The 57,312-nt window shown below is 67.2% G+C and carries 51 protein-coding genes, 1 tRNA gene and 1 other RNA gene (2 of these 53 running past the window's edge); 30 read left to right on the top strand and 23 right to left on the bottom strand.

All coding sequences use genetic code 11. The features are described from left to right. Positions 1-1,228, bottom strand: the 5' portion of a protein-coding gene (locus ACHAA4_RS04150; protein ID WP_435772897.1) for a restriction endonuclease subunit S. It extends 47 nt beyond the left edge of the window; 1,228 of the gene's 1,275 nt are visible here — the first part of the coding sequence; the start codon lies at positions 1,226-1,228; its stop codon lies beyond the left edge, outside the window. A 101-nt stretch (positions 1,229-1,329) separates the two neighbouring features. Continuing rightward, positions 1,330-3,300, bottom strand: a complete 1,971-nt coding sequence (locus ACHAA4_RS04145) for a type I restriction-modification system subunit M (RefSeq protein ID WP_435772896.1) — start codon at positions 3,298-3,300, stop codon at positions 1,330-1,332. Positions 3,301-3,890: 590 nt separating this feature from the next. Between ACHAA4_RS04145 and ACHAA4_RS04140 the strand changes: the two genes are divergently transcribed. From ACHAA4_RS04140 to smpB, 7 genes are all read left to right on the top strand, one after another. Further along, the gene (locus ACHAA4_RS04140; protein ID WP_435772895.1) at positions 3,891-4,295 is read left to right on the top strand and encodes a TadE family protein; all 405 of its coding nucleotides are present in this window, start codon (positions 3,891-3,893) and stop codon (positions 4,293-4,295) included. Beyond that, positions 4,282-4,800, top strand: a complete 519-nt coding sequence (locus tag ACHAA4_RS04135) for a hypothetical protein (RefSeq protein WP_435772894.1) — start codon at positions 4,282-4,284, stop codon at positions 4,798-4,800. Before ACHAA4_RS04140 ends, ACHAA4_RS04135 begins: the two co-directional genes overlap by 14 nt. Position 4,801: 1 nt before the next feature. After that, positions 4,802-5,338, top strand: a complete 537-nt coding sequence (locus tag ACHAA4_RS04130; protein WP_435772893.1) for a hypothetical protein — start codon at positions 4,802-4,804, stop codon at positions 5,336-5,338. Positions 5,339-5,368: 30 nt separating this feature from the next. Further along, entirely contained in the window at positions 5,369-6,484 is a 1,116-nt protein-coding gene (prfB, locus tag ACHAA4_RS04125) for a peptide chain release factor 2 (RefSeq protein WP_435772892.1), read from the top strand. 3 nt (positions 6,485-6,487) lie between these two features. Next, a complete protein-coding gene (ftsE, locus tag ACHAA4_RS04120; protein ID WP_435772891.1) occupies positions 6,488-8,371 on the top strand; it encodes a cell division ATP-binding protein FtsE in 1,884 nt (627 codons plus the stop codon). Next, positions 8,368-9,285 (top strand): permease-like cell division protein FtsX, encoded by a 918-nt coding sequence (ftsX, locus tag ACHAA4_RS04115; protein WP_435772890.1) that lies wholly within the window; start codon positions 8,368-8,370, stop codon positions 9,283-9,285. Before ftsE ends, ftsX begins: the two co-directional genes overlap by 4 nt. Before the next feature lie 69 nt (positions 9,286-9,354). After that, positions 9,355-9,858, top strand: coding sequence for an SsrA-binding protein SmpB (gene smpB / locus ACHAA4_RS04110; RefSeq protein ID WP_435772889.1), 504 nt, complete (start codon positions 9,355-9,357; stop codon positions 9,856-9,858). A gap of 24 nt (positions 9,859-9,882) precedes the next feature. On the opposite strand, the gene ACHAA4_RS04105 is transcribed toward smpB, so the two are convergent. Further along, positions 9,883-10,272, bottom strand: a complete 390-nt coding sequence (locus ACHAA4_RS04105) for a DUF6480 family protein (protein ID WP_435772888.1) — start codon at positions 10,270-10,272, stop codon at positions 9,883-9,885. An 87-nt stretch (positions 10,273-10,359) separates the two neighbouring features. After that, a complete protein-coding gene (locus tag ACHAA4_RS04100; protein WP_435772887.1) occupies positions 10,360-11,457 on the bottom strand; it encodes an aldo/keto reductase in 1,098 nt (365 codons plus the stop codon). Positions 11,458-11,569: 112 nt separating this feature from the next. On the opposite strand from ACHAA4_RS04100, the gene ACHAA4_RS04095 reads away from it, so the two are divergent. Continuing rightward, a complete protein-coding gene (locus ACHAA4_RS04095; protein WP_435772886.1) occupies positions 11,570-11,845 on the top strand; it encodes a YrhK family protein in 276 nt (91 codons plus the stop codon). 103 nt (positions 11,846-11,948) lie between these two features. Here ACHAA4_RS04095 and ssrA read toward each other — a convergent pair. From ssrA to ACHAA4_RS04040, 11 genes are all read right to left on the bottom strand, one after another. Continuing rightward, positions 11,949-12,321, bottom strand: a transfer-messenger RNA (tmRNA) gene (gene ssrA / locus ACHAA4_RS04090). Between the two features lie 66 nt (positions 12,322-12,387). After that, complete coding sequence (locus ACHAA4_RS04085; RefSeq protein WP_435772885.1) at positions 12,388-12,804, bottom strand: fluoride efflux transporter FluC; 417 nt, start codon at positions 12,802-12,804, stop codon at positions 12,388-12,390. Continuing rightward, positions 12,794-13,333, bottom strand: a complete 540-nt coding sequence (locus ACHAA4_RS04080) for a CrcB family protein (RefSeq protein ID WP_435772884.1) — start codon at positions 13,331-13,333, stop codon at positions 12,794-12,796. The genes ACHAA4_RS04085 and ACHAA4_RS04080 overlap by 11 nt, the downstream gene beginning before the upstream one ends. Before the next feature lie 30 nt (positions 13,334-13,363). Further along, positions 13,364-14,137 (bottom strand): metal-dependent transcriptional regulator, encoded by a 774-nt coding sequence (locus tag ACHAA4_RS04075; RefSeq protein WP_435772883.1) that lies wholly within the window; start codon positions 14,135-14,137, stop codon positions 13,364-13,366. Continuing rightward, on the bottom strand, positions 14,138-15,049 hold the full coding sequence (locus tag ACHAA4_RS04070; RefSeq protein ID WP_435772882.1) for a metal ABC transporter permease: 912 nt from the start codon (positions 15,047-15,049) through the stop codon (positions 14,138-14,140). 88 nt (positions 15,050-15,137) lie between these two features. After that, complete coding sequence (locus ACHAA4_RS04065; protein WP_435772881.1) at positions 15,138-15,968, bottom strand: metal ABC transporter ATP-binding protein; 831 nt, start codon at positions 15,966-15,968, stop codon at positions 15,138-15,140. Next, positions 15,965-16,984 (bottom strand): metal ABC transporter solute-binding protein, Zn/Mn family, encoded by a 1,020-nt coding sequence (locus ACHAA4_RS04060; RefSeq protein WP_435772880.1) that lies wholly within the window; start codon positions 16,982-16,984, stop codon positions 15,965-15,967. Before ACHAA4_RS04060 ends, ACHAA4_RS04065 begins: the two co-directional genes overlap by 4 nt. A 106-nt stretch (positions 16,985-17,090) precedes the next feature. Continuing rightward, positions 17,091-17,903: a histidinol-phosphatase gene (gene hisN / locus ACHAA4_RS04055; protein WP_435772879.1), complete on the bottom strand. Its 813-nt coding sequence runs from the start codon at positions 17,901-17,903 to the stop codon at positions 17,091-17,093. Positions 17,904-17,950: 47 nt separating this feature from the next. Continuing rightward, entirely contained in the window at positions 17,951-19,066 is a 1,116-nt protein-coding gene (gene rsgA / locus ACHAA4_RS04050) for a ribosome small subunit-dependent GTPase A (protein WP_435772878.1), read from the bottom strand. Beyond that, positions 19,063-20,589, bottom strand: a complete 1,527-nt coding sequence (gene aroA, locus ACHAA4_RS04045; protein ID WP_435772877.1) for a 3-phosphoshikimate 1-carboxyvinyltransferase — start codon at positions 20,587-20,589, stop codon at positions 19,063-19,065. The genes rsgA and aroA overlap by 4 nt, the downstream gene beginning before the upstream one ends. Before the next feature lie 11 nt (positions 20,590-20,600). Then, entirely contained in the window at positions 20,601-21,257 is a 657-nt protein-coding gene (locus ACHAA4_RS04040; RefSeq protein WP_435772876.1) for a DoxX family protein, read from the bottom strand. Positions 21,258-21,436: 179 nt separating this feature from the next. Between ACHAA4_RS04040 and ACHAA4_RS04035 the strand changes: the two genes are divergently transcribed. Both ACHAA4_RS04035 and rsrA read left to right on the top strand, forming a co-directional pair. Beyond that, on the top strand, positions 21,437-22,168 hold the full coding sequence (locus ACHAA4_RS04035; RefSeq protein ID WP_435772875.1) for a sigma-70 family RNA polymerase sigma factor: 732 nt from the start codon (positions 21,437-21,439) through the stop codon (positions 22,166-22,168). Between the two features lie 95 nt (positions 22,169-22,263). Then, positions 22,264-22,506 (top strand): mycothiol system anti-sigma-R factor, encoded by a 243-nt coding sequence (gene rsrA, locus ACHAA4_RS04030; protein WP_374955646.1) that lies wholly within the window; start codon positions 22,264-22,266, stop codon positions 22,504-22,506. A gap of 114 nt (positions 22,507-22,620) precedes the next feature. On the opposite strand, the gene ACHAA4_RS04025 is transcribed toward rsrA, so the two are convergent. Genes ACHAA4_RS04025 through ACHAA4_RS04015 form a run of 3 tightly spaced genes read right to left on the bottom strand, consistent with a single transcriptional unit; the run spans position 22,621 to position 27,317 of the window. Beyond that, a complete protein-coding gene (locus ACHAA4_RS04025) occupies positions 22,621-22,695 on the bottom strand; it encodes a 50S ribosomal protein bL37 (protein ID WP_369699669.1) in 75 nt (24 codons plus the stop codon). 31 nt (positions 22,696-22,726) lie between these two features. Next, positions 22,727-23,386 (bottom strand): GDSL-type esterase/lipase family protein, encoded by a 660-nt coding sequence (locus ACHAA4_RS04020; RefSeq protein ID WP_435772874.1) that lies wholly within the window; start codon positions 23,384-23,386, stop codon positions 22,727-22,729. Between the two features lie 4 nt (positions 23,387-23,390). Next, positions 23,391-27,317, bottom strand: coding sequence for a multifunctional oxoglutarate decarboxylase/oxoglutarate dehydrogenase thiamine pyrophosphate-binding subunit/dihydrolipoyllysine-residue succinyltransferase subunit (locus tag ACHAA4_RS04015; RefSeq protein WP_435772873.1), 3,927 nt, complete (start codon positions 27,315-27,317; stop codon positions 23,391-23,393). Positions 27,318-27,525: 208 nt separating this feature from the next. Here ACHAA4_RS04015 and guaB1 point away from each other — a divergent pair, with 208 nt between their 5' ends. The 6 genes from guaB1 to ACHAA4_RS03985 all read left to right on the top strand — a co-directional run bounded on the left by guaB1 (position 27,526) and on the right by ACHAA4_RS03985 (position 34,496). Continuing rightward, entirely contained in the window at positions 27,526-28,986 is a 1,461-nt protein-coding gene (guaB1, locus tag ACHAA4_RS04010) for a GMP reductase (protein WP_435772872.1), read from the top strand. 108 nt (positions 28,987-29,094) lie between these two features. Continuing rightward, positions 29,095-30,495 (top strand): hemolysin family protein, encoded by a 1,401-nt coding sequence (locus ACHAA4_RS04005; protein ID WP_435772871.1) that lies wholly within the window; start codon positions 29,095-29,097, stop codon positions 30,493-30,495. After that, positions 30,492-31,571: a hemolysin family protein gene (locus ACHAA4_RS04000; RefSeq protein ID WP_435772870.1), complete on the top strand. Its 1,080-nt coding sequence runs from the start codon at positions 30,492-30,494 to the stop codon at positions 31,569-31,571. Before ACHAA4_RS04005 ends, ACHAA4_RS04000 begins: the two co-directional genes overlap by 4 nt. Before the next feature lie 120 nt (positions 31,572-31,691). Further along, on the top strand, positions 31,692-32,774 hold the full coding sequence (locus ACHAA4_RS03995; RefSeq protein WP_435772869.1) for a metal ABC transporter substrate-binding protein: 1,083 nt from the start codon (positions 31,692-31,694) through the stop codon (positions 32,772-32,774). Next, the gene (locus tag ACHAA4_RS03990; RefSeq protein WP_435772868.1) at positions 32,767-33,615 is read left to right on the top strand and encodes a metal ABC transporter ATP-binding protein; all 849 of its coding nucleotides are present in this window, start codon (positions 32,767-32,769) and stop codon (positions 33,613-33,615) included. Before ACHAA4_RS03995 ends, ACHAA4_RS03990 begins: the two co-directional genes overlap by 8 nt. Beyond that, entirely contained in the window at positions 33,615-34,496 is an 882-nt protein-coding gene (locus ACHAA4_RS03985; RefSeq protein WP_435772989.1) for a metal ABC transporter permease, read from the top strand. Before ACHAA4_RS03990 ends, ACHAA4_RS03985 begins: the two co-directional genes overlap by 1 nt. Before the next feature lie 3 nt (positions 34,497-34,499). Here the strand turns inward: ACHAA4_RS03985 and ACHAA4_RS03980 are convergent, their stop codons facing one another. Next, positions 34,500-34,925: a Fur family transcriptional regulator gene (locus ACHAA4_RS03980; RefSeq protein ID WP_435772867.1), complete on the bottom strand. Its 426-nt coding sequence runs from the start codon at positions 34,923-34,925 to the stop codon at positions 34,500-34,502. Between the two features lie 38 nt (positions 34,926-34,963). Between ACHAA4_RS03980 and ACHAA4_RS03975 the strand changes: the two genes are divergently transcribed. Next, positions 34,964-35,398 (top strand): HIT family protein, encoded by a 435-nt coding sequence (locus ACHAA4_RS03975; protein ID WP_435772866.1) that lies wholly within the window; start codon positions 34,964-34,966, stop codon positions 35,396-35,398. A gap of 48 nt (positions 35,399-35,446) precedes the next feature. Here the strand turns inward: ACHAA4_RS03975 and hrpA are convergent, their stop codons facing one another. Next, positions 35,447-39,667: an ATP-dependent RNA helicase HrpA gene (gene hrpA / locus ACHAA4_RS03970; RefSeq protein ID WP_435772865.1), complete on the bottom strand. Its 4,221-nt coding sequence runs from the start codon at positions 39,665-39,667 to the stop codon at positions 35,447-35,449. A 205-nt stretch (positions 39,668-39,872) separates the two neighbouring features. On the opposite strand from hrpA, the gene ACHAA4_RS03965 reads away from it, so the two are divergent. After that, positions 39,873-39,956 (top strand) — tRNA-Leu (locus tag ACHAA4_RS03965). A 174-nt stretch (positions 39,957-40,130) separates the two neighbouring features. Here the strand turns inward: ACHAA4_RS03965 and ACHAA4_RS03960 are convergent. Then, positions 40,131-40,892, bottom strand: coding sequence for a lysophospholipid acyltransferase family protein (locus ACHAA4_RS03960; RefSeq protein WP_435772864.1), 762 nt, complete (start codon positions 40,890-40,892; stop codon positions 40,131-40,133). A 65-nt stretch (positions 40,893-40,957) separates the two neighbouring features. Between ACHAA4_RS03960 and ACHAA4_RS03955 the strand changes: the two genes are divergently transcribed. The 4 genes from ACHAA4_RS03955 (at position 40,958) to ACHAA4_RS03940 (ending at position 45,633) form a co-directional block, all read left to right on the top strand. Then, positions 40,958-41,704, top strand: coding sequence for an alpha/beta hydrolase (locus ACHAA4_RS03955; RefSeq protein ID WP_435772863.1), 747 nt, complete (start codon positions 40,958-40,960; stop codon positions 41,702-41,704). Continuing rightward, positions 41,701-42,141 carry a hypothetical protein gene (locus ACHAA4_RS03950; protein WP_435772862.1) on the top strand — a complete coding sequence of 147 codons (441 nt, stop codon included), beginning with the start codon at positions 41,701-41,703 and terminating at the stop codon, positions 42,139-42,141. The genes ACHAA4_RS03955 and ACHAA4_RS03950 overlap by 4 nt, the downstream gene beginning before the upstream one ends. A gap of 96 nt (positions 42,142-42,237) precedes the next feature. Further along, positions 42,238-44,061, top strand: coding sequence for an AMP-dependent synthetase/ligase (locus ACHAA4_RS03945; protein WP_435772861.1), 1,824 nt, complete (start codon positions 42,238-42,240; stop codon positions 44,059-44,061). Between the two features lie 201 nt (positions 44,062-44,262). Then, complete coding sequence (locus ACHAA4_RS03940) at positions 44,263-45,633, top strand: class II 3-deoxy-7-phosphoheptulonate synthase (protein WP_435772988.1); 1,371 nt, start codon at positions 44,263-44,265, stop codon at positions 45,631-45,633. A 22-nt stretch (positions 45,634-45,655) separates the two neighbouring features. Here ACHAA4_RS03940 and ACHAA4_RS03935 read toward each other — a convergent pair whose 3' ends face one another. Continuing rightward, positions 45,656-47,095 carry a protein kinase domain-containing protein gene (locus ACHAA4_RS03935; RefSeq protein ID WP_435772860.1) on the bottom strand — a complete coding sequence of 480 codons (1,440 nt, stop codon included), beginning with the start codon at positions 47,093-47,095 and terminating at the stop codon, positions 45,656-45,658. Between the two features lie 136 nt (positions 47,096-47,231). Beyond that, positions 47,232-48,320 (bottom strand): polyprenyl synthetase family protein, encoded by a 1,089-nt coding sequence (locus ACHAA4_RS03930; RefSeq protein ID WP_435772859.1) that lies wholly within the window; start codon positions 48,318-48,320, stop codon positions 47,232-47,234. Between the two features lie 18 nt (positions 48,321-48,338). Here ACHAA4_RS03930 and dinB point away from each other — a divergent pair, with 18 nt between their 5' ends. The 8 genes from dinB to ACHAA4_RS03890 form a co-directional block, all read left to right on the top strand. Next, entirely contained in the window at positions 48,339-49,532 is a 1,194-nt protein-coding gene (dinB, locus tag ACHAA4_RS03925; protein WP_435772858.1) for a DNA polymerase IV, read from the top strand. Between the two features lie 142 nt (positions 49,533-49,674). After that, the gene (locus ACHAA4_RS03920) at positions 49,675-50,082 is read left to right on the top strand and encodes an SCO2097 family morphological protein (protein WP_435772857.1); all 408 of its coding nucleotides are present in this window, start codon (positions 49,675-49,677) and stop codon (positions 50,080-50,082) included. A gap of 499 nt (positions 50,083-50,581) precedes the next feature. Next, positions 50,582-51,013 (top strand): division/cell wall cluster transcriptional repressor MraZ, encoded by a 432-nt coding sequence (gene mraZ / locus ACHAA4_RS03915; RefSeq protein ID WP_106123357.1) that lies wholly within the window; start codon positions 50,582-50,584, stop codon positions 51,011-51,013. Between the two features lie 195 nt (positions 51,014-51,208). Continuing rightward, on the top strand, positions 51,209-52,216 hold the full coding sequence (gene rsmH, locus ACHAA4_RS03910) for a 16S rRNA (cytosine(1402)-N(4))-methyltransferase RsmH (protein WP_435772856.1): 1,008 nt from the start codon (positions 51,209-51,211) through the stop codon (positions 52,214-52,216). Further along, positions 52,213-52,893, top strand: a complete 681-nt coding sequence (gene ftsL / locus ACHAA4_RS03905; RefSeq protein ID WP_435772855.1) for a cell division protein FtsL — start codon at positions 52,213-52,215, stop codon at positions 52,891-52,893. The genes rsmH and ftsL overlap by 4 nt, the downstream gene beginning before the upstream one ends. Before the next feature lie 27 nt (positions 52,894-52,920). Continuing rightward, the gene (locus tag ACHAA4_RS03900; RefSeq protein WP_435772854.1) at positions 52,921-54,711 is read left to right on the top strand and encodes a peptidoglycan D,D-transpeptidase FtsI family protein; all 1,791 of its coding nucleotides are present in this window, start codon (positions 52,921-52,923) and stop codon (positions 54,709-54,711) included. After that, positions 54,708-56,480 (top strand): Mur ligase family protein, encoded by a 1,773-nt coding sequence (locus ACHAA4_RS03895; protein WP_435772853.1) that lies wholly within the window; start codon positions 54,708-54,710, stop codon positions 56,478-56,480. The genes ACHAA4_RS03900 and ACHAA4_RS03895 overlap by 4 nt, the downstream gene beginning before the upstream one ends. Continuing rightward, positions 56,477-57,312, top strand: partial view of a UDP-N-acetylmuramoyl-tripeptide--D-alanyl-D-alanine ligase gene (locus ACHAA4_RS03890; RefSeq protein WP_435772852.1) — the 5' portion only. It continues 661 nt past the right edge of the window; the window shows 836 of its 1,497 coding nt (coding positions 1-836); its start codon is at positions 56,477-56,479; the stop codon falls past the right edge of the window. The genes ACHAA4_RS03895 and ACHAA4_RS03890 overlap by 4 nt, the downstream gene beginning before the upstream one ends.

Raw genomic sequence — 57,312 nt, 5'->3', positions numbered from 1 at the left:
TTGCTGTCGGGTCTTCAACGGCGACAGGCAGGTCGGGCAGCATGGCCGCGATCGCGCGGACATCGACCTGACCTGTCACGACCTCCGTCACGAGTCGGGTCCGAAATTCTTGGATCAGGGCGATCTCCCGTTGAGTCCGTACCTTTACCGGCTGCGTCTCGGACTGCTTTCGTATGATTTGGTCAACAATCTCATGTTGCTCCGAAATCGGAGGTACTGGTAGCGGGATCGCGCCGAAGTTCTCGTGGTAGAGGCGCATGAAACCCGATGCCCCCGTACCTAGTCCAGTGGATCTACTACGGAACTCGGTCTTTGCTTTTTCAGACTTAAAAAGCCGGAGGTAAAACTCCGCGAACGCCTTATCCGACACCTCCATTGTGGAGTAATCGGGGCTCACCAGGCCACGCTCAGTAGCCACCCCGAATAGGCCGATAGCAGCCCGCATACGATTCATCACCAAGTCGCCTGGCTCGACTATCTTGTAGCCAACGAGACTGTCAGCCGGGATTGGCGTCTCAGTGAAGTTGCTGGCATCAACTAGACCTTCATGCATCCGCAGCGAGAGCAAACCTTCGGATCCGGTAGAACTACGTCTATCGACCTCGCGAAATAACCGCTTGGCAGGTACTACTTGCCAGGTTTTCGGAATAGGGCCGAGCCATTCGATCGATTTTCCAGACGAGCCACCTTCTTTAATCCAACCATCCAGCCCGTTTATTGCGGCCAGGTCTATCTCGTCCAGGAGGGTAATGAGACGGCGTTTTGCGGTTATAGCCTTATCGATTCGAGCGCTAGCGTGAGCTAGATACTTCACAATCGCTGCCTGCTCCTCCACCGGGGGTAGGGGAAATTCGCTGGCCATGAACTGATCAAGTGGAACTGTCTTTCGCAATCCTCGGTACAGAGGTCGAAGACCCTTCACGTTGTCAACAGACAAATAGAACCAATTGACATACTCAGCCAGGACGTCCCGGTTCACAACGAACCGGTCATAAGCGCCGGTGATCATACCGGGCTGACGAGCGCGTCCCACGGTTCGCGGGGTCTCGTCCACGTCGAACAAACACATTATTAAGTCGCCAGAGTTAATCGCCTGATAATTGTCGAATGACGCCGGAATTTTACCTTTTCCGTTGCTAATATCACGAAAAACAACGCCTGTTTTTGTCAATGATAGCAAGTCGTACCTACTGCTTTGAGCTCCAACCAACTCCATTTTGGTGGTCATTACTCTCTTGTTCCGCGAGAGTCCCCAGTGAACAGGCACTGACGGACACCACGGCATCATCGTCCGACGCTGATCTTCATACACCGGCAAGTTGCGGAACATCAGTCTTCTCCCGCGATATCGGCGATCAGATCGTCGGTTTCCGCTTCGAGAGCGCGGATGTCAGCCTGAATTTCGGCAAGCGTGCGCATTGGCGCGGACTTGTGGAAATGTCGTGCAAAAGAGATCTCGTAACCGACCTTCGTCTTCGATTCATCAATCCATGCATCTGGAGCGTATGGGGTGACTTCGCGGCGGAAGAACGCTTCGATACCGTTCGCATAGTCACCTATGGGTTCCGTAAGCGGTACCTGTTCAGTGTCACGCAATTCGCTGTCGGGTTCGTACTCAACGACGCGGGCCCGTCCGTCGATCAGGGCCTCGTAGCGTCCGTAAATCGGGTATGGAACGGCTGAGTGAGGAAGCGCCTTCCTGATGACTGGCGGTGCAGTCTCGTCGCGCACACCATCCGCCTTGAGTTGCTTGACCTCCTTCGCGGTGTACACGCGGTTCGGATCCACGCCGACAATACGGAGCGGTCGCTCGACGGTGATCTTCTGGTAGCCGAAGTCGACTCCATCGAAGACCATAGAGCGCTCGGTGTCGTCGTACTGGTCGAAAGCCGTGAAAGCTTCGAGAACCTTGTTCGCGTCAGTTTCGCCAAGCTCGACGCTCTTTTCACCGAGGTTCTTGCGAAGCGGTGTGAACCATCCCGTGGCGTCGATGAGTTGCACTTTGCCGCTGCGCCGCTCCTCTTTCCGATTCGATAGCACCCAGACGTAGGTTGCGATGCCGGTGTTGTAGAACATTTTTAGCGGTAGGGCGACGATCGCTTCTAACCAGTCGTTCTCGATGATCCACCGTCGCATGTTGCTTTCACCTTGGCCGGCATCTCCTGTGAACAGGGATGAGCCATTATGAACCGATGCGATCCGAGATCCCAGTTCAGTACTCTGCTTCATCTTTGAGATCAGGTTGGCGAGAAACATCAGCTGCCCGTCACTGCTTCGGGTGAGGAGTGAGTACTCGCTATCGCTTCCGTGGGACACGACGAAACGCGGATCGATGATCTTCTTGACACCGCCGAGGCGATCCCGGTCGGTCTTCCAGCTCTTGCCGTAGGGAGGATTGGAGAGCATGAAGTCGAACTCTTGCCCTGCGAACGCATCATTCGAGAGCGTCGAGTACTCAGGGCCACCGACGATGTTGTCCGCTGCAGTCCCCTCGCCTTTAAGAATCAAATCGGCTTTTGCGATCGCATAGGTCTCGGCGTTGATCTCCTGTCCGTATAGATGGGTAGAGACCTTCCTGCCTGAGCGCTCTGTGAACTGCTTCAGCGTCTCCTCGGCCACAGTGAGCATGCCGCCGGTACCCATGGCACCGTCATAGAGACGGTACGTTCCCGATGGAATCGAATCGGCGATCGGTTCGAACATCAGCCTCGTCATTAGACGAATGGCATCGCGCGGCGTCCAGTGCTCACCGGCTTCTTCGTTATTCTCCTCGTTGAAGCGGCGCACTAGCTCCTCGAAAACAGTGCCCATCCCGTGGTTGTCGATGCCGGTGGGGGACAGGTCGAGGTCCGGTGCGAGAAACTTCTCTATCAACGACCCAAGGGCATCAGCCTTTGTGAGCCGCGGAAGCTGGTTGCGGAACTCGAAGTTGTCGACGATCTCCTGCACATTGGGCGAGAATCCATCCAGGTACGCCTCGAAGTTCTGCCTGAGCCGAGTGGAGTTCGCCGTGTGACGCAGGTCCTGAAGAGTGAACCCGGACGTGTTGTAGAAGTCCTGTTTGGCGGCATCCCGCAGTGGCGCGTCCTGGTCAGCAATTCCTGCATCATCGAGCGTCCTCTTCATCGACATCACCTCATCGCGAGTCGGACCGAGAACGCTGTCGAGTCGACGTAGAACAGTGAAGGGGAGGATTACATCCCGGTACTTTCCACGGACGTATAAATCACGGAGCACATCATCAGCGATGTTCCAGATGAGCGCGACGATCCGCGCATGATTGATCGAGTCTTTCGGCAATGCATCTCCTTCGGGTAGCAGGTCACACAGTACCGGGTGGGTCCGTTGCCGGAGGTCAGTCCTTACTGTTCGAGTCGCGTTTCACGCCTAGACGGATACGACGACCTCGGACGGTATGAGCTTGGCTCGGAGGGCATCCAACATAAGGAGAACAGAGTATTCCCGAGTTTGAGCCGCCCTGGGTTTCCGGGAGACTCTGGTCTGCCCCGAGTTCCGAGGAGTACGGATTTCCTGGAGTCTGTATGTCCTGAGCACAGAAGGGCCAGATGGGACGAAGTCGGTCAGGCCCATAACTTTGAACACAACTGAATTATCACCGCGGTATAAGGACCAAGGAATCTCGACGCCACCAAACCTGGCAAAGCGAATCTGGTGTCACCGATTCGTCCCGGAAGACCAAGGGATCCAACCCCGCAACCTCGACTGAGTTTTTTAGACACAACTTGGGACAAGTGCAAATGGCTGGTTAACGGGCTGGGTGATGATCACCCTCATGAGTGCCGTGCTGGTGGCCGGGCTGCTCGCAGTCGCTGAGCCAGCTCTGCAGGGACTGTTCAACGATGCCATCAGCCAGGTCTCACGCTGACTCGATGCAGCCGGCGCGACCCTCACGGGTGCGCCGGGCGGCGGATGACCAGGGTGCCGCGACTGCTGAGTTCGCCATGGTCTCTGCGCTGCTCGTCTTGTTGAGCTTCGCGATCCTTCAGCTCACGCTGATGGTCCACGTGCGCAACACGCTGATCGACGCCGCGTCCACGGGTGCCCGCTTCGGCGTCCTCGAGGATCGCACTGCCAGCGACGGGGTCCAGCGCACCAGAGACCTCATCGAGTCCTCGATCTCCTCTCGGTACGCCCAAGGAGTGGGCTATGAGTATGTGGCCGAGCCGGAGGGACAGACGCTTCGGATCACGGTGCAGGCCCAGGTCCCGGTGCTGGGCCTCTTCCCAGGTGTCGGCAGCCTCGAGGTGACGGGCAGCGCCTATGACTTCGAATGACGGCCTGGTCGGACGCCATATCCGACGACTGGTCGGACGCTGGATCCGGCGCTCGAACGAGTGTCTGCGCCAGCGACTGAGGCAGGGTCAGGATGAGACCGGCTCCTCGCTCATCGAATTCATCATGCTCGCCGTCTTGCTCCTTATCCCCATCGTGTACTTCATTCTGGGCGTCGCCGCAGTGCAGGCCGCCGCGTACGCCAGTCTGGGCGCCTCCGACCAGGCCGCTCGGATGTACGTCCTGGGTGGAGAGGACCTCGGCGCGGGGGAGCGGTCAGCACGAAGTCAGGCTGCGGCGTCGGCGGCGCTCGACGATTTCGGGATCGGCACCGATCAGGCGCAGATCATCATGTCCTGCCCTACGGGTGGCTGTGAGGACGACGGCGACGTCGTCGCCTTCACCGTGGAGGTCCGGGTGCCGGTGCCGCTGATCCCTGACCTCGGGAGCTGGGAGTCCACCCTGGTCACGGTGTCCTCCACCTCCGCCCAGGTCCAGGCGGGCTGAGATGTCCAGGAGACGCATCGGCCTTCCGCGGTCCCTGCACCGGTCGCGGCCCTCGTGCCCGCCGCGGCCTCCAGAGCTCTCGCGGGACTCGGTCCGGGCCGCGATGGTGCGCCGGATACACGTTGAGGAGGCGGGACAGTCCAGCGTCCTGATCCTGGGGATGCTGATGGTGGTGCTGCTGCTCGTCGCAGTGATGGCTGGAGCCACCGCGGTGAACCTCGAGGCGCGCAAGCTGCTTTCGGCCGCCGATGGTGCCGCCTCAGCCGCCGCGCAGGCAGCAGAGGGCGGTGCCTCCGGACCCGGACCGAGGGTCAGCAGCGACCAGGTGCGCGAGCAGGCGCAGAACTATCTGGCCGTCTCCGGCGCCGAGACACGTTTCAGCGACGTGGCCGTGTCCGGGGCCTGGGTCACCGACGCGGGGGAGACCGCGCACGTGGAGCTGGCCGCCGTCGTCGACCTGCCCGTGGTCTCGGCGATCCTCCCGGCACGGGTCCCGATCACCGTGGAGTCCCATGCCAGGGTGAGCCTCAACCGCTGAGGGCGCAGACACCGGTACTGTAGTGATGTTATGGCTGAGACTGATTTCCCCACCGCACTTCGTGACCTGCGCAATACCCTGCGCCGCATCACGGAGGTCACCGACATCGAAAAGCTCAAGGCGCAGGTCGTCGAGCTCAGTGATATGGCCGTCGCGCCGGATCTCTGGGACGACCAGGCCAACGCCCAGAGGGTCACCTCCCAGCTCAGTCACCGGCAGACCGAGCTGGAGCGCCTGGAGCGGCTCGAGACCCGGATCGACGACGTCGAGATGATGGTCGAGATGGCCCGGGAGGAGGGCGACGACGAGGTACTCGACGACGCCGTCCGCGAGGTCGCGTCGATCCACAAGGCGCTGGAGTCCCTGGAGATCACCACGCTGCTGTCCGGGGAGTACGACGAGTACGACGCCGTGATGACCATCCGCTCCGGAGCCGGCGGCGTGGACGCCGCCGACTTCGCCGAGATGCTGCTGCGCATGTACACCCGCTGGGCCGAGCGCCGAGGCTGGAACGTCAAGGTGCTCGACACCTCCTACGCCGAAGAGGCCGGGCTGAAGTCCGCCACCATCGAGATCAACGCGCCATACGCCTTCGGCACGCTCTCGGTCGAGGCCGGCACCCACCGCCTGGTGCGGATCAGCCCCTTCGACAACCAGGGCCGCCGGCAGACCTCCTTCGCCGCCGTGGAGATCATCCCGCTGCTCGAAGGCACCGAGAGCATCGACATCGACGAGAACGACCTCAAGATCGATGTGTTCCGCTCCTCCGGGCCCGGGGGACAGTCGGTGAACACCACCGACTCTGCCGTGCGCATCACCCACCTGCCCACCGGCACCGTGGTCTCGATGCAGAACGAGAAGTCCCAGATCCAGAACCGCGCCGCCGCGATGCGGGTGCTGCAGTCCCGGCTGCTGGTACTGAAGAAGGCTGAGGAGTCCGCCGAGAAGAAGGCGCTCGCCGGAGACATCAAGGCTTCCTGGGGTGATCAGATCCGCTCCTATGTGCTGCACCCGTACCAGATGGTCAAGGATCTGCGCACCGAGCACGAGGTCGGGAACACTCAGTCCGTGCTCGACGGCGACATCGACGGCTTCATCGACACGGGCATCCGCTGGCGCAACGAGACAGCGGCCGAGGACGACTGATCGATGATCCGATTCGAACAGGTCACCCGTCGCTATGAGGCCGACGGGCGACCGGCGCTCGATGACGTCACCGTAGAGTTCTACCGCGGAGACTTCGCCTTTCTGATCGGCGCCTCCGGATCGGGCAAGTCCACTCTGCTGCGGATGATCCTGCGCGAGGGCCTGCCCCAGCGCGGGAAGGTCACCGTGGCCGGACAGAACCTCGGACTGATGCTCGACCGTCGTGTCCCGGACTTCCGGCGGAGCATCGGCATGGTGTTCCAGGACTTTAGGCTGCTGCCGGACAAGACCGTGTTCGACAACGTCGCTTTTGCCATGCGAGTGCTGGGCGCCAAGCGCAGCGCCATCCGCAAGCGGGTCACCAAGGTCCTCGAGAAGGTCGACCTCGCCCACCTCGCGAAGCGCTATCCGCATGAGATCTCCGGCGGTGAGCAGCAGCGCGCAGCCATCGCCCGCGCCATCGTCAACGACCCGGCGATACTGCTCGCCGATGAGCCCACCGGCAACCTCGATCCGCGCGCGTCTGCCGAGGTCATGAAGGTTCTTCGTTGGATCAACGTTTCCGGCACCACCGTCATCATGGCCACCCACGACCGTGCGATCGTCGACCAGGCCGACAGCCGCGTGGTGGAGCTGCATCGCGGACGCTTGGTCCGCGACGAGCCCCATGGCTTCTACGACGCCCCCGAGGGCTCTCAGGCCTGGGAGGTGCTCGCCCAGGCCGAGGACGAAGCAGGACTGCGCGCCCATGATCCGGCCCCGCTCGAGACCGGGCTGCTCCCGGTCGCCGACGTCCTCCACGACGACACGGACCACGGCTCCACGACTGACGTGGGCCCCGAGGGCCACCACACCTGGGAGCCAGACACGCAGGACCACCACTTCGTGGAGTCCCGTGATGAATCCATCGATCACGTCGGTGACCACCCACAAGACCAGGTGATGGCTCCCGGTGAGGACCCCTCGGTCCTCGCCTACAACGAGGACCCCGTTCTCCAGGAGACTGCGCCGCTGGACTCCACCGAGGAGCTCGCCGCAATGGAGCTCGAGGGTGACGCGATCTTTGACGCGCCCTTCGAGGAGGAGCCCGAGAACGAGGGCTCCTTCGTCCACGTGGACTCCAACGACCGGGAGGACGAGCACTCGATCGAGCCGGATCCCGAGGTTTATCATGACGACGTCGCTGAGGACCAGCATGAGAGCGACGCTGACCACGAGCAGCCCGGTCTCCGGATCACCTGGCCCGATCATCTCCGCGAGGACGCGCACCACCGTGACGTGCCCGAGCTTCATGGTGGCTTCGACGGCACCGAGATGCCCGATCTTGAGCAGCAAGGCCACACCGAGACGGAGGTCGAATCGACTGGAGCACAGCAGGCCGGGCTCCTCAGGGGCCACGCCGATGACGCCGGTGTTCAACCCGCCGAATCTCACCGACCCCAGCTCCAGCAGTCCTCATTCGATTCGTTGACCGATGATCAGCTGGCACCCTTGACTTCGCCGCCCGCACGGCACCGACTGTCCTGGCTGGCGCATTCCAACGACGCCGCCCCGCAGCGCACCAGCGCGGAGCAGACCGAACAGCCGGCCCCGTCGGTCCCGGGGTTCACGCTGGATCCCTCCACGCCGCAGCCGGTCTCACCATCACCTCCGCTCCGAGAGATGACCTCCGAGCCCGCGCATGAACCAGAGCCCCAGCCCGGGCTCGACCCGGCGGGTGACCCGCAGCTCGAATCGGAACCCGAGTCCGCTGAGCCCCGCCCGGTGCCCAAGCCCATGTCTTCGGCCTCCCAGTCCACCTCCACCGATACTCGCAGGGAGGCCGAACCCCTCGGGGTTCCCCGCGCGCGCCGATCCATCATGCGCCGACTGAGGAGGGACAAGTGAACCGCCTCCTCTACATGCTCGGGGAGACCTTCAGCTCGCTGCGCCGCAACGTCGCCATGGTCGCCTCCGTCATCCTGGTCACCTTCATCTCGCTGACCTTCGTCGGCTCCGCCGCGCTGATGCAGACCCAGGTCAACCAGATGACCGGTGACTTCTACGATCGCCTGGAGCTCTCGGTCTTCCTCTGCACCGAGAACTCCCCGCAGTCGGCCTGTCCGACCGGCGCGGTGAGCTCGGATCAGCGCGACTCGCTGGAACACACCCTCACCGACGGCGCGGCCAGCCAATACGTGGCCAGCTACCGGCATGAGACCCAGCAGGAAGCTCTGGATGATTTCCTGGAGACCCGGGGGGAGAGCTCCCGGACTGCGTCACTGACCGCCTCGGACATGCCGGAGTCCTACCGCGTGCTGCTCCACGAACCGGAGGAGTTCCCGGTGGTCACCGAGCTCTTCGGATCAGCGCCCGGGGTGGAATCCGTCGCAGACCAGCAGGAGGTCCTCGACCAGATCTTCAGCATCCTCAACGGCCTGACCATGGTCGCGCTGATCATCGCGGGCGTGATGATCGTCTGTGCGCTGCTGCTGGTGGCCACCACCATCAGACTCTCCGCGTTCAGCCGGCGCCGCGAGACCGGGATCATGCGCCTGGTCGGTGCCTCGAAATCGATGATCCGGATGCCCTTCGTCTTCGAAGGTGTGATCGCCGCGCTGATCGGTGGTCTGCTCGCCTGCGCCGCCACATGGGTGGTCGCGGAGTTCGTGCTGGGCCAGTGGATGTCCCAACAGGTCCCGAGCATCCACTTCATCGACTCCGCCCAGGCCTGGATCATCATGCCGGGTCTGCTCGCCATCGCGGTGGTCCTCGCGGTCATCGCCTCATGGGTCACGGTGCGCCGATACCTGCGTGTATGATCGAAGGTCGGCTCTTCTGGCCACTGCAGAAGAACGCCGAGATCAGCGAGACAGCGCGGAGGTGACACGGTGGCGAAGAAGAAGGGCGCGAAGAAAGAGCGCGATCCCAACAACAGCATCGTGGCCACGAACCGGCGTGCGCGGCACGACTATCAGATCCTCGACAAGTACGAGGCAGGCCTGGTGCTCACCGGCACCGAGGTGAAGTCGCTGCGCGAAGGCACAGCCAACCTCACCGACGGCTTCGCCGGCTTCTCCCCAGGTGGAGAGCTCTGGCTGGAGCAGGTCACGATCCCGGAGTATCTCAACGGCACGTGGACCAACCACTCGGCTCGCCGGAAGCGCAAGCTGCTGCTGCACCACAAGGAACTGGTGAAGATCTCCCGCCAGATCGAGGACCCGGGCCTCACCATCGTCCCGATGTCGCTCTACTTCAAAGGCGGTCGGGCCAAGGTCGAGATCGGCATCGCCCGCGGCAAGCGTGAGTTCGACAAGCGGCACACTCTCAAAGAGAAGCAGGACAACCGCGAGGCCCAGCGCGCCATGCGCTACCGGAACCTGCGGTCATCCTGATCCTCGCGTGAATCGGGGCTCTGCTCAGTCGAGCAGTCCGGCGATGTAGCCGACGAAGATCAGCAGCACCACCACGACGATTGCGATGATCGCCACCGTCATGACCAGGTTGCCCCTGGGGGGCTTGGTCGGCGACGCCTGCTTGGGTGAGGCCGTAGCCGAGTTCGAATCCGGTGGGGTGTCGCCCGGCCGCACGCCGCCGCCATCCTCCAGGCCCGGAGTGTCACCGGGCTCCGGATCCAGCCCCGGGTTGCGATCACCTTCATCACGGTGATGCTCCCCGTGCGTGGCCTGGTTCCCACCATCGCGCTGGTGCGGGGGAGTGTCGAGCGGCTGGCCGCCGTTGACATCCGCGGCACCGTGGTCTTGAGCTGGGCGCTGCGCGTCTTCAGGTCTGTTCTGATCGGTCGTCATCTGACACCTCAATCTGTTGTGGTCTGCTGTATCCACACTAGCCAGACCACCATCGGGTCTTGTCCGTGTGAGCTGGACGTCAGCTGACTACTCGCCGATCACCTCAGAGATCTCTCGTTTGGTGGTCGCCATGATCGACTCGTCCGCGGGACTCATCCGTTCACTCGCCATATCTGCCTGGTGCCAGAACGGGTAGGCCAGGGCGGGGCGGCCGGCGTCGTCGATCGCCTGGGCGTCCGCCGCGTCCAGAGTCACCTCAAAGGTGCCCAGCAGGTCGTTCCACTGCTCGAGGCTGCGCGCCCCCACCGCAAGGTTGGTCACCCCGGGGCGCTCCAGCAGCCAGGCCAGCACCACCTGGGGGATCGTGGCGTCATTGCGCCGGGCGACCTCGTCGAGGACGTCGACGACGCTGTAGAGCCGCTCCCAGTCCGCGACGCGCAGCTCGGAACCGTCCCCGTCAGCCATGCGTGAACCCGACTCCGGGCGCTGGTCCCGGCGGAACTTGCCCGTAAGCAGACCCATGCCCAGCGGACTCCACGACTGGGTGCCGATGCCCTGGTCGATTCCCGCGGGGATCATCTCGTATTCGGCCTCGCGGGAGTACGGCGAGTAATGGATCTGCTGGACCACGGGCTTGATGAAGCCATTGACCTCGCAGACCTTCAGCGCCTTCATCAGCTGCCAGCCGGTGTAGTTCGAGACGCCGTAGTACCGGATCTTGCCCGACCGGACCAAACCGTCCATAGTCTGCAGCGTCTCCTCCAGCGGGGTCTCACCGTCCCAGTGGTGCAGGTAGAACAGGTCGATGTGGTCACGGCCGATCCGCTGCAGGGACTTGTCGACCTCGTTGAGCAGGTGCCAGCGGGAGGCGCCGCCGTCGTTGGGGCCGTCCCCGACCACCATCCGTGCCTTGGTGGTGACCAGGAACTCGTCGTAGCGGCCGCTGCGCGCCAGGGTCTCACCCAGCACCTCCTCGGCCACACCGAGTGAGTAGAGGTTCGCCGTGTCGATCAGGTTGATCCCGGCTTCGAGGGACCGATCCAGCAGAACGGCGGCATCGTCGGGACCGAGGTTGCCCATATGCCCCATGCCATTGGCGCCGCCGAACGGCAGCGTGCCCAGGGCGAGCGGGGAGACCCGCAGGCCGCAGGTGGGGGAGAGGGGGCGGTAGAAGGGGGTGCGCATAGGGCTCCTTCGCAGAGACGACGGGACCTCTCGGATACTACTCCGACTCCCGGGGCGCGTGCTGAGTGGGGCAGCTTCTGCGAATCCGAGAGCAGGCGACTACTCTGACCGCATGACTGACCCCGATCTGGTGCTGCATCTCGGCCGCGAAGAACTGGTCATCCGGCGCCGCTACGAGACTCTGAGCATCGCGAATGACTTCCTGATCGCGCTGACCTTCACGGTGGGCAGCGTGTTCTTCTTCTCCGAGTCCACGATGACCGCGGGCACCTGGCTGTTCCTCGCCGGGAGCCTGCTGCTCATGGTCCGCCCCACCATCCGGCTGCTCCGGCGGGTCCACCTGGTGAAGGTGGGTGGCCCGATGGCGGAGTCGGCCCGGGACTTCTGAGCTGAGACGCGCTTGTGGCGGGGTGTGCTCCCGGTCGACCCGGACCCCTGGGCCCGTCCCAGGGCACAAAAAAGCCCGAGCAGGCTGAGCCTGCTCGGGCGATCTGTGGAGACGGCGGGAATCGAACCCGCGTCCGATCTGGATTCACATGGGCTTCTCCGGGTGCAGTCTGCTAGTAGATTTTCTCGGCCCCAGCCGTCACGCAGACAGGCGGCTGACGGGCCCAGCCGTGTGAATTGTCGACCCAACTCCCCACGACGAGGAGTTGGAACCAGTGGCTATCTAGCTGATGCCAGGATCTGGGTCGATAGCAGACCCAGGCTGACAGACTCGCGTCGCTGCTTAGGCAGCGAGGGCGAAGTCAGTGCGCTTAGTTTCGGCACTTATTGTTTTGCAGAGGGGTATTTACGAGGTCACTCTGCATCCTCGACCCGCTTCACCATGATCAACTCAGATCGTCGAAACCGATCGTCCCCATATTGTGTTGTCAACGAGGCTTACTCAGCCTCAGTCCGCTCAGCAATTGCTCGTGAGCGGACTTTTCAGTATAGACCCGACATCTGGGACAGTGCAATGCCCAGCGCGGCGGCGGCGAAGCCCAGTCCCACGTGGGTGACCCAGATGCCTGCGGCCCGCAGCTGCCGGCCCGCCATCCAGGTCTGCGCCACCCGGACCGAGACGGTGGCGAAGGTGCTCAGCGCCCCGAGGACCCCGATCGAGAGGATGGTGGAGCCTGTCCCGGAGAACAGGCCGGCGAACACTCCGGAGCCCGCGTCCGCACCGGTCTCGGCGAGCCAGGTCAGTTCCCCGAAGAGGTAGCCCAGCACCAGGCAGCCGAGCATGTTGGCCAGTAGGACGCCGGCGCGCAGGTAGCGGTCAAGCAGGAAGCGCAGCACCGCGCCGAGGGCGCCGCCCAGCGCCACTCCCAGCACCACGCTCAGACTCAGCTCAGGATCCATGGTGCCCTTCGCTGCTCACACCGAGATCGGCCGACTCGGCGCCGATCTGACCGAAGAGCGCGCGGCTGATGGTCAGCCCGGCAGCCGCCGCGGCGGTGGACCCCAGGACGCTGATGAAGAGGTAGGTGAGCATCTCCATGGCACCGGGGCTGACGTAGGTCACTGCCGCGAGCCCGTCGTAGGCGGATCCAGGCATCGAGGGCATGGCGGCGAGGATCACCGCGGAGAACGTCGTGTAGGAGGCCAGCAGTCCGGTGCCGAAGGTGGGCACCACCCAGTCCGGGGTGCTCGTCCGGGCACGCGCGGCACCGATCAGCAGGCCCAGCAGCCCGGAGCCGCTGAGGTTGATCGCCAGAGTGGTCCAGGGGAACTTCATCCCCTGTTCGGGGATCAGTTCGCCGACGACCAGCCGCAGCAGCGCGCCGCCGGCTCCGGCGAGGGCGACCAGAAGGACCAGCACCAACAGCGAGGTCGGTGGCCGCTTGGGGCGCGGGCGCCGACTGGTGGCACGTGATTCGGAGGTTGACACCCGTACAGGATACGTCCGCGTGCGGCGCCCTCAGCGGACCACGCTCACGCGCATGGCGTGGGCCACCTCATGGGCGAGCCGGATGCTCGTGTCCGCCGGTGCCTCGGCGGCCTGTCCTGGACCGACTTGGTAGCCCGTCTGCGCCGGGGCTTCCTCGCCTGCCTGCGGGGCCGGAGTGAGCACGACGGCGCCGCCGTCGGTGGCTTCGACGGTGACCTGCGCACCGATGGGCACCCGGTGGGCGTCGAGGGCGGAGAGCGCGTCGGGGACGGCGTCGTCGACCTGTTCCAGGCGGACCTTCACCGCTGCGGGGACCCGGCAGAGCAGCTGGGTCTCGGGGTAGTCCAGCTGCAGGTTCCGCCCTGGGATCGGATCCCCGTGCGGGTCCACCCGAGGGTGTCCCAGCCGCACGTCGAGACGATCCACGAAGGTCTTCGAGACCGCGTGCTCGAGGCGTTCGGCCTCCTCATGGACCTCGCCCCAGCCGTACCCCAGCTCGCGCACCAGCCAGGTCTCGATCAGCCGGTGTCGACGCACCATCGCCAGGGCGAGCTGGCGTCCCGCCGGGGTCAGCGCGATGGGGGCGTAGGGACGGTGCTCGACGAGTCCCAGATCGGCCATCTTGCGCATCATCAGTGAGACCGAGGGATTCGAGACGCCGAGGGTCTTGGCCAGCGCGGAGGCGGTCACCGAGGAGCCGTCCCATTCGGCGAGTCCATAGATGGTCTTGGCGTAGTCCTCCACCGAGGTGGTGGCCGCATCGATCGCGGTGGACCGGCCCTGAGCCGAGGTGCGGGGAGTCATCTAGGCGGGATCCTTCACGTCGAGGAGCGTATCGATCGGGCGGGTCGGGGCGGCGTGCTCCCCGGTGGGACGCTGGCGCCGTTGCCGCAGCCGCGGGACCATGCCCTTCACCGGGGCGAAGAGGTAGGCCAGGGCGAACTGCCCCGACTGTGCCAGCACGATCGAACCGCCGGTGGAGATGTCCAGCCAATAGCTGGCATAGACACCGATCAGCGCCGAGGCTGCCGCGCTGCACGCAGCGACGGCCAACATCGGCCCGAAGCGGCGGCACAGCAGCAGCGCGGTGGCGCCGGGCACCACCAGCATAGCGACCACCAGCAGGATCCCCAGCGTCTGCAGCGAGGTCACGGTGGTCAGCGCGAGCAGGGCCAGCAGCAGGATCGACAGCGCCCCGGTGGAGAGCCCGATCGTGTGGGCGTGGATCTTGTCGAAGGCCAGCAGCACGAAGCTTCGGCGCAGCGCCAGCAGCACCGCCACGGTGGCCAGCCCCATGCCGGCGGTCTGCAGCAGGTCCTGCTGTGAGATGCCCAGCACGTTGCCGAAGAGGATATGGGTCAGGTGCGTCTCGCTGGGGGTCCTGGAGACCAGGACCAGGCCCAGCGCGAAGAGCGAGGTGAACACCACACCGATCGAGGTGTCATGTTTGAGCGTCGAGCCGCCGCTGATCCCACCGATCAGCAGCACCGCGAGCATCCCGAAGACGAAGGCGCCCAGCGCCATGGGCAGACCGAAGATATGCGCCAGCACGATCCCGGGCAGGATCGAGTGCGCCACGGCCTCGCCCATCAGCGACCAGCCCATGAGCACCAGCCAGCAGGAGAGCAGCGCGCAGACCACCGAGGAGATGATCGCCGCCGCCAGGGCATGTTGCATGAAGGGGAATTCCATCGGCTGGACCAGCAGCTCCCACATCAGCGTGCCCCCTTCGTCAGTTCTTCGCGCATCGGCCCTTCGCGCAGTCCGTCATGCATCAGTGCGCCGTGCATCAGTTCCTCGTGCATCAGTGCGTCTCGCGCAGCACGGCGCCGAAGCTGCGGCCGAGCTGCTCCTCGGTGAGCACCTCGCTGGGCAGTCCCGCGGCGAGCACCCGCTGGTGGAGCAGGACGACCTCATCGGCGAGGTCCTCCACGCCGGCGAGGTGGTGGGTGGAGATCAGCACGGTGGTGCCCGAGGTGTCGCGCAGGGCCTTGAGCACCGAACTGATCAGCTCCTCCGAGCCGCGATCGACACCGGCGAAGGGCTCGTCGAGCAGCATCAGCGGTGCCTGCTGGGCGATCGCGCGGGCCAGGAACGCGCGCTTGCGCTGACCTCCGGAGAGCTCACCGATCCCACGCCGGCGCAGCTCGCTCAGGCCCACCTTCTGAAGGGCTTCATCGCAGGCCCGCCGGTCCGCAGGCCGGGTGCGCTTGGTGAAGCCCATATGTCCGTAGCGGCCCATCATGACCACCTGCTCCACGCTGACCGGGAAGCTGGTGTCCACCTGCTCGTGCTGGGGCACATAGCTGACCTGGTTGCGTCGTCGGGCCCTGGTGGGGTCCATGCCGAAGAGCCGCACCGTCCCGGCCGTGGGTCGGTGCAGTCCCAGCAGCGCCTTGAACAGCGTGGACTTCCCGGAGCCGTTGGCCCCGAGCAGGGCGCAGATGCTCCCCGCGCCCACGTTGATGCTGACCTCGTCCAGCGCTCGGACGCCGGGATAGCCGGCGCTGAGCCGATTCACGACGACGGCGCCACCCGGCGCAGCGCTTCTCTCAGCGCCTCTGTCGGCGCTCGCCGTGGGGGTCGCGTCCGGGGTCGTGCCGGGGTCTGTGTGGCGGCTCGTCTCGGTGTTCATCGCTGGGCTCCTTCGATGATCAGGTCCAGGTCATGTTCCAGGAGCTCGAGGTAGCTCGGTGCAGGACCGCCGGCCTCGGTGATGGAATCCACGTGCAGCGGCTCGCTCAGGGTGGCACCGGTGGTCTCCGCGACCTGCTGCTGGGCTCCGTCGTTGACGGTGGACTCGCAGAAGATCGTCGGCACCTGGTGCTCCTGGACGTAGCGGATCTGGGCCTCCACCTGCTGCGGGCTGCCCTCATCCTCGGCGTTGAGCGGCCAGAGATAGTGCTCGCCGAGATCCAGATCTTCGGCGAGATAGCTGAACGCGCCCTCGCAGGTCACTAGGTGGATCTCGCCGGCCTCCTGCAGCGGTGCCAGGCGCTCCTCGGCCTGGTCCCAGATCGCTTGGATCTCCTCCCGGTAGGTGTCCGCGTTCTCGGCGAACTGCTCGGCATTTTCGGGGGAGAGCTCGGTCAGGGCCGCTTCGATATTGTCCACGTAGACCATGGCTTGGGCCGGCGACATCCAGGCATGCGGGTTGACCGGCAGGTCCTCGGCGGCGTCGACTTCTTCAGCCTCAGCTGCAGCCCCAGCTTCAGCTGGAGATTCAGACTCTGCCGGGTCCGCGGAGGCGCCCGGGGAGTCCTCGGGCAGTCGGGTGACGGGCAGGGTCTCCACGGACTCGGAGAGCATCAGCACCTCCACCGAGGAGTGGCTGAGGAACTGCTCGTACCAAGCCTCCAGGCCGAGCCCGTTGAAGAAGATCACGTCCGCCGCCGAGGCATCGCGGAGGTCGCCAGGGGTGGGGGAGTATTCGTGGACCTCGGCGCCGGGCGGGGTGATGGAGCGGGTGTCCACGAGGTCACCGCCCACGGCGCGGGTCATATCCGCCAGCACCGAGAAGCTGGTCAGCACCACCGGCCGCTGGTCCTCCGCGGCGCCGCCTGGTTCACCGGAGTTCGCCGAGGCGCAGCCGCTCAGGGTCAGCGCGCAGAGCAGCCCGATGGTGACGGGAAGAGACCTGGTGCGGCGCATGCCCACAGTATGATTTAGGCACACCTAAAACTGCAAGTGAGACGGGACTCAGCGCGCCGAATGACGGCTTGAGGGCGCGGTGCAGCGGGTGCCCGCAGGGTGCGGCTCAGAACGGGGCGGGGCGGTCGGCTGCGAGGGCGCCCAGGGCGGCGTCGTGGAGCAGGCCGTTGGTGGCCAGCCCGTTGGTCCCGGTGCATCCGGGCTCCCCGTCCAGGGAGGTGAAGACGCCGCCCGCCTCGCGGATGATCGGCACCAGCGCCGCCATGTCGTGCAGGCTGAGCTCCGGTTCGGCGGCCATGTCGACCTGTCCCTCGGCGACCATGCAGTAGGACCAGAAGTCCCCGAAGGCGCGGGTCCGCCACACCGTGTCGGTGAGTTCCAGGAAGTTCTGGCTGCGACCGATCTTCCGCCATCCCGCGAGCGAGGAGTAGGAGAAGAAGGCGTCCTCGAGGCGGGGCACCTTCGAGACCTGGAGCCGCTTGGCCGAGGCCAGGGCCTTGCCGGTGTAGGCGCCGCCGTCCTTCGCGGCCCACCAGCGCCGACCCAGCGCGGGGGCGCTGACCAGCCCGACCACCGGCTCACCCTCATCGGCCAGGGCGATCAGCGTGGCCCAGGCGGGCACCCCGCGGATGAAGTTCTTGGTGCCGTCGATCGGGTCGATGATCCACTGCCGCGGACCGGATCCGGTGGAGCCGAACTCCTCGCCCAGGACGGCGTCGCGGCCGCGCGCCCGGCTGAGCTGACCGCGGATCAGCTCCTCGGCCTGGCGATCAGCCTCGGTGACCGGGGTCAGATCGGGCTTGGTCTCGACCGTGAAGTCCATGGAGGAGAAGTAGGACATCGTCTTCGCATCCACGGAATCGGCGATCATATGCGCCAGGCGCAGGTCATCGGTGTAGGCGCTGGTGCTGAGGCTCATAGCGCCACGCTAGCAATCACCGGGCGGCAGGCCCCGCATTCACGCCCTTACGCGCCGAGCCGCTTCTCTTCCGGGCCGTCCTCGGTGCCCGCCATGGACCTGATCAGACCGCGCAGCGAGGTCAGCCGGGCGGCGCCGTGGTCGCCGGCGTGCCCGTCGGCCACCCAGGCGTCCAGGGCGCAGCCGCCCTCGGGGGAGATGTGGGCGCATCCCGGTTCGCAGGCGGCGGAGCCCTCGACCAGATCTGAGAAGGCACCCAGCACGTCGTCGGGGGCGACGTGGGCCAGGCCGAAGGTGCGCACACCCGGGGTGTCGATGATCCAGGAGTTGCGTGCCGTGGCGACGTCGAGGGAGTCAGTGGGCTCCAGGTTCAGCGCGACGGCGGAGGAGGAGGTGTGCCGACCGCGCCCGGTGACGGCGTTGACTCCGCTGGTGGCACGGTCCGCGCCGGTCAGCGCGTTGACCATGGTGGACTTGCCCACCCCGGAGTGTCCGATCATCGCAGTGACCCGCTCGGTCAGCGAGCTGCGCAGCGCGACGACGGCGGCGTCGTCGAGCGTCGGGGTGCCCGAGGCGGTGCCGGCGGCCTGCTGGGAGACCACGGTCTGCAGGTCCAGCTCGGCGTAGTGGCTGATCAGCCCGGCCGGGTCTGTCGGGTCCTCGACCAGGTCGGCCTTGGTGACCAGCAGGATCGGGGTGATGCCGGCGTCGTAGGCGGCGACCAGGGCGCGGTCGATGAACCCGGTGCGCGGGGCAGGATCGGCGGCCGCGACGACGATCAGCAGCTGGTCGGCGTTGGCGACGATCACCCGCTCGGCGTCGTCGGTGTCCTCCGCGCTGCGGCGCAGCAGGGTGGAGCGCTCCTGGATCCGGATCAGCCGGGCCAGCGAGCCTTCGTCGCCGGTGGTGTCACCGACCAGTCCCACGATGTCTCCGGGGACCACCGGGGTGCGGCGCATGGCGCGGGCGCGCACCGCGGAGATGATCCGCTCGCCGCCGTCGGGGTCCTCCAGACGCACCGTGTACCGGCCGCGGTCCACCGTCACGACCCGGCCGAGCTCGGCGTCGGCGTAGTCCGGGGACTCCTTGGTCCGCGGGCGGGTGCCCTTCTTGTTCGGGCGCACCCGCACATGGGACTCGTCCCAATCGGCCCAGCGGCTCATCCGCGCCGGCCCAGCGGGGCGGTTCCGGGCTGGGGGCTCGGCTCCCGCTGTTCGGAGTCCACGTCGCCAGAGTCCACATCTCCAGGGTCCGACGGCGGCGCGAGGAGCCCGGCCCAGAGCTGCGGGAAGTCGGGCATGGTCTTCGCGGTGCAGGCGATGTCTTCGACCTCGATGTCCTCGATCACCAGGCCCAGCACCGCGCCGAAGGTGGCCATCCGGTGATCGGCGTAGCTGCGCACCAGACCGCCATGGGTGACCGGGGCGGTCACCTTGAACCCGTCCTCGGTCTCCTCGGCGGAGCCGCCGAGCCGGCGGATCTCGGCGACCAGTGCGGCGATCCGGTCGGTCTCGTGGCCGCGCAGATGACCGACCGAGGTGAACAGGGTGGGTTCCTGGCACAGCGCCGCGAGGGCCGCCACCGTGGGGGTCAGCTCGGCGGTGCCGTCCACGGTGCCCGGGGTGCGCAGCCTGGTGCCGCGCACGCTCAGCGTCACCGTGGTCGGGGTCTCAGGCTCCTCGTCGACCTGAGCGCCGAAGGCCGGAAGCAGGTCGGTCCAGCGTCGTCCGATCTGGGTGGAGGCGATGGGCCAGCCGCGCATCGTCACCTCTCCGCCGGTGACGGCGGCCGCGCAGAGGAAGGGGCCGGCGTTGGAGAGGTCGGGCTCGACGCGGACGTTGAAGGCGGGGATGACTCCGGGTTCGACGCGCCAGGTGTGCTTCGCCGGGGTGCTGACCTGCACGCCGACCTGCGCGAGCACCTGGAGGGTCATCTCCACGTGTTCCAGCGAGGGGACGGATTCCCCGACGTGACGCAGCGTGAGTCCGCGCGGCATCCGGGCCGCGGTGAGCAGCAGGCCGGAGACGAACTGGGAGGACGCCGAGGCGTCGATGGTGATCTCTTCCCCGGTGATGCCGTGCGGGGCATGCACGGTGAAGGGCAGGTGACCCTCGCCGCCGGGTGCCGGGGCGCCCGGGCCGGTGATCTCGACGCCGAGGTCGCGCAGTCCATGCTGGACCGCGCCCATCGGGCGCACGCGGGCCTCGGGGTCGCCGTCGAAATGGACCCGGGCTCCGGTCAGTGCCGCGGCGGCGGGCATGAACCGCATCACGGTGCCAGCGAGTCCGCAGTCGATGCTCAGCTCGCGGCCGACATCCGAGGCGCGGTCAGCCTCCGGATCAGGGTCAGCCTGGGAGCTGTGGCCGGTATCGGTAGCGGCGGTGCCGGAGAGTGCGGGGAGCGGGGAGATCCGCACGGCGGGGACCCCGGAGTCCTCCCAGTCCTCGAGATGTTCCACGGTGCTGCCCAGCACCGTCAGTGCGTCGAGCATCAGCCGGGAGTCGCGGGACTGGAGCGGGTTGATGACCACCGAGGGGGCATCGGCCAGGGCGGCCAGCAGCAGATACCGGTTGGTCAGGGACTTGGATCCGGGAACGGTGACCTCTGCTCGCAGAGGTGCCCCCGCCCGTGGCGCAGGCCACGTCTGCGGGGGCACCGATGCAGCGGGTGTAGATGTAGTGCTCACGTCGCTAGGTTCTAAGCTCCGACCTTCTTCTTGGCGGACTTGATGCCCTTGTCGGCGCCCTTGGACGCGTTGGTGATCGCCTTCAGGGCGTCCTTCTCGGCGCGCTGGAAGTTCTTCTTGGCGTTCTTCTCGAAGCTGCGGATCTTCTTGGTCGCGTCGCCGCCGACACCATCGGCCCACTTGAAGGTCTTGTCGCCGAACTTGGCGCCCTTCTTGCGGGTGGTCTTCGCCAGGTGCTCGGCACGCCAGGAGAGCGAGGGCTTGCCGTCGAGGTCCACCATGGCCAGGGTCAGGCCGCCGAGGATCGAGGCGTTCTTCAGCAGCGTGCTGCGCTGTGCGGTGACATCGGCGTCGTCTTCGATCTCAGCGTTGCGGTACTCGGCGTAGCTGTTGAACTTGTGCACGCCCGCCAGCATCAGGGCCGAGGCGCGCGGGAAGCGGCCCACGGCCAGTGCGACGCCGGCGACGACCTCGACCCCGCCCAGTACCTGGGTGGTGAGCTTGGCGTTGGAGACCAGGGGCTCAGCCTGGGGGAGAAGGGAGCCGATCTCCTCAAGGGTGGACTCGATCCTCGCTGAGGCATCATCGGTGTTGCGCAGGCGGTCGACACCGCTGGCGATGAAGCTCGCGCCCAGCAGTGGGCGGGCGAATTTGCGAAGCAGAGACATAGTGTCCTCCTGTAGGAGTGTGGCGCTGAAGCATCGTTCAAGGTCCAATCTACCCAATCAGGGCTGTCACGGGAATCAGCCGGCCCCAAGGGTGGTCTGCAGGGTGGATACAGGCGACTCCAGCACGCCGATGCGGCATCCCCAGGAATGCACAGCGCGACGTCGTCGTTGTCCCGTGTATGACCACACCGACTCTCACCCCAAGACGCGTCCGCGCTTCCGCGCGTGACGTCCGACGAACGGTGTGCGCGGTGCGAGTAGACTCATCAGTGATGGAAAAGCCCGCAGCCACCGGCACAGATGCAGATTCCAACAGCGTCGTCGTCGCCGAAGAGACAGAACAACAGCGTCGCGTGCGTTTTGAGAGCGAGGCTCTCCAGTACGTGGACCAGCTCTACTCCGCCGCGATGCGGATGACGCGCAATCCTCAGGATGCTGAGGACCTGGTGCAGGAGGCCTACACCAAGGCGTACTCCGCGTTCCACCAGTACAAGCCAGGCACGAATCTCAAGGCCTGGCTGTATCGCATCCTGACAAACACCTACATCAACATCTACCGGAAGAAGCAGCGCCAGCCGCTGCAGGCCAACACGGACACCGTGGAGGACTGGCAGATGGCCCAGGCCGCGGAGCACACCTCCTCCGGCCTGCGCTCGGCCGAGGCCGAGGCGCTCGATCACCTGCCCGATTCCGACGTCAAGGACGCGCTGCAGCAGATCCCCGAGGAGTTCCGCCTGGCGGTCTACTTCTCGGACGTCGAGGGATTCGCCTATAAAGAGGTCGCCGAGATCATGAACATCCCGATCGGCACCGTGATGTCCCGACTCCACCGCGGCAGAAAGCTGCTGCGCGAACTCCTCAGTGACTATGCCCGCGAACGTGGCTTCAAGAAGCAGGAGGCCAAACGATGAACGATTCTGACCAGAGCCAGACCACCGAGGTCAGCCCCGGAAAATGGCTCGACGAGAACTGCAAGGACGGGGACTGCACCGAGCAGCAGACCCGTATGGAGCGCATCTACGAGTACGCCGACGGCGCGCTCAGCCGGGAGGACATCGGTGAGGTCGAGGCCCACCTGCATGCCTGCCCGGAGTGCGCCAACGACTACGACCTCGAGTGCATCATCCGCACTGTGGTCCGCCGCTCCTGCGCGGAACGCGCCCCCGAGACGCTGAAGGTCACCATCCTGGAGCGGATCAGTCAGATTCGCGTCGAGGCCGGGCACCAGCAGGACGACGACCAGCGCTGACCCAGCACCAGACACAAAAGAACCCCCTGCAGAGATTCTCTGCAGGGGGTTCTTTGTTTCTGCGCTGCCGCTACAAGAAGCATCCACCGCAGCAAGAGCCTTGGATCACTGAGATCAGGAGTTGGGGCGCTTGCCGTGGTTGGCGTTCTTCTTACGACGAGCGCTGCGCTTGCGTCCACGCTTGCTCATGATGAACTCCTTTCGTCGGCTGGGGATAATTCTAGGCCACGGGCTCCTGCAGCCCTAACCACGGATACCACCCGCGGTGCAGCACCAGCCAGGCGATCAGGCCGTAGCCTGCCTGACCGGGGAGACCGCCGTTGGCGGCGAGGTCGCTGCGCCACTGCTCGTGGCTGACCAGGGGTGCGTAGGCGTCCACGTAGACATGTGACCGGCGTGAGGCCACGTCCCGGTAGGCGGCGTTGAGCTCTGAGATCCGCTGGTTGCGCTCCGCATCGAGGGTCGGCACCGGCCCGAGGACCAGGCATCGAATCCCCTCCTGAGAGGCCCGGTCCAGAATGTTCGCGAGGTTCAGCCGGGAACGCGCCGAGGAGGTGGCGCTGTAGAGGTCGGTGTCGTTGAGGGCGATGACCAGATGACGTTCCGGCGTGCTGCCGTCGGCCGTGACACCGGAGAACCGAGCCACCGCCTCGTCCTGCCACCGCTCGGAGAGCGCCTCGGTGCCCTCCCCGGGCATGGCGAGGGCATAGTGCTCCAGGGTGAGTCCGTCGATCGGTGTCTTCGAGAGCACCCGACCGAACCACCCCAGCGCTCGGGGGTCACCGACGCCGCTGAGCAGCTCGTCGCCCAGGGCGACGAGGCGCACGTGACGCCGATGACCGGAAGCTGCGGCTCTGAGATCCTGAGTGGAGTGTTCCATCAGCTCACAGGTCCAGGTGCGGGAAGGCCTTGCTCAGCAGGCCCTCCAGCTCTTTGGCGTGACGCTTGGCCTGCCCCACTGAGGTGGCGGCAGACTCAGCGCGGGAAACCAGCTTCAGCTCCTGCTTGAGCAGCGGACGCAGGTTCATCCCGAGGAACGGCCACGGACCCTGGTTCACCGGCTCGTCCTGGGCGTAGACGACCTCCTCAGCTGAGGAGTAGCGGTCCAGCTCGGCCTGCAGCTCTTCGACGGGCATCGGGTAGAGCTGCTCGAGCCGCACGATCGCGGTGGCCTCGTCCTTGTGCTTGTTCCGCGTGGCGACCAGGTCGTAGTAGAGCCGACCGGAGACGATCAGGACACGCTTGACCTTCGAGGCGTCCACATCGCGGTCCGGGATGACCTCCTGGAAGGTGCCGGTGGTGAAGTCTTCCACCGAGTTCGCCGCGGCCTTCAGCCGGAGCAGCTGCTTCGGGGAGAAGACGATCAGCGGGCGACGCGGACGCGCCACTGCCTGACGGCGCAGCAGGTGGAAGTAGTTCGCACCCGAGGAGGGCAGGACCACGGTCATGTTGTCCTCGGCGCAGAGCTGCAGGAAGCGCTCCGGACGACCTGATGAATGGTCCGGTCCCTGACCCTCATAGCCGTGGGGGAGCAGCATGACCACCGAGGAGTTCTGACCCCACTTCTGCTGGGCGGTGGCGATGAACTCGTCGATGATGATCTGGGCGCCGTTGACGAAGTCGCCGAACTGAGCCTCCCAGAGCACCAGGGCATTCGGGTTCTCCACCGAGTAGCCGTATTCGAAGCCCAGCGCACCGTATTCGGAGAGCAGCGAGTCGTAGATGAAGAACCGGGCCTGATCCTCGGTCAGGTTCTTCAGCGGGTACCACTCGTCACCGTTGACCCGGTCGTGGAAGACCGCGTGGCGCTGCACGAAGGTGCCGCGACGTGAGTCCTGACCGGCCAGACGGACCTCGGTGCCCTCCATGAGCAGCGAGCCGAAGGCCGCGATCTCCGCGAAGCCCCAGTCGATGCCGCCTTCGCGGGCCATCTTGGCGCGCTTCTCCAGCAGCGACTTCAGCTTCGGGTGCGGGGTGAAGCTCTCGGGGATGTTGGTGTGCACCTCGCCGATGTGCGCGAGGGCGTCCTCGGTGATCTTGGTGTCGTCGCCCTCCCGGTCCGGCGTGGTGGTCTCGTCCTCCGAGGCGGTCGGGGCCATGCCCCGGGTGCCGGAGGCTTCGGGATCAGCCGTGGAGATCGGCTGCGTCTGCGCGGCGTGGGTCTCGGTGAAGACCCGCTCCAGCCGTTGGCGGAAGTCGCGCAACGCCTGGTCGGCCTCTTCCTGGGTGATGTCGCCACGTCCGACCAGCGCCTCGGTGTAGAGCCGGCGCGTGGTGCGCTTGGCCTCCACCAGGTTGTACATCTTGGGCTGGGTCATCGATGGGTCGTCGCCCTCGTTGTGACCGCGTCGGCGGTAGCAGACCAGGTCGATGACGACGTCCTTGTTGAACCGCTGGCGGTAGCGGAAGGACAGCTGCGCCACACGCGCCACTGACTCCGGGTCATCGGCGTTGACGTGGAAGATCGGCGCCTGGATGGCCTTGGCCATATCCGTGGAGTAGGTCATGGACCGGGCGGCCGAGGGTGCGGTGGTGAAGCCGACCTGGTTGTTCACGACCACGTGCACGGTGCCGCCGGTGCGGTAGCCGCGCAGCTGAGACATGTTCAGCGTCTCCGCGACCACGCCCTGACCGGCGAACGCCGCATCGCCGTGGACCAGGAGCGGCATCACGGAGAACGAGTTCAGCGCATCGGCGCCCTGGTTGATCCGATCCTGCTTGGCGCGCACCACGCCCTCCAGGACGGGGTTGACCGCCTCCAGGTGGGAGGGGTTCGCCGCGAGGTACACGCTGGTCGAGTTGCCGCGGTCGGAGGTGAACGAGCCGCGGGTGCCCAGGTGGTACTTCACGTCGCCCGAGCCGGTGCCGGCCTCGCGTCCCTCGAACTCGCGGAAGACCTGCGCGTGGGTCTTGCCGGCGATGTTGGTGAGCACGTTGATGCGTCCGCGGTGCGCCATGCCGATCGCGACCTCGTCGAGGCCCTCGTCGGCGGCCTCGGAGAGGATCGTGTCCAGCAGCGGGATCAGCGATTCGCCGCCCTCGAGCGAGAAGCGCTTCTGACCGACGAACTTGGTCTGCAGGAAGGTCTCGAACGCCTCCGCGGCGTTGAGCCGGCCCAGGATCCGGAACTGCTCGTCCCGGGTGGGCTTCTCATAGGGGTGCTCGATCTCGTCCTGGAACCACTGGCGCTCCTCGGGGGACTGGATGTGCATGTACTCCACGCCGGTGCTGCGGCAGTAGGTGTCGCGCAGCACGCCCAGGATGTTGCGCAGCGGCAGCATCGACTTCCCGCCGAAGCCGCCGGTGGGCCATTCACGGTCCAGGTCCCAGAGGGTCAGCCCGTGGGTCTCGATGTCGAGATCCGGGTGGCTGCGCATCTGGTACTCCAGCGGGTCAACCGAGGCCATCAGGTGACCGCGCACCCGGTAGGAGTGGATCAGCTGCTGGATCCGGGCGACCTTGTTGATCTGGTCCTCAGGGTTGACCTGGATGTCGGCGGACCAGTGGATCGGCTCATACGGGATCCGGAGCGCCTCGAAGATCTCCTCGTAGAACCCGTGCTTGCCGAGCAGGTACTCGTGGATGGTCTTGAGGAACTCCCCGGACCCGGCGCCCTGGATGACGCGGTGGTCATAGGTGGAGGTCAGCGTGATGACTTTGGAGACCGCCAGATTGTTCAGCGTCTTCTCCGAGGCGCCCTGGAACTCGGCGGGGTACTCCAGTGCGCCCACACCGACGATCACGGCCTGGCCCTTGGAGAGCCGCGGCACCGAGTGCACGGTGCCGATGCCGCCGGGGTTGGTCAGCGAGACGGTCGTCCCGGCGTAGTCCCCGGGGGTGAGCTTGTTGTCCCGGGCGCGCTTGACGACGTCGTCGTAGGCGCCCCAGAACTCGGTGAAGCTCATCTCCTCCGCCGCCTTCATGTTCGGCACCACCAGCGCGCGGGAGCCGTCGGGGCGGGGCATGTCGATGGCGAGGCCGAAGTTCACGTGCGCCGGGTGCACGGCCACCGGCTTGTTGTCCTGCACGTCATAGGTGACGTTCATCGACGGGTGCTGGCGCAGCGCCTTGAGCAGCGCGTAGCCGATCACGTGGGTGAAGGAGACCTTGCCGCCGCGGGTCCGCTTGAGGTGATTGTTGATCACGGTGCGGTTGTCGATGAGCAGCTTGGCGGGGATCGCGCGGACCGTGGTGGCGGTGGGCACGGTCAGCGAGGCGTCCATGTTCGCCGCAATGGCCTTGGAGATGCCCTTCAGCGGCATCACCTTGTCCTCCTTGGCCTCCTTCTTCTCCGACTCGGCCTTCGCGGCAGAGGGCTCGGAGGGGATGGGGGTGCCGGAGGAGCCCTCGGACTTCTTCGTCGTCGGGTTCCGTGGAGCCACCGGCTTGTTCCCGGAGGAGCGCTTCTCGCCGGCAGGCTTCTGCGACTGCGCGGGCTCGGCAGGCTTGGCGGTGGCCGGAGTGGTCTCGCTGCTGGACTCGCGCTGATTCTCGGCGCTGGGGGTGGAGTCTGCGGACGGCTTCGGCGCGGACGCGGACTTGGACGCCGACTTCGCGGCACCGTTGCTGCCGGATCCGGCGTCCTTGCCGGATGCGGACTTCGGCTCATCGGGGGTGGACGCCGTCGGCGCGGGAGCCGAAGATGTGCCGGACGGACGGTTATCACCGTCGCCCTCGAGCTGGCGGAAGATCTCAGCCCACTTCCGATCCACCGAATCCGGATCGTCCTTGAACTTGTCGTATATGTCGGCGACCAACCATTCGTTTCCCGGGAATTCCTCGGCAAGACGGCTGGACGTTAGCTCTGGCACTGTGGATACGCCTCTTCCATTGTGTTGTGTAGTTATCCGGCACAGCTTCGTGCTCGTGGATCTTCACCTCGTCCAAGCATAGTGACTCTATGCACCGTGCCGCCACCAGCCACGGTATCGTGTCAGGGGCCGCTTCCTCAGCGGCTACACCACAGGACTGACCTGGCGGTGAGCATCATCACCAGCACTACGAAGGGCGCGGATCCCCGTGAGATTCCTGAACGAACCGATCACCGATCTGACCTACTCCGACGTGTTCCTCGTCCCCTCGCGATCCCACACCCAGTCCCGGATGAGCGTGGACCTCTCCGCGGAGGACCCCACAGGTTCCACCATCCCGGTGGTGGCCGCGAACATGACCGCCGTCACGGGGCGGCGCATGGTCGAGACGATGGCGCGCCGCGGCGGCCTCGGCGTGCTGCCCCAGGATGTCCCGCTGGAGGTCATCCGGGAGGTCACCGACTGGGTCAAGTCCTGTCATCCGGTGCTGGAGACCGCGCTGAAGGTCCAGCCCAACGACACCATGCTCGACGTGCTGCACCTGCTGGACAAGCGCAACCACGACGCCGTCTGTGTGGTGGATGAGGATCTGCGCCTGGCCGGCGTGGTCACCGCCGGCGACGGACACGGCGTCGACCGGTTCTCCTCGGTGGCCTCGGTGATGCGGATGCCCCCGCTGCGCTTCAGCGCCGAGGAGGTGCTCACCGACGCCGGGCTGGAGCAGGCCTTCATCGCGATGGACGCCGCCGGCGCCGAATACGCCCCGGTCACCACCTCAGACGGCACCCTCGCCGGGGTGCTCACCCCGCGCGGCGCGCTGCGCTCCACGCTCTACCGGCCCAACCTCGACGCGGCCTCACGGCTGAAGGTGGCCGCTGCCGTGGGGATCAACGGCGACGTGGCCGGCAAGACCGAGGCGCTGCTCGGCGCCGGAGTCGACGTGCTGGTGGTCGACACCGCTCACGGTCACCAGCAGAAGATGTTCGAAGCCCTCGCCGCGGTCCGCGCGACGGTGGACTCCTCTGGTCTGCAGATCCCGATCGTGGCCGGCAACGTGGTCACCGCCGAGGGTGTGCGCGAGCTCATCGAGGGCGGCGCCGACATCGCCAAGGTCGGCGTCGGACCGGGCGCGATGTGCACCACCCGGATGATGACCGCCGTTGGCCGCCCGCAGTTCTCCGCCGTGCTCGAATGCGCCGCGGCCGCCCGGGAGATGGGCAGGCACGTCTGGGCCGACGGGGGAGTGCGCTACCCGCGCGACATCGCTCTGGCCCTGGCCGCCGGCGCCTCCCAGGTGATGGTCGGATCCTGGTTCGCCGGGACCTACGAGTCTCCTGGAGACATGCTCACCGGCGTGGACGGGCGCCGCTATAAGGAGAGCTTCGGGATGGCCTCCTCGCGCGCCGTGCAGAACCGCACCGCCGCGGAGAGCGCCTTCGCCCGGGCCCGGAAGTCGATCTTCGAGGAGGGGATCTCGACCTCGCAGATGTACCTGGACCCGGCGAAGCCCGGCGTCGAGGACCTGTTGGACTCGATCACGGCCGGAGTGCGGTCCGCGATGACCTACGCCGGTGCCGACTCGCTGCACGAGTTCCGTCAGCGCGCCGTCGCCGGGGTCCAGTCCGCCGCCGGATACGAGGAGGGCAAGCCGCTTTCCGGTTCCTGGTGAACCAGCGGTAAGCTCTCAGGTCTCATGGAGTATCGACAACCCGGCCACGGCCCGCAGCTGATCCACCGTCCGCCCCCGCAGATCCCCGGCTCGGGGTGGCTGGGCTAAGTGGAACTGATCCTGCTCGGCCTGGGATTCCTGCTCATCCTGGGCACCGGGTTCTTCGTCGCCGTCGAGTTCTCGCTGGTCGCCCTGGACCAGCCCACCGTTCAGCACGCGATCGATCGCGGAGACAAGTCTGCTCCGGCCGTGATGCGCTGCCTGAAGTCGCTCTCCACCCAGCTCTCCTCGTGTCAGCTGGGCATCACCCTGACCACGCTGCTCACCGGCTACGTGGCCGAGCCCGCGCTGGGCACGCTGCTGGCAGGCCCGCTCGAGGCCCTCGGCGTGCCGGCTCAGGCGCTCTCTGCGGTCTCGCTCACCCTGGCCCTGATCATCGCCACCATGGTCACCATGATCATCGGCGAGCTGGTCCCGAAGAACCTCGCGATCGCCGAGGCGTTTCGCGTGGCCCGGGTGCTGGCCAAGCCGCAGCTGGTGTTCACCGCGGTGTTCCGCCCGCTGATCGTCGTGCTCAACGGCTTCTCCAACAAGGTCCTGCACCGCTTCGGCCTGGAGGTCAAGGAGGAGCTCTCAGGAGCCCGCACGCCCGAGGAGCTCTCCTCGATGGTGCGCCGCTCCGCCATGCTGGGCACCCTCGATGAGGGCACCGCGACCTTCCTGGACCGCACCCTGCGATTCTCCGACCAGACCGCCGCCGATGTGATGACCCCGCGGCCGCGGATGGCCAGCATCGACGCGGACGCCTCGCTGGATGCACTCATCGACCTGGCCCGGCAGACCGGCTTCTCCCGGCTCCCGGTCCTGGGCGAGAGCGTCGACGACGTCCGCGGCGTCACCCACGTGAAGAAGGCTGTGGCCGTGCCCCGCGAGAAGCGCCAGGGTCTGGTCGCGGCCACCGTGATGTCCGAGATCACCCGGGTCCCTGAGACGATCCACCTCGATGCGCTGCTGCCGGTGCTGCGCGAGGCCTCGCTGCAGGTGGCCATCGTGGAGGACGAATACGGCGGCACCTCCGGGGTGGTCACCCTGGAGGATCTGATCGAGGAGATCGTCGGCGAGGTCGCCGATGAGCACGACCGGATCGCCCCCGGGGTGCTGCAGAGCGCCTCCGGTGACTGGTTCTTCCCCGGCCTGCTGCGCCCCGATGAGATCAACGCCCAGATCCTGGAACTCTCCATCCCCGAGCATCCCGCCTACGAGACCGTGGCGGGCTTCATGCTGCTCACCCTGGGTCGGGTCGCCGGCCTCGGAGACGCGGTCGAGGTCGACGGCGGCAGGCTCGCCGTCGTCGGAGTCGACGGCCGACGGATCGACCGGCTCCGCTTCACCCCCGACCCCACCGCTCGGGAGGCCGCGCTGCAGCACGCCGCGGCCCGGGCCGAGAAGCTGGCCGAGGACCGCGCGGACCATGTCCGCCACGCCCGCGAAAGGGGTGATCGACGATGAACCCCGATCTGATGGGCATCATCTGGCTGGTGATCCTGCTCGCCGCCAACGCCTTCTTCGTCGGCGGCGAGTTCGCGGTGATGAGCGCGCGGCGCAGCCAGATCGAGCCGAAGGCCGAGGCCGGCTCTGCCCGCGCCAAGACCGCGCTCTACGCGATGGAACACGTCTCGCAGATGCTCGCCATCGCGCAGCTGGGCATCACCGTGTGCTCGCTGCTGATCCTGATGGTCTCCGAGCCCGCGATCCACCACCTGCTCACCGACCCGCTGACCTCCTTCGGGCTGAGCTACACCGCCGCCAGCGTGATCGCCTTCATCATCGCCCTGGCGCTGGTCTCCTTCCTGCACGTGACCATCGGAGAGATGGTCCCGAAGAACGCAGCGGTCTCCGTGGCCGATCGGGCGGTGCTGCTGCTCGCCCCGCCGATGGTGTTCCTCTACCGGATCCTGATGCCGCTGATCTGGGTGCTCAACCTCACCGCGAACCTGGTGCTGCGCGCCTTCGGGGTCACCCCGCGCGATGAGGTGGTCTCCACCTTCACCCTGGAGGAGATGGAGTCCATCGTGGCGGAGTCCAAGCGCGGCGGCACGGTGCGCGACGACGCCGGAATCATCGCGGGCGCCATGGAGTTCAGCGACTACACCGCCGCCGAGGTGATGATCCCGGTCAACGAGGTGGTCACCCTTCCGGTGGAGGTGACCCCACGCAAGGTGGAGAAGGCCGTGGGGCGCACCGGGTTCTCCCGCTTCGTCATCACCGACGACCAGGACGTCTACACCGGCTATGTGCACCTCAAAGATGTGATGAGCCTGCCCGCGGCCGCCTCCTCCGCCCCGATCCCGGTCACCGTGGTGCGCTCACTGGGCAACATGGCGGTCACCGACGAGATCGAGGCCTGCCTGGCGCAGATGCAGCGCACCGGCTCTCACCTGGCCCGCGTGATCGACGCCGAGGGTGTCACTCGCGGCATCCTGTTCCTGGAAGACGTGCTGGAGGTCCTCGTCGGAGAGATCCACGACGCCACCCAGTCCTGGGACTCGCGCCGGCGGCACACCGTCGCCGCCGAAGAGAGCTGAACCGATGCATGCAGGTGAAACTTGGACCTAGTTGAGATTTGTTCTCAACAATGTCTGGCCGTACGCTGGTTCCAGCTGTCCGCGTCTTCCGCGGCGTTCCCCACTTAGAAAGTACGACCCATGCCTGCCCCACGTCTGCTCCCCTCCGCCGCCCTGCTCGGCGCCACGACCCTGCTGCTCAGTGCCTGCACCGGCTCCGCAGGCTCGACCGACGACGACGGGGGCGGCTCGGCAGACCAGAGCGGGACACTGACCGTGGTCACCTCCACCGACGTCTATGCCGACCTGGCCCAGCAGATCCTCGGCGACACCGCAGAGGTCACCGCGCTGGTGGACAACCCCGCGGCGGACCCCCACTCCTATGAGGCCACACCCCAGGACCGGCTCGCCATCGACGGCGCCGACGTGATCCTCGCCAACGGCGGCGGATACGACCCCTTCCTCACCCGGCTGGCCGCCACCTCCGAGAAGGAGGACGCCGTCTACCAGGTGATCGAGGGTGAGAACGCGCACGCGGAGCCCGGTGATGAGGCCGGCGAAGAGGACGAGCACGCTGAAGACGAGCACGCCGAGCATGCTGAGGACGAGCACGCTGAAGACGAGCACGGCGAGGATGAGCACACCGACGAGGGGCACACGGACGCGCACGAGGGCCACGACCACTCGGGAGACTTCGTCAACGAGCACATCTGGTACGACCTCGCCGCGATGAGCGACTTCGCCGAGGACTTCAGTGCCCACATGGGCGAGGTCTCCCCGGAGGACGCCGAGCTCTACCAGGACAACGCCACGGCCCTGGCCGAAGAGATCGGCGCCCTGGATGAGCGCAACCGCGCCATCGACGCGGAGAGCATGAGCTTCCTGGCCACCGAGGCCGTCTCACAGTTCCTGCTCACCGACGCCGGCTTCGAGGACGCCACCGACCAGCAGTTCCTCGCCGCCGTCGAACACGGCGACGACGTCTCGCCCCGGCTCTACCAGCAGGCGCTGAGCGCCGCGGCCGATGAACAGATCGATCTGCTCTCCTACAACCCGCAGACCGAGACCAACCAGTCCGCCCAGATCCGCGAGGCGGCCGAGGGCGCCGACGTCGCCGTCCTGGACTTCAACGAGACCATTCCAGAGGAGCACGGCTCCTACCTGGAATGGATGGACGCCAACATCACCGCCGTGGAGACCATGGTCGAGGAGTCGCGTGGCTGAGCCAGCGTCAACCGAGTCAGCGTCAACCGAGTCAAAGACCGCGCCGCTGGTGGCGCTGCGCGACGCCAGCGTGGGATTCAGCGGACGCACCCTCTGGGAGGGACTCGACCTGGACCTGGCTCCGGGGGAGTTCCTCGCCGTGCTGGGACCCAACGGCGCCGGAAAGTCAACCTTTCTGAAGGTGCTGCTGGGACTGACCGCGCTCACCTCCGGGTCCGCTGAGATCGCCGGCACCCCGGTGCGTCGCGGCAGCAGCCGGGTCGGCTACATCCCGCAGCAGCAGACCATGCCCGAAGAGACCCCGATGCGCGCCCGCGACATGGTCGCACTGGGCCTGGACGGGCACCGCTTCGGGATCCGACTGCACCACCGGGCGCTGCGCCGCAGGGTCGACGAGCTCCTCGAAGCCGTGGGGGCCACCGCCTACGCAGACATGCCTGTGGGGCTGCTCTCCGGGGGCGAGCAGCAGCGGCTGCGCGCCGCGCAGGCGCTGGCCTCGAATCCCGCGGTGCTGCTCTGCGACGAGCCGCTGCACTCGCTGGACCTCAACCACCAGCAGGCCGTCACCGAGCTCATCCGCCGTCAGGCCGTGGAGCGCGGCTCCGCGGTGGTCTTCGTGACCCACGAGATCAACCCGGTGATCGAACACGTCGACCGGGTGCTCTACTTCGCCCGTGGCCAGTACCGGATCGGCACCACCGCCGAGGTGATGCGCTCCGAGGTGCTCTCAGATCTCTACGGCTCCTCCGTGGACGTCATCGAGCACAAGGGCCGGCTGCTGGTCATGTCCGCCCACGACGAGGGCGGCCACTGCCACCCCGAGGAGCTGGCGCTGCCATGATGGAGACGCTGACCAGCTCATTCACCACCGAAGGCTACTGGGAGCTGTTCTCCCTGGTCCGAAACTCGGTGATCACCGCCGGCGTGCTGGGCCTGATGGGCGGCCTGATCGGGGTCTTCATCATGCTCCGCCGGACCGCTCTGGTGGTCCACGGCATCGCCGAGATCTCCTTCGCCGGCGCGGCGCTGGCGCTGCTCATCGGCGTGGACGTGGTCGCAGGGTCCGCTCTGGGCGCCGTCGCCGCCTCCGTGCTGATCGGGGTGCTCAGCCTCAGAGACCGCGACACCTCGGCGGTGACCGGGGTGCTCATGCCCTTCGGCCTGGGCCTGGGCATCCTCTTCCTCTCCCTCTACCAGGGGCGCAGCGCGAACAAGTTCGGGCTGCTCACCGGACAGATCGTCGGGGTCGACGACATCCAGACACAGACCCTGGTGACCGGCGCGGTGGTGATCAGCATCGTGCTGCTGCTGATCTGGCGCCCGCTGATGTTCGCCTCGGTGGATCCGCAGCTCGCCCGGGCCCGCGGGGTCCACGTCAACCTGCTCTCGATGGTCTTCATGGTGCTGCTGGGCATCGCCGTCGCGATGTCGGTGCAGGTGGTCGGAGCGCTGCTGGTGCTGGCGCTGCTGGTGGTGCCGGCGGCGGCTGCGCTGAAGGTCACCGTGCGGCCATATCTGGCGGTGCTGCTCTCGATGCTCTTCGCGCTGATCTCCTCGGTGGGTGGGATCATGCTCGCGATCACCGGCACCGTGCCGATCAGCCCCTACATCACCACGATCTCCTTCGTGATCTACGTGATCTGCGTGTTCCTGGGCCGCGGCGGACGCAACCGCCGACGCCGCTCGGCCGCCGTGCTGACCTCCTGGCCGCTGACCGCCTGAGCTTCAGCTGCGCGGGAGCGCGGCGCAGGTGGCGCAGAGACCGAAGATCTCCAGCGTGTGCCGGACCTCGGTGAAGTCATGCTGGTTCGCCAGCGTGGTCGCCCAGTCTTCGATGGCCGGAGCCTCGAACTCCACCGTGAGGCCGCAGGAGCGGCAGACCAGGTGATGGTGGTGCTCCTCGCGCTCACAGAGCCGGAAGATCGCCTCGCCGTCGTCGGGGCGCAGCACATCGACCAGGCCCTCCTCCTGATGGGACTGCAGCACCCGGTAGACGGTGGCCAGGGAGACCTTCTCGCCGCGACCGTCGAGGATCTTGTGCAGGTCCTGGGCGCTGACGAAGTCATCCAGAGAATGCAGCGCGGCCCACACGGCGCGCTTCTGGCGCGTGGATCGACCGCGGGCCGGAGGGGTGGAAGTTGTCTCGTTCATGCTCGCTCCAGACTAGCAGTCACCCTTAGAGTGGGAGCATGAGCACAGTCTTCAGCAAGATCATCGCCGGTGAGATCCCAGGTCGCTTCGTATGGCAGGACGAGACCTGCGTCGGGTTCCTCTCCATCGCCCCGCTGGCCTACGGCCACACCCTGGTGGTGCCGCGCCAGGAGCTGGACAAGTGGACCGACGCCGAGGGTCAGCTCATGGCGCATCTGTTCCATGTGGCCCACCGCATCGGCAAGGCCCAGGTGGAGGCCTTCGGCTCCGAGCGGGCCGGGCTGAGCATCGCCGGGTTCGAGGTGCCCCACCTGCACCTGCACGTCTGGCCCTCGAACTCGATGGCCGATCACAGCTTCGCCCAGGCCGACGACGACCCGGATGAGTCCCGGATGGACGAGTCCGCGGAGAAGCTGCGCGTCGCGCTGCGCCTGATGGGCGACGCCGAGCACGTCCCAGCCGAGCAGGACTGATCCCGGCGGCAGCCTCGTGCTCCGGACCGCCGCTCCCGGGACGCCCCGCTAGGGGCGCGAGGTCTTGATCGCGCGGCGGATCCGCTTGACCGAGACGGTCTGCGCGGTCCCGAGCTGCTGGGCGAAGAGGTTCACCCGGAACTCCTCGATCATCCATTTCACGGCTGCCAGCTCTGCGGACACCGGCAGCTGGGCCGGCACCGCGTCCAGCGCGGCGTCGTACTCGTCCTCGAGCTCCTGCACCGCCGCCATGTCCTGGGCGTCCCGAGTCAGCCCCTGTCCCGACTCGAGGCGATCCAGCCGAATCTTGATCGCCTGCAAGTAGCGCGGCATATGCTGCAGCTGCGCCTGACCCGTGGCCGTGACGAAGCCCGGGTAGACCAGCTGCTGAAGCTGGGCGGTCATATCGCTGCGCGCGGCCTTCAGCGCCGCGGAGCTGACCTGCTCCAACCGGGCGCCGAGCTCGGTGGAGAGGCTCAGGACCTGCGCCAGCACATCGGTCAGCCGCAGCACCGTCTCGATCAGCTCGGCCCGGCAGTGCCGCGCGATGACCTGGAATTCCGCCTCGCTGAACGGCAGCTGCGCGGGCACCAGGTGGGCCAGCGCCGCCGTCGTCGCATCCGAGACCAGCGATTCCACGGTCCCATGAGGTGACTGGCTGAACGCCAGCCGCTCCCGGTTGCTCAGATGGTCCATCACGTACCGCTGCGGGGAGGGCAGCACCTCGCGCAGCAGCGCGACGACGCCGGCCCGGTGCACTCGGGCCTGTTCCGCGGCCGAGTCCTGGATCGAGTAGGAGACGCCGTCGGCGCCCCCTGCCGGAGCGAGCGCGGGATAACCGGTGATCTGGCGTCCTGCGACCACCGTGGTGATCTCCCGCGGCAGATCCCCGAAGGTCCAGGTGGTCTGCCGCTGCTTGCCCTGGGGCGTCGAGGACGCTGACTCAGGCGGCTTCTGCTGCTTGCCGCGGCGGTTCTTGGCGCCGGCGCCCTGCGGAGACCGTGACTCACTCTGCCCGGGTCCCGGCGCGCGTGCCGGCTGCGGCACAGGCTTCCCGCCAGCGGAGTTCGGCTCCTCGGAGAGGCTGCGCCCGATAGCCTCGCGGTTCTCCGCCGAGAATCGGATCTGCAGCTCCCGCAGGTCGAAGCCGCTGTCCAGGACCCGACCGCGCTCACTGATCACCGCGAAGGTGAACCGCAGATGTTCCGGCAATGCGCTGGTGTCGAAGACCTGCGGGTCGACCACATGGCCCTTGAGCTGGCGCAGCACTGCGGCCAGCGAACCTGTCAGCGAGTCCACGCCCGGCGTGAAGTCCTGCTCCAGCAGGGCCCTGGCCTGCGCCGCCACGTCGGGGGCCGGGACGAAGTTCTTCCGCACCGGCTTGGGCATGTTGCGGATCAGCGCGGTGATCAGCTCGGTGCGCAGTCCGGGGATCAGCCAGTCGAAGCGTTCGGGCTGGAGCTGGTTGAGGAACACCACCGGGATCCGCACCGTGACGCCATCGGCCGCGGCGGTGGGGGAGGAGCCGCTCTCGGCCGTGTACCGGGTGGGGTTGAACTCGTACTGCAGCTCGAGGTTCAACCCGTCGTGGTCGAAATGCTCCGGGTAGGAGTCGATGTCGAGCTCGTCGGCGGCCTGCGCCATGAGCTCGACGTCGGTGAGGTCCAGCAGCTCCGGGGTCTCCAGGCGCTGGGTCTTCCACCAGGAGTCGAAGTGCCGCTGCGAGACGATGTTCCCCGGGACGCGCGCGTCGAAGAAGCTGAACAGCTCCTCGTCGGAGGCGCGCAGGTCCTTGCGCCGGGTGCGGTTCTCCAGCTCGTCGAGCTCCGCGAAGCGCTCCCGGTTGCGTCGGTCGAAGTGGTGCCGGGTGGACCAGTCGCCGTCGACCAGCGCGCGCTGGATGAACAGCTCGCGGCTGTATTCGGGGTCGACCTTGGAGTAGAGCACCTGCCGGTCGGCGATCACCGGGACCCCGAAGAGCGTGACCTTCTCGGTGGCCACCACGGCGCCCTGCCGGGCGGACCAGCGCGGCTCCGAATGGCTGGTCTTCACCAGGTGCGGGGCGAGCTCCTCGACCCAGGCGGGGTCGATCTTCGCCACCGTGCGCGCCCAGAGCCGGGAGGTCTCCACCAGTTCGCTGGCCATCACCCAGTCGTGGTTCTTCTTGAACAGGTGCGAGCCGGGGAAGACCGCGAAGCGGGTGCCGCGGGCGCCCTGGTAGTCCCGGGTGCGGGGGTTGTAGAGGCCCACGTGGCTGAGCAGCCCGGAGAGCAGCGACTGGTGGATCTGGTCATGCTTGGCCGCGGGATCCACCGCGGGCAGCTTCTTGCCCCGTCGTCCCCCGGAGCCCTGGCGGCGGCCGGAGCCCCCGCCGCTGAACTCCACCTGGTCCGCGATCTCGGTCAGCTGACTCACCAGCTCCTGCCATTCGCGCACCCGCAGGTAGTTCAGGTGCTCGCGGTGGCAGAGCTTCCTGAACTGGTTGCCGGAGAGCTCGGTCTGCTTGTCCTGGAGGTAGCGCCAGAGGTTCAGCAGCGCGGAGAAGTCGGAGTTCTCATCCTTGAACCGGGAGTGCAGCTCATCGGCCTGCGCCCGCTTCTCCGCGGGACGCTCCCGCGGATCCTGGATGGAGAGGGCGGCGGTGAGCACCGTGACCTCGGGCAGGCAGTCGCGGCGGGCGGCCTCGACCATCATCCGGGCCATCCGCGGGTCCACCGGGAGTTGGGAGAGCATCCGTCCCACCGGGGTCACCGAACTGGTGCCCGATCCCTTTCGGCCCTCCTGGCCCTTCCGCGGGGACTCGGCCTTGAGGCTGAGCGCGCCGAGCTCGGTGAGCAGCCGCACGGCGTCGTTGACCGCCTTGGAGTCGGGCTTCTGCACGAAGGGGAAGTCCAGCAGCTCCTCGGGGCTGCGGGTGATGCCCATGGAGGACATCTGCAGCAGCACCGAGGCCAGCGAGGTGCGCAGGATCTCGGGGTCGGTGAAGGCCGGGCGGGAGTCGAAGTCCTCCTGGGAGTACAGCCGGATGGCGACGCCGTCGCTGGTGCGCCCCGACCGTCCGGAGCGCTGATTGGCGCTGGCCTGGGAGATCGCCTCGATGGGCAGCCGCTGGACCTTGGTGCGGGTGGAGTAGCGCGAGATCCTCGCGGTGCCGGTGTCGATCACGTACTTGATCCCGGGCACGGTCAGCGAGGTCTCGGCCACATTGGTGGCCAGCACGATCCGACGGCGGCCGCCGGGGGAGAAGACCCGCTTCTGCTCGGACATGGAGAGTCGGCCGAAGAGCGGCAGGATCTCTGAGCCGCGCAGTCGACGGTCCCCGGCCACCGTCTCGGTGAGCGCCTCGGCCGCATCGCGGATCTCACGCTCGCCGGGGAAGAAGATCAGCACGTCGCCGTCGGGCTCACCGGCGAGCTCGAGGACGGCGTCGCTGACCGCGTCGAGGAGGTCTCGCTCCTCCTCCGCGGCATTGGCCGGCGCCGGGTTCTTCGCGCCGGGGCGTGAGCCCGGGGAGCCGCCGCCGCGGGGCGCGGGGCTGCGCGAGCCGCCGTCCTCGGTCTCCCCGAAGTGCTCAGACTCGTCGAAGTCCTCGAGCTCGGCCTCGGGGTTCACCGGCCGGTATCGGATCTCCACCGGATAGGTGCGCCCGGAGACCTCGATGATCGGCACATCGGAGGTCTCCCGGGTCCAGTTCTCCGGGTCCTGGCTGAAGTGCCGGGCGAAGCGCTCCGGATCAATCGTGGCGGAGGTGACGATCACCTTCAGGTCGGGCCGGGTGGGGAGCAGCCGACGCAGGTAGCCCAGGATGACGTCGATGTTGAGGCTTCGCTCATGGGCCTCGTCGATGATGATCGCGGAGTAGCGCTTCAGCGCCGGGTCCCGCTGGATCTCGGCGAGCAGGATGCCGTCGGTCATGAGCTTCACCGCGGTGGATCCCGAGACCTCGGCGTTGAACCGGACCTGGTAGCCGATGTCGCGGCCCACCGAGGTGCCCAACTCCTCGGCCAGGCGCTCGGCCACGGTCCGGGCGGCCAGCCGGCGCGGCTGGGTGTGACCGATCATTCCCTGGTTGTGCAGCCCCAGCTCCAGGACCATCTTCGGCAGCTGGGTGGTCTTGCCGGAACCGGTCTCGCCGGCGACGACGATGACCTGATGATCCGTGAGCGCCTGGAGGATGCGTTCGCGCTCGCTGCTGACGGGAAGCGCGGGGGGATAGGCGAGGTCTTGCGCGGACCAGGTCTCGCGGCGGGCTGTTCTGGGCTCAGACATAACCCTCCAATACTAGGGTTGATGCGGTGAACTGGGGTCACCGGGTACGGGCGCAGCCGCGCCGGGCTTCGGCGGTCTCCCGGCAGGGGCCCGGCGGGGGCCGACGATTAGGCATCCGGTCTGGAATATGGGTAATATGTTTCTCGCTGCCGGGGAGCGATCGTCGGTTGTGAGACAGGCCCGAAAGGGCTTGATGAGCAGGTTTGCGCGAGTGGCGGAATAGGTAGACGCGCTGGCTTCAGGTGCCAGTGCCTTCACGGGCGTGGGGGTTCAAGTCCCCCCTCGCGCACAGAGCATGTTGCAACAGGGCAGGCCCCGTCTCAGATGATTCAGGTCATCAGAGGCGGGGCCTCTTCTGTGTCTGAAACCTTCCCATCTCCTCGCCGCTTCTATCCTCGCCGCTTCTATCCGGGCCGCATCGAGCCGCCCCGAGCCGCGTCGAGCAACGGGGCCGCCCGGCGGGCTAGTCGGTCTCAGGATCCTCGCTGCGGCGGCCACTGTGATGCCGCAGCGCCTTGCGTGCCGACTTGGCCTCAGACTTCTCGGCCTCCAGCTGCCGCTTCACGTCTGAGGCGTAGACATCCACGTACTCCTGTCCCGAGAGTCGCATGATCCGGTACATGATCTCGTCGGCCACGGCGCGCTGGGCGAAGCGATCCTCGGCGTTGTCGTAGTAGGACTCGAAGGTCATCGGCTCACCCACGATCATGCCGACCCGCCCCAGCCGGGGGATGTTCTTCCCGATGGGCTGGACCTTGTCGGTGCCGATGAGCGCGATCGGGATCACCGGAGCCTGGGTGTTCAGCGCCAGCCGGGCGATGCCGAGCTTGCCGCGGTAGAGCCGCCCGTCGGGGCTGCGCGTGCCCTCGGGGTAGATCCCCAGCACTCCGCCCTCACGCAGCGCCTGCTCTCCGGCGTTGAGCGAGTGCTGGCTGGCCTTGCCCCCGGAACGATCCATCGGGATCTGACCGGAGAGGTCGAAGAACTTCCGCATCACCCAGCCGGAGGCGCCCTGCTTGGCCCAATAGTCGTCCTTCGCCATGAAGTGCACCTGACGGGGCACCTTGACCGGCATGAAGACGGAGTCCGAGAAGGAGAGGTGGTTCGACGCGAGGATCGCCGGGCCCTCGCTGGGGATGTTGTGCAGGCCGCGGACCCAGGGGCGGAACACCGTGTTGACCACAGGGGCCACGACGAAGTTCTTGGCGACGCTATAGAACGACACGGTGTGTGGGGGTCCTTTCAGGCGGCTGAGCTTCGAGACCACTGTAGAGGCAATACAGTAAAGGAATGGACATGTCCGGCTTCGGAGTTTCCGTCTTTCACGGATTCACCTCCACCCCCGCCTCGATGCGCCCGCTCGCCGACGCCCTGCAGGACGCCGGATTCACGGTGGATTGTCCGCTGCTGCCCGGTCACGGCACGCACTGGGAAGAGCTGGCAAGGACCCCGCGTGCCCAGATCACCCGCGCCGCGCTCGCCAGCTACGACCGGCTCGCCGCCCGCTGCGCCAGGGTGGCCACCGTGGGCCTCTCGATGGGAGGCTCGCTGGCGCTGCATGTGGCGGCCCACCGTCAGGTCGAGGCGGTCTCGGTGATCAACCCCGGGCTCCGACTCGCCCCGTTCACCGGGCCGAAGGCCTGGGCGCTCGGCCGGATCCGACCCTCGGTGGCCAGCATCGCGGGGGACATCGCCAAGCCCGATGTGGTGGAGGAGGCCTACGCGCAGACTCCGCTGCGGGCCGTCGTCCAGCTGGATCGGCTCTTCGCCCAGGTCCGCCGCGAGCTCCCCGAGCTCGCCCGGCGACAGACCCCGGTGCTGCTGTTCCGCTCACGCGTCGACAACGTCCTTCCCCCGTCCTCGGCCGCTACGCTGAGCCGGGCGCTCTCCGCCGAGCAGCTCGAGATCGTGGAGCTCTCGCGCAGCCGGCATGTCGCCACGCTGGACTTCGAAGCGGAGACCATCCACGAACAGCTGATCAAATTTCTTCACCGACGGCGGCACGCCGCCGAGTCCCCTGAGAGGATGGCGCCATGAGCACCTACCGCGATGACGAGCCCAGCAGAGTCTTCGGCCGAGGTGGCCGCTCCCGACCGCTGCCCGGGTCGGGCCAGCCAGGATCCGGCCAGTCAGGATCCGGCCAGCCCGGTCCAGGACAGCCAGGTCGTGGTCCCTCCGGTCCCGGCCAGGGTCCCCGGGACTACCGCATGGATGATCCTGCGCTGGAGGAGATCGACGACTTCGAGCCGCCGAACCCCAAGAACCCGCTCGCCGACGCCAGGCCTGCCGTCGTGCTCGGCTCGGTGCTCAGCATCGGCGCGATCCTGGCGCTGATCGTGGTGCCGTTCCTGCCGCTGAACGCGCCGAGCTGGACCGTGCCCGCGCTGATCGGCCTGGTGCTGGCGGGACTGGTGATCCTCTTCCTGCAGATGCCGCGCAATCGCTCCGGCTCAGGTGACGGCGCGCAGGTCTGACATGGCTCTTCACGGGGACACGGATCCTCCAGCTACCGATCGGTAATGCGCTGTGAGACGATGATGTGAGATAGCACACACGACGGAGGAGCCCCCGTGAAAGAAATCGCCACACCGCCCGCAGTCGAGGTCCCCGCCGAGCTGAACATCACCGATCTCCTGGAACGGCAGTTCACGGCAGATCCGCAGAACATCCTCTTCGGTCGCCAGCTCAGCCCAGGCCAGTGGACCGACGTCAGCACCGCCGAGTTCCGCGACCAGGTGATCGCCCTGGCGAAGGGGATCATCGGCTCCGGCATCGAGGTCGGTGACCGTGTCGCCATCATGGCCCCCACTCGCTACGAATGGACCCTGCTCGACTTCGCGATCTTCTACGCCGGCGCTGTCACCGTGCCGGTCTACGAGACCTCCTCGCCCTCTCAGGTCGCCTGGATCATCGAAGATGCCGGCGTGAAGCTGCTCGTCGCCGAGACCCCGGCGCACCAGAAGATCGTCGAGCGCGCCGTCGCCCAGGAGAAGCTGACCGGGCTGGGCAACGTCTACACCATCGAAGGCTCCGGTCTGGATCAGCTGCGCGCCAAGGGGGAAGACGTGACCGAGGACCAGGTCATGGCCCGACGCAGCGTCGCAGTCGGCTCTGACCTCGCCACGATCATCTACACCTCCGGGACCACCGGCCGGCCCAAGGGCTGCGAGCTGACCCACTCCAACTTCACCGAGCTCTCGCTCCAGGCCCTGGGCTCCTCACTGGGCTCCGTGGTCCACAAGAACGCCTCCACGGTCATGTTCATCCCGCTGGCCCACGTCTTCGCCCGCTTCATCTCGGTGCTCGCCGTCGCCGGCGGCTCCCGGGTCGGGCACACCTCAGATATCAAGGAACTGGTGGATGACCTGGGCACCTTCAAGCCGACCTTCCTGCTCGCCGTGCCGCGGGTCTTCGAGAAGATCTACAACGCCGCGATGATGAAGGCCGAGTCCGACGGCAAGGGCGCGATCTTCCAGAAGGCCGCGGCCACCGCCATCGAATGGTCCCGCGCCAAGCAGAACGGGAAGGTCCCCTTCGCCCTGGGGCTCAAGCACACGGTCTTCGACAAGCTGGTCTACTCCAAGCTGCGCGCCCGGATGGGCGGGCAGGTCGCCCACGCGGTCTCCGGCGGATCACCCCTGGGGGAGCGGCTGGGTCACTTCTTCTACGGCGTGGGCGTGCAGATCCTGGAGGGCTACGGCCTCACCGAGACCACTGCACCGCTGACCGTGAACACTCCGGCGCTGAGCAAGATCGGCACCGTCGGAGCCCCGCTTCCCGGCTGCGCGGTGAAGATCGCCGAGGACGGCGAGATTCTCGGCCGCGGCATCTGCGTCTTCCGCGGCTACCACAACCGGCCCGAGCTGAACCAGGAGATCTTCACCGACACCGGCTGGTTCCGCACCGGGGACGTCGGCACCCTGGACTCCGAGGGCTGCCTGACCATCACCGGACGCAAGAAGGAGATCCTCGTGACCGCCGCCGGGAAGAACGTCTCCCCGGCCCAGCTCGAGGACCTGATGCGCTCCGACGCGATCGTCTCTCAGGCCGTGGTGGTCGGCGACAACCGGCCCTTCGTGGCCGCGCTGATCACCCTGGACGAAGAGACGCTGCCGCAGTGGCTCGAGCGCAAGGGGCTTGATCCCAAGACCCCGATCGCCGAACTGGTCCAGCACGAGACGATCATCGCCCATGTGCAGTCCGTGGTGGACCGGGCCAACGAGTCCGTCTCCCGTGCCGAATCGATCCGTGACTTCCGGCTGCTGTATACCGACTTCACCATCGAGTCCGGGCACCTCACACCGTCCATGAAGATCAAGCGACCCGTGGTGATGAAGGACTTCGCCGACGAGGTCGAGGCGCTCTACACCGAGGCTGCGGCCAAGAAGAGCTGACCCGCCCACGCCGGACCCAGCGCGAGCTGTTCGGCGCCGCACCGAAGATCCCAGCACCACCCCGGAGCCCGGGGGCGCACGCCGCCCCCGGGCTCTTCTCGTCCGCATAATGGACTGGCGATTCGCCATTAGGCGCGCCCGGGCGCGGCGGACTACCCTGAGTGGGTGACTACCACGCCAGAGCCCAGATCCGACGCCCCTTTGACTGCTCCCGGAGAGATCCTCCACGTCGGGGCAGCAGACTATCCCGGGCTCGACGAGTGGCGTTCGCTGCCGCTGAGCCAGCAGCCGGACTGGCGCGGACACGAAGACTTCGACTCCGCCTATGCGGAGCTCTCCGCGCACCCGCCGCTGGTCTTCGCCGGGGAGGTCGACAAGCTCAAGCGCCGACTGGCCAAGGTGGCCAACGGTGAGGCATTCCTGCTCCAGGGCGGCGACTGCGCCGAGACCTTCGACGGCGTCACCGCGGACCGGATCAGCGCGAAGATCAAGACCATCCTGCAGATGGCCGTCGTGCTCACCTACGGCGCCTCCCTGCCGGTGGTCAAGATGGGCCGCATGGCCGGCCAGTACGCCAAGCCGCGCTCCTCAGACGTGGAGACCCGTGACGGCGTGACCCTGCCGACCTTCCGCGGTGAGATCGTCAACGGCTTCGAGTTCACCGAGGAGTCCCGCGTCCCGGACCCCAAGCGGATGGTCGCGGCGTACCACAAGTCAGCCGCCACGCTGAACCTGATCCGCGCCTTCACCGAGGGCGGCTTCGCCGACCTGCGCGCGGTGCAGCAGTGGAACAAGGGCTTCATGGAGAACCCCGCCCATGCCCGCTACGAGCAGCTCGCCGGCGAGATCGATCGGGCCGTGCGCTTCATGGAGGCCTGCGGCGCCGACTTCGAGGGGCTCAAGCGCACGGAGTTCTATGCCGCCCACGAGGCGCTGCTGCTGGACTACGAGCGCGCGCTGACCCGCATCGACTCGCGCACCGGCAAGCCCTACGTGACTTCCGGCCACTTCGTCTGGATCGGCGAACGCACCCGCGAGCTCGACGGCGCCCACATGGACTACCTCTCCCGAGTGCAGAACCCGATCGGGGTCAAGCTGGGCCCCACCACCACTCCGGAGACCGTGCTGGAGATCATCGAGAAGCTCGACCCCGAGCGCGAGCCGGGACGCCTGACCTTCATCGTGCGGATGGGCGCCTCCAACGTCCGGGAGAAGCTCCCGCCGCTGGTGACAGCGGTGCGTGATTCCGGCGCCAAGGTCGTCTGGGTGACCGACCCGATGCACGGCAACACCATCACCGCCGACAACGGCTACAAGACCCGCCGCTTCGACGACATCCTCGACGAGGTCCGCGGCTTCTTCGAGGTCCACCGCTCCCTGGGCACCTACCCGGGCGGGCTGCACGTGGAGATGACCGGCGACGACGTCGCAGAATGCCTCGGCGGCTCTGATGTGGTCGACGAGTCGGCGTTCGATCAGCGCTACGAGTCCCTGGTGGACCCCCGGCTGAACCACAAGCAGTCCCTCGAGCTGGCGTTCCTGGTGGCGGAGTCACTCACCCAGGTGAAGTAGCCGCGAACCGCAGCGCTGGTCCTCAGCCCCCGAGGCTGGGGATCAGCGCGTCGCTCGTGCCTATCCACCCGGCCAGCAGCACCAGCAGGGCGCCGCCGATCATGATGGCGGCGATCATCAGCCACACCCGGGTGGCAGTGGGACGCTCGAGCTCCACCGTGGGGCGCTGACGCTCCCGCTTCTCCGTGCGGACCCGCTCCACCGGTCGACGGGCGCCGACCGCGGGCTGGATCCCGGTGGCGGGGTCCTGGACGCTGAGCGGGGGCGGGCGCAGCTGCAGACCGCTGGTGGGCACCTCGGTGACCAGCTGGCGATCCTCCTCGGCGAGGCTCGTGGGGTGCTCGAAGGCGGCGTCACGATGCTCCGCCTGCAGGTGGGTGGTCCGCGCATTGCCCAGCGCCGCTTCGATGTCTTCATCCCAGGGCTGAGCTTGGCGGGTGGGCTGATCCTCGGGATGCTCATCCTCGTCCAGGAAGGCCTCGCTGGAGTCCCCCGGAAGCATGGTGGTATGTCGCTGGCCCGGGGGCGCGGACTCCGGTGCGGCTTCTCGGCCGGAGGCGTCCATGGCGGGGATCGCTCGGGTCGCGGCGGTGGAGAGCGCACCGTCGAAGTCGAGCTCGGCGTCGCTGAGCAGGCCGCGGGTCTCGCGCAGCATCTTGAGCAGCTCATCGGCGTTCTTCGGCCGCAGCGCGACCTCGGGTCGGGTGGCGATGCTGACCAGGTCGTCAAGCTCGGCCGCGAGACCGCTGACCTGCGCGGAAGGCACCGGGACGGTGGAGTTCACGTGCTGGTAGGCCACTCGCACGGGGGAGTCCCCGGTGAAGGGCTGAACCCCGGTGAGCATCTCGTAGAGCAGGATGCCGATGGCGTAGATGTCGGAGCGTTCATCCGCGCTCTCACCGGAGAGCAGCTCCGGGGAGATGTAGGCGACGGTGCCCATCAGGGTGGAGGTCCCGGAGTGGTGCGTCGCGGCACGGGCCAGCCCCAGGTCCGCGAGCTTGATCCGCCCGTCGTGGGAGACCAGCACGTTCTCGGGCTTGATGTCACGGTGGACCAGGCCGGCGCGGTGGGCCGCGGCGAGGCCCTGCAGGATCGAGTCCATGTAGGTCAGCGCCAGCCGAGGCGTCATCGCCCCATGCTTGAGCAGCGTGCGCAGCGTGGCGCCGGGGACGTACTCCATCACCAGGTAGGCGGTCTCGCGCGCCTGACCCTGATCGAGAACCTGAACCACATTGGGGTGGGCGATCAGCGCGGAGTTCCGCGCCTCCTGCTCGAACCGGTCCACGACCTTGCGGTCCTCGGCCATATGCGGAAACAGCACCTTCAGGGCCACCTCGCGGCCGAGACGATGGTCCTGGGCGCGGTAGACCGTGGACATGCCGCCACGCGCGATGCGCTCATCGATCACATAGCGGTCATCGATCCTGGAACCGATCCACGGGTCAGTCTGTTCGGAGCTCACAGCCCCAGGGTATCGAACCTGCCCGGATCCGAGCGCCCGCGGCGCGAGGCCGGACCATGCCGGACCATGCCGGATCGTGCCGGGGCGTCAGGTCGGCCCCAGGCGTGGGGGAGCGGAGGGTTCCGCTCCGCGATGATCAGACGGTGCGCAGCACCAGGTGCCCGCGAAGCTGGTCGAACTCCTCGAGCACCTCCGCGGAGACTCCGAGCTCGACGAGGTCCTGGGTGCGAGCGATGCTGTCGTCGGTGAGCTCCTCGATGCTGCGCTCCACCTCTTCCACGGCGCCGGCCTCCGTGAGGATGGCTCGAGCTCGATCCACCTGCTCCTCGCTCAGCGCGGGATCGCCCAGCATCTGCGCGAGCTCCTGCGATGCGGCGGGGGAGGACCGGAAGAGTCCGTAGGCGATCAGCTCGGTGCGCTTGCCCTCGCGAAGATCATCGCCGACCGGCTTGCCGGTGGTCTCTGGGTCACCGAAGACTCCGAGCAGATCGTCGCGCAGCTGGAAGGCCTCCCCGACGGGCAGCGCCGCCGCGGCAAAGCCGTGGCACAGCTCGTCGGAGCCGCCGGCCAGCGCGGCGCCGATGACCACCGGATACTCGGTGGAGTATTTCGCCGCCTTGTAGCGCAGCACTCCACGGGCGCGGGCGACCGCCTCAGACTCGGTCCCTGCCGGGGTGCGCACCTCCTCGAGCACGTCGAGATACTGACCGGTGATGACCTCGGTGTGCATCTGGTGGAAGGTCCGCGCTGCGAGCGGGCTGCTCGCGACCCCGTCGCGCAGGGCGGTGGACTGGGCGTGGAAGAACGCCTCCGAGGCCCAGGCCAGGGAGAGGTCGCCGGAGAGGATCGCGCCGGTGGTGCCGAAGTGGCCGCGATCGCCGCTGAAGCCGGATTCGCGGTGAAGCTGTTCGAAGCGGATGTGCGCGCTGGGCAGCCCCCGGCGCGTCGCGGAGCGATCGATCACGTCGTCGTGGACCAGGGCCGCCGCCTGGAAGAGCTCCAGCGCCGCCCCCAGCTCGACGACGGCGTCGCCGCGTCCTCCCGCGGCCTCCCAGCCCAGCCGGGCCAGTGCCGGGCGCATCTTCTTGCCGCCCCGGGTCAGTGACATCAGGGCCGTCACCAGCGGGACGGCGTGCTCTGAGACTGCATTGATCTCTGCATGGCGGTCCTGGAGAAAGCCGGCGCACCGCGCATTGACCTCGCTGATGAATTCTTCGCGCTTCATGGCGGATAGCCTATCGGTATGGCACCGTCCCCACCGGCTGATTCACGCGTGCTCGCGCATGTGGATATGGACGCCTACTACGTGGAGGTCGAGCTGCTCACCCGACCCGAGCTGCGTGGGCGCAAGATCATCGTCGCCCAGGACTCAGGGCGCTCCGTGGTGCTCTCGGCGTCCTATGAGGCCCGCGCCGACGGGGTGCGCTCGGCGATGCCGCTGGCCCGCGCGCGGCAGGCGAGCCCCGACGCCGTCGTCGTCTCACCTCATATGGAGGTCTACCGCGAGCTCTCCCGGCGCATCATGGGCTACTTCGACACGATCACCGACGCGGTGGAGCAGCTGAGCGTGGACGAGGCGTTCCTGGACCTCACCGGCTCTCGACGCCGACTGGGCGGGCCCGCGGAGATCGGGCAGAAGATCCGCCGCGAGATCCGCGAAGAGTTCGGCCTGCCAGCCACGGTCGGGATCGCCGATCGGAAGTTCATCGCCAAGATCGCCTCCACCCGCGCGAAGCCCGACGGGCTGCTCCTGGTCCCGCCGCACCGTCGGCTGGAGTTCCTGCATTCCCTCCCGGTCACCGCGATGTGGGGCGTCGGAGGCAAGACCGCCGAGTCGCTGAAGGCCTTCGGGATCACCACGGTGCTTCAGCTCGCCGAGACCCCGGAGCCGGCCCTGCGCCGGCGCTTCGGGGTCACCGGCACCGCGCTGCACCGGCTGGCCTGGGGAGAGGACGCCCGGGAAGTCCAGCCCCACCGGATCGAGAAGTCCATCGGCGCGGAGGAGACCTTCGCCGTGGACGTCGACGATGAGGCGGTGATCCGCGCCGAGCTGCTGCGGCTCAGCCACCGGGTCGCAGCCCGGCTGCGCGAGTCAGGGGTCTCCGCCGAGGGGATCAGCCTGAAGCTGCGATACAGCGACTTCGAGACGCTGACCCGTTCCTCCACGCTCTCCCATCCCACCCACTCCGCGCTGGCCATCTACTCCCGGCTGCTGGCGCTGCTGGAGCGGCTGGGGGAGCGGCCGCAGCCGGTCCGGCTCATCGGAGTCCGGGCTGAACGTCTGGTTGATGAAGGCGGCTCGCTCCAGCTCAGCTTCGATCGCACCGAGACGAACTGGCTCGACGCCGAGGGTGCGCTCGACGCCATCGCGAAGAAGTTTCCGCAGGTCCAGACGGCTCCGGCGTCTCTGTTGCGGGCCCGCAAGGAGAAACCCTGACTGGAGGGTTCCTGGGTGTCAGCCCAGAGATCGCCGGTGTGAAGTCTTCGGGCTAGGTCTGGGCTGGCGAAACGGCTAGACTATATACCCAGGCGTAGATGTATCGTCCACACGCCACACGACGACCGCGAGGAGCTTCACGATGCCACTGTCGGAGCGTGAACAGCGCATGCTCAAGCAGCTGGAAGAACAGCTGCAGTCGGAGGATCCGAGCTTCGCAAGCTCCATGCAGGACTCCCCGTCGGGAACGCTCAACGTGCGCAACATCGTGCTCGGAGCACTGGTCGCGGTACTCGGCATCGTCGTGTTGCTGCTCAGCATCTATAACCAGTGGATCCCTGTCGGCGTGATCGGCTTCCTGATCATGGGCGTGGGCGTCTACTACGCCACCACCGGAGGAACCTCCGGAAACTCCCGCGGCAACGGCGGAGGCGGCGGCAATGGAGGCGGGGGAGGCGGCGGCGGACCCCGCAGCTCCACTCCGAGCCCTTCCGGCAGCTTCATGACCGGCCTTGAGCAGCGCTGGGAAGAACGACGCCGCCAGGACTGACCGGCACACCCCACAGAGCTCAAAAAGGCCCCTCTCCGGAGGGGCCTTTTTCATGCCCGCTGGGTGCCCCCTTGCACTGCGCCCTCGCTACCCACCCCGCGGCCGCTCCACTGCACTCCACCGAGGCGCTCCACTCTGCCCCACTTACGGGCCCCACCTTCCTCCCCATCGGCCCCACGACTTTGCGCCGTAGAGATTCTTTCACCCGTACATGCCCGGGAATCCGGGCTTTTTCAGACTGCGCGCAGCCGCATTCCGGACAGCGCACTGCCGGCTCGGCCAGCCTCGAGCAGGACTTCCCGGCACGGGCCCTCCACCCCGCACCGGTGGAACATCCACTTCATCACCGCAGGTCAGAGGCCCGCGTGCGCCTGCTTCCGGAGACTTTCCGCCGCGTGGAAGCAAAGTTTGGTTGCAAGTGGGGGGAAGTGGGGTAAAGTGGAGCTCGGTAGAGGGAGAAGGAATGATTCTCCTCAACAAGTGAGGTGGTGAGTGTCCTTTGTTCCTGGGCACATACACGCCTCGCATGGATGAGAAGGCTCGCCTGATCCTTCCCGCGAAGTATCGCGAGGAACTGGCCAACGGTCTGGTCCTCACGCGCGGGCAGGAACGCTGCATCTACGTGTTCAGCACAGAGGAGTTCAAGAATGTGCACCAGCAGATGCGGCAGGCTCCTCTGACCTCACGCCAGGCACGCGACTACATCCGCGTGTTCCTCTCCGGAGCCTCTGACGAGATTCCGGACAAGCAGGGCAGGATCACGGTCCCCGCCGCGCTGAGGGAGTACGCCGGACTGGATCGCGACGTCACGGTGATCGGAGCAGGAGATCGCGCCGAGATCTGGGACACAGCGGCATGGAACGAGTACCTGGAGGCGAAGGAGTCGGAGTTCTCATCCACCGATGGGGAAGCCATTCCTGGTCTCTTCTGAGCACTGAGGGCGTTCGACTCCGACACGGAGAGAACAAGGCACGACAAATGAAGACGGTTCGAACACTTCAGGGGATCCTTGGGTGAGTTCTTCCGCCGCCCGGCAGCATTCCTGACCTATCTTCCCCGATGTCAGGCAGCAGCTGGAGCGGAGGAGGAGCTGGTCCAAGGATCCTTCTTTATCAGCGGAGGCAGCATGGCGCAACGAGAGACGGCAGACCGGCATGTGCCGGTGATGCGAGATCGCTGCATCAGGCTGCTGTCCCTCGGAGTCGAGAACATCCGCGCCGCCGGTCACCGGCCCGTGGTCATCGACGCCACGTTGGGCATGGGCGGCCACGCCGAGGCCATGCTCGCCGCCGACCCCGAGGTGCTCGTGCTCGGACTTGACCGCGACCCCCAGGCTCACGCCCTCGCGGCGGAGCGCCTCACCTCCTACGGCGACCGCTTTCGCGGCATCCACACGGTCTATGACCGGGTCGACGAAGTCGCCGGCGAGGAGCTGGAACCCGATCAGCGCGTCGCCGGGGTCTTGCTGGACCTCGGAGTCTCCTCCCTGCAGCTCGACGAGGCCGCCCGCGGCTTCGCCTACTCCTACGACGCCCCACTGGACATGCGCATGGACGCCTCGGAAGATTCCCCCGACGAGTCCGTGGCCGAGCTGCTCGCCCGGATCGAGGTGGGTGAGCTGAGTCGAATCCTGCGTGAATACGGCGAAGAGCGCTTCGCCGGCCGCATCGCGAGATCCATCGTGTCCCGACGCGAGGAACGGGCCTTCACGACCACGGCAGACCTCGCCTCGGTCGTGGACCGGGCCGTCCCGGCGGCGTCGAAGCGCACCGGGGGACACCCGGCCAAGCGCACCTTCCAGGCGCTGCGCATCGCGGTCAACGAGGAGCTGGAGGTCCTGCAGCGGACCATCCCCAACGCCCTGGACGCCGTGGCGCCGGGCGGTCGGATCGTCGCGATGAGCTACCACTCGCTGGAGGACCGGATCGTGAAGCAGGCCTTCGCCGCACGCACCAAATCCTCAGCGCCCAAGGGGCTGCCGGTGGAGCTCGAAGAGCACAAGCCGACGTTCAAGTCCCTCACTCGCGGCGCGGAGCTGCCCGACGAGGCCGAGATCGCCGAGAACCCCCGCGCAGCATCAGCGAAGCTGCGTGCAGTGGAGAAGCTGACCGACTCCAGGAGAACCACAGCATGAGCGCAGAACCCAACCTCCTCGCCCCCGCCACCCGTGGGCCACTGGCGCGCAGCCTCTCCTTCCCCTCCCGCACCGACGAGGCGAGCACCCCTGAACGCTCGATGAGCCCCGTGCTCCGGGCCCTGCCCAAGCTGCGGCAGCGCCAGAAGGGCCTCATCGCCGGGATCATCGCGCTGCTCGCGCTCGCACTGACCATCGTGCTGGCGGTCAACATCCATGTCGCCAACTCGCAGTACACCCTCGTGGAGATGCAGAACGAATACCGCGAGCTGTCGCAGTCGAACCAGGCGCTGACCGAAGAGGTCCAGCACCTGGAATCGCCCCAGGCGCTCTCCAGCGCCGCCGTCGGGCTGGGCATGGTCATGCCGGCCGAGGCCGCGGCCCTGGACCTTGCCAGCGGTGAGGTCACCGGCGCCGCTGAACCCGCCGACAGCGGCGACCGTCCCTCCAGCTTCGTCGCCGCACCGGCGGCCCCCGGCGGAGACGCCGCCGCACCGCTGAACGTCACCGAGACCGTCACCGGCGCACCTTCAGGGATTCTCGGTGAGGGCGCGTTGAACACGCTCATCGAGGCACCCAGCGGGCAGAATGAGGACCAGACATCCGCAGGGACGCAAGACCAGTTCAGCCCCGCTGAACTCAACGGCGGGACCATTCCGGCGCCCTCATTCGACTGATCGACCTGTTGGGAGAACGCTGACGCAATGGCAGCCGCTCAGAAGAAACGCGCAGAACGGGTCCTCTCGTTCCGGATGCGCATCGGACTCACCATGATCCTGGTCATGCTGCTTCTGCTCGGGGGACGCCTCTTCCACGTGCAGGGCCTTGACCCCGCCGGCCACGCGCAGGCAGCCGTCTCCGAACGGCTCCGCAGCGTCCCGCTGCCGGCGCACCGCGGGGACATCCTCGACGCTGAAGGTCGCGTGCTGGCCACCTCCGTGGACCGCTACGACATCGTGGCCGACCAACAGGTGGTCGACGACTTCGTCCGCCTGGACGAGACCACCGGGCTGCGTGAAGAGGTGCCCGTGCAGACCGGCATCGCCGAGCTCAGCGAGATCGTGGACCTGGACACCGAGGAGCTCACCGACCTGATCATCGGTGACAGCCGCTACTCGGTGGTCACGCGCTCCCTGACGCCCGAGCAGAGCCAACAGGTCCTCGATCTCGAGATCCCCGGTCTCTACGCCGAACCGGTCTCCGAACGCAGCTACCCCTCAGGATCCGTGGCCGGCTCGATCATCGGCTTCATGGGCTCTGACGGCCCGCTCGAAGGCATCGAAGCGGCGCAGGACGAGGCGCTGCGCGGCAGCGACGGCGAAAGGATCTTCGAGGTCGGCGGCGACGGCGTCCGGATCCCGATCGCCACGTTCGAGGAGCTCCCCGCCGAAGACGGCCAGGACGTCCGACTCACCATCGACCAGGACCTGCAGTGGTTCGCCCAAGAGGCGATCGCGAAGAAGGCCGACCAGTACGACGCCGCCTGGGCCAACGCCACCGTCGTTGATCTCACCAACGGTGAGATCATGGCCATGGCCGACTCCGAGACTGTGGACCCGGCAGCGCCGGGGGAGACCGACGAGCTCTTTCGCCGACCGCTCGCCCTGACCCGGGACTTCGAGCCAGGCTCCACCGGCAAGGCCATCACCTTCGCCATGGCGCTGGAAGAGGGAACCCTGAACCCCACCGACGACTTCACCGTGGACAACCGCTACGAGGTGGACGGCCAGACCATCAGCGACGCCACCCGCCACCCGACCTTGGACATGACGGCGGCCGGCATCTTCGCCCGCTCCTACAACACCGGCACGGTGATGATCGGCGGAGAGATCCCCGAAGAGACCCGCTATGACTACATGCGCCGGGTCGGCCTGGGTGAGCCGCTCGCCATCGGGCTCGGCACCGAGGCCAACTCGGTGCTGCGGCCGCCCGAAGAGTGGGATGCCCGCCAGCACCTGACCACTCAGTTCGGGCAGGGCTACACCACCTCGGTGCTGCACAACCTGCAGGCCTTCCAGACCATGACCAACGGAGGGGTCGACGTCCCGCTGCGCCTGGTGGACGCCTACGTCGACGCCGACGGCACCGAACACCCGGTGGAATCCGAACCCGGCGAGCGGATCTTCTCCGAGGAGACCTCCGAGGAGATGCTCCGGATGTTCGAAGGCGTGGTGGACTACGGCACCGGCACCGAGGCCGCGATCCCCGGGTACCGCGTGGGCGGCAAGTCCGGCATCGCCGAGGCGGCCGGGGCCAGCGGAGGCTTCGACGGGCACACCCAGTCCTTCATCGGCATGGCGCCGCTGGATGACCCGCAGTACCTGGTCGCGGTGACCGTGCACCGGCCACAGGGCTACTGGCGTGACTGGGAGGTCACCGACACGTTCCGTGAGATCATGTCCTACGTGCTTAGCAGTTATGACAAGGCGCCCACCGGGGCGGAGAGCGAGGCCTACGACGGCTTCGAAGGCGAGAACCAGGATCAGCCCTGGTGAGCGCGGCAGCATCAGGACTGAGCGTCGCTGCGCAGGACAGGGTCTTTCGGCCGCACGGCGTCGTCGGCGCCAGCGTGGAGGCGCTGGTCGCGGAGCTGGCCGGCACCGGGTATGACCCGCTGGTCACCCCCGTCGGGCGGGCGGCGGCAGAGATGCTGCTCACCGGCGCCGCGATGGACCCCAAGGCCGTCGGCCCGGGGGACCTCTTCGTCGCGGTCTCGGGTTCTCGAGCCCACGGCGCCGACTTCGTGATGACCGCCCTGGAGGCCGGGGCGGCAGCGGTCCTCACCGACGCCGCCGGCGCCGAGAAGGTCCGTGAACGCGTTGGCTACCGCATCCCGGTCATCGAGGTGCGCCGCGTGCGCGAAGCGGCAGGCCCCTCGGCCGCGCTGATCTACGGCAACACCGAGACCTCCGGGCCGGCCCTGTTCGGGGTCACCGGCACCAACGGCAAGACCACCACCACCTACTTCCTGCGCTCCCTGCTGGACACGCTGCTCCGGCCGCACCAGCGCGCCACCGGGATGATCGGGACCATCGAGATCGCCTCCGGCGACGCCAGGATCCCCTCCAAGATGACGACGCCGGAGGCTGTGCAGCTGCACAGCCTGATGGCGCTCTTCCGCGAGGCCGACGTCGCAGCCGCCGCGATGGAGGTCTCCTCCCACGCCATCTCCTATGACCGCACCTCCGGGCTCTTCTACGCCGTCGCCGGCTTCACCAACCTGACCCAGGACCACCTGGACCTGCACGGCTCGATGGAGGAGTACTTCGCGGCCAAGGCCGCCCTGTTCGCCCGCCGCCGCACCCGCAGCAGCGTGGTCATCGTCGACGACCCCTGGGGCTGGCGGATGGCCGAGGTCGCGACCGGCCACGTCGTCACCCTCGCCACCGCCGAGACCCCGGACCCTGCCGCGGACTGGAGCGTCACCGACGTCGCCCCGCACCTGCTCGGCAGCGCCTTCACGCTGCGCAACCGCCACACCGGGGAGAGCATCCGCTCCCGCACCGGGCTGCCCGGTCGATTCAACGTGGCCAACGCGGCCCTGGCGGCCGTGATGGTGCTCACCGCCGATGAGTCCACCGCCCTCGGCGTCAGCCGCGAAGAGATCATCGCCGCGCTCGAGCAGGCAGACCCGTTCACGATCAGCGTCCCGGGCCGGATGCAGGTCATCGGCACCGCCCCCGCCGCGATCGTCGACTTCGCGCACAATCCCGACGCCATGATCCGCACCCTCGAGGCCGCTGCGAGCACCTCCGCGGGCAAGACCATCCTGGTCATCGGCGCCGCGGGGGAACGGGACAGCGCCAAGCGTCCACTGATGGGCGCGATCGCCGTGCGCATGGCCGATCACGTGATCATCAGCGACGACGACCCCCACGGTGAGGACCCCGCGCAGATCCGCGCGGGCCTCCTGGAGGGTGCCCGCGAAGCCCTGGCCACCGAGGACCTGGACACCACGCTGGAGGAGATCTCGCCCCGGCTGGACGCGATCTCCCGCGCCGTCGAGGTCGCAGAGCCCGAGGACACCATCATCCTGGCGGGACGCGGACACGAGGTCCATCAGGACTTCGCCGGCACCAAGCATCCGATCGACGACCGGGTCGAGCTTGCACGCGCGCTGCGACGGCGCGGATTCCCCACCGCGGACGATGCTCCACAGACCGACCCCGCTCCACAGACTGACCCCGCTCCACAGGCCGATCCGGTTCCGAAGACACCGGACAACCACAGACCTTTCACAGCAGAAGGAGGCGACAAGGCATGATCGAACTCTCAGCCGCCCAGATCGCCGAGATCACCGCAGGGACCCTCCGCGGTCTCCCTGACCCGTCCGCCGTGCGGGTCCGCCACGCCGACACCGACTCTCGCAGCATGGCCGCAGACTCCCTGTTCATCGCCAAGCCGGGGGAGACCACCGACGGTCACCACTTCATCGACGCCGCCCTGGACGCCGGGGCCTCCCTGGTCCTCGCCGAGCGCGAGACCCAGGACCCGACCGGCGCGCCGCACCCCAGCGTCATCGTTGCCGATGTCGTCACCGCGATGGGACAGCTCGCCGCCGCGATCCTGGACCGGGTGCGCGCCCACTCGGCCACCACAGTCATCGGCATCACCGGATCGGCCGGCAAGACCACCACCAAGGATCTGCTGAAGTCGATCCTCGAGCCCGAGGGCCCCACGGTCGCGCCGCAGGGCTCCTACAACGGCGAGGTCGGCGTGCCGCTGACCATCTTCACCGCGGAGCTGGACACCCGCTTCGTCGTCGTGGAGATGGGCGCCGACGCGCCCGGCAACATCCGGGACCTCGCCCAGATGGTCCGCCCCGACATCGGCGCGGTGCTGATGGTCGGCTCCGCCCACGCCGGCAAGTTCGGCGGCGCGGACAAGATCGCCGCCGTGAAGGCCGAGCTGGTCGAGGCGATCGGCGCCACCGGCGCCACCGGCGCCATCGTGCTCAACCGCGACGACGCCCAGGTCGCCGCCATGGCCCCGCTCGCCAACGCCGCGATCACCTGGTTCAGCGAAGACACCGGCCAGGCCTCTGCCCAAGCCCCCGAGGTGGAGGACGCGGCACCGCGGGACCAGGTCCGTGCGGT

Origin of the sequence: Nesterenkonia maliinae (assembly GCF_051262655.1) — a bacterium.
Lineage (GTDB): Bacteria > Actinomycetota > Actinomycetes > Actinomycetales > Micrococcaceae > Nesterenkonia.
The sequence above is the reverse complement of the archived record's forward strand: the minus strand, read 5'-3'. Positions and strand labels throughout refer to the sequence as shown.

Bases quoted from the DNA above. Each gene is read 5' to 3' on its own strand.
- prfB (WP_435772892.1), top strand. From the start codon at position 5,369: ATGGCTGAGACTGATTTCCCCACCGCACTTCGTGACCTGCGCAATACC.
- ACHAA4_RS03985 (WP_435772989.1), top strand. From the start codon at position 33,615: ATGGAGACGCTGACCAGCTCATTCACCACCGAAGGCTACTGGGAGCTG.
- hisN (WP_435772879.1), bottom strand. From the start codon at position 17,903: ATGAGCCTCAGCACCAGCGCCTACACCGATGACCTGCGCCTGGCGCAT.
- ACHAA4_RS03930 (WP_435772859.1), bottom strand. From the start codon at position 48,320: ATGAAGCGCGAAGAATTCATCAGCGAGGTCAATGCGCGGTGCGCCGGC.
- dinB (WP_435772858.1), top strand. From the start codon at position 48,339: ATGGCACCGTCCCCACCGGCTGATTCACGCGTGCTCGCGCATGTGGAT.
- rsgA (WP_435772878.1), bottom strand. From the start codon at position 19,066: ATGAGCCGCTGGGCCGATTGGGACGAGTCCCATGTGCGGGTGCGCCCG.
- hrpA (WP_435772865.1), bottom strand. From the start codon at position 39,667: ATGTCTGAGCCCAGAACAGCCCGCCGCGAGACCTGGTCCGCGCAAGAC.
- ACHAA4_RS03980 (WP_435772867.1), bottom strand. From the start codon at position 34,925: ATGAACGAGACAACTTCCACCCCTCCGGCCCGCGGTCGATCCACGCGC.
- rsmH (WP_435772856.1), top strand. From the start codon at position 51,209: ATGGCGCAACGAGAGACGGCAGACCGGCATGTGCCGGTGATGCGAGAT.
- ACHAA4_RS03950 (WP_435772862.1), top strand. From the start codon at position 41,701: ATGAGCACCTACCGCGATGACGAGCCCAGCAGAGTCTTCGGCCGAGGT.
- ACHAA4_RS04135 (WP_435772894.1), top strand. From the start codon at position 4,282: ATGACTTCGAATGACGGCCTGGTCGGACGCCATATCCGACGACTGGTC.
- ACHAA4_RS04065 (WP_435772881.1), bottom strand. From the start codon at position 15,968: ATGAACACCGAGACGAGCCGCCACACAGACCCCGGCACGACCCCGGAC.
- ACHAA4_RS04040 (WP_435772876.1), bottom strand. From the start codon at position 21,257: ATGTCTCTGCTTCGCAAATTCGCCCGCCCACTGCTGGGCGCGAGCTTC.
- ACHAA4_RS04035 (WP_435772875.1), top strand. From the start codon at position 21,437: ATGACCACACCGACTCTCACCCCAAGACGCGTCCGCGCTTCCGCGCGT.
- ACHAA4_RS04095 (WP_435772886.1), top strand. From the start codon at position 11,570: ATGACTGACCCCGATCTGGTGCTGCATCTCGGCCGCGAAGAACTGGTC.
- ACHAA4_RS03920 (WP_435772857.1), top strand. From the start codon at position 49,675: ATGCCACTGTCGGAGCGTGAACAGCGCATGCTCAAGCAGCTGGAAGAA.
- ACHAA4_RS04100 (WP_435772887.1), bottom strand. From the start codon at position 11,457: ATGCGCACCCCCTTCTACCGCCCCCTCTCCCCCACCTGCGGCCTGCGG.
- ACHAA4_RS04060 (WP_435772880.1), bottom strand. From the start codon at position 16,984: ATGCGCCGCACCAGGTCTCTTCCCGTCACCATCGGGCTGCTCTGCGCG.
- ACHAA4_RS03900 (WP_435772854.1), top strand. From the start codon at position 52,921: ATGGCAGCCGCTCAGAAGAAACGCGCAGAACGGGTCCTCTCGTTCCGG.
- ftsE (WP_435772891.1), top strand. From the start codon at position 6,488: ATGATCCGATTCGAACAGGTCACCCGTCGCTATGAGGCCGACGGGCGA.
- ACHAA4_RS04000 (WP_435772870.1), top strand. From the start codon at position 30,492: ATGAACCCCGATCTGATGGGCATCATCTGGCTGGTGATCCTGCTCGCC.
- ACHAA4_RS03995 (WP_435772869.1), top strand. From the start codon at position 31,692: ATGCCTGCCCCACGTCTGCTCCCCTCCGCCGCCCTGCTCGGCGCCACG.
- ACHAA4_RS04075 (WP_435772883.1), bottom strand. From the start codon at position 14,137: ATGACTCCCCGCACCTCGGCTCAGGGCCGGTCCACCGCGATCGATGCG.
- ACHAA4_RS04130 (WP_435772893.1), top strand. From the start codon at position 4,802: ATGTCCAGGAGACGCATCGGCCTTCCGCGGTCCCTGCACCGGTCGCGG.
- ACHAA4_RS04105 (WP_435772888.1), bottom strand. From the start codon at position 10,272: ATGACGACCGATCAGAACAGACCTGAAGACGCGCAGCGCCCAGCTCAA.
- ACHAA4_RS04140 (WP_435772895.1), top strand. From the start codon at position 3,891: ATGCAGCCGGCGCGACCCTCACGGGTGCGCCGGGCGGCGGATGACCAG.
- ACHAA4_RS03975 (WP_435772866.1), top strand. From the start codon at position 34,964: ATGAGCACAGTCTTCAGCAAGATCATCGCCGGTGAGATCCCAGGTCGC.
- ACHAA4_RS04085 (WP_435772885.1), bottom strand. From the start codon at position 12,804: ATGGATCCTGAGCTGAGTCTGAGCGTGGTGCTGGGAGTGGCGCTGGGC.
- ACHAA4_RS03955 (WP_435772863.1), top strand. From the start codon at position 40,958: ATGGACATGTCCGGCTTCGGAGTTTCCGTCTTTCACGGATTCACCTCC.
- rsrA (WP_374955646.1), top strand. From the start codon at position 22,264: ATGGAGCGCATCTACGAGTACGCCGACGGCGCGCTCAGCCGGGAGGAC.
- ACHAA4_RS04070 (WP_435772882.1), bottom strand. From the start codon at position 15,049: ATGTGGGAGCTGCTGGTCCAGCCGATGGAATTCCCCTTCATGCAACAT.
- ftsL (WP_435772855.1), top strand. From the start codon at position 52,213: ATGAGCGCAGAACCCAACCTCCTCGCCCCCGCCACCCGTGGGCCACTG.
- ACHAA4_RS04020 (WP_435772874.1), bottom strand. From the start codon at position 23,386: ATGGAACACTCCACTCAGGATCTCAGAGCCGCAGCTTCCGGTCATCGG.